Below are 55,381 nucleotides of genomic sequence, written 5' to 3'. Positions count from 1 at the left end.
CCCGCACACGGCGGCGTGGCCGGAACCGGATCGGCCGGGCACACGGCGGCCTCCGCCGGCACAGTTCCGCGCCCGCACCGCCGTGAACCCCGGATGCCCCGGGCAGGGTGCACCGCAGCCACCGCTCACTGCGCCAGCGCCAGTGTCCCGTCGCTCCGCGCGACCACACGCACCCCGCGGCTGATCCGGTCCAGCGTGGCCCGCAGCCAGGCGCGGTCCTCCTCCGGCGCGGGCTCCAGCCGCATCCGCCGGGCCCGCAGCGGCACCATCCGCAGCCCGGCCAGGCGCCCGCTGTCCGCCGCCAGCGACACCAGGAACGCCAGACGCAGGTCGTCGCGGTACCGCTCGTAGCCGGAGATGCCCTCGTAGTCGTCCACGAAGTCGCCGCAGCCGTACAGGATCAGGCGCTCGTGGTACACCTCCAGCGGACGGGGGTGGTGCGAGGAGTGCCCGTGCACGACATCGACCCCGCCGTCCACCAGGGCGTGCGCGAAGCGGACCTGGTCGCGGGGGACGGCGTACCCCCAGTTCGAGCCCCAGTGCAGGGACACCACCACCAGGTCGCCGGCCCGCCTGGCCCGCCGCACCCGCTGCACGACCGCGTCGGCCTCCCACAGCGACAGCTCGGGGACGTACGCCACACCCGGGCGGTCCGCCGTGGCCGCCCAGTCGGCCGGGACACCGCTGGAGGCCGCGCCCAGCGCGAACACCAGCAGCCGTCCGCCGCCCGGCAGCGGCACCGCGGCGGGCGCGTGGGCCTCCTCGGCGGTGCGGCCCGCGCCCGCCGTCCGCAATCCGGCCCGGGCCAGCGTGTCCAGGGTCTCCAGCAGGCCGGGACGGCCGAAGTCCAGCACGTGGTTGTTGGCCAGGCCGCACACGTCGGGCCGTACGGCGCTCAGCGCGGGCAGGTTGTCCGGGTGCGCCCGGTAGTGGATCTCCTTGCCCGGCGCGAAGGAGCCGGCCCGCGTCACCGCGGTCTCCAGGTTGACGATCCGGGTGTCCACCCCGGCCTCGTCCAGCACCCGCAGCGCCTCGCCCCACGGCCAGGAGGGCGCGACGGGCGCGGGGATCGGCCCGTGCACCGCCTCCGCCAGCCGGACGTAGGACCGCGCGTCGCAGACGTACGTCTCCCGCAGTGCCGGATCACCGGGATGCGCCAGGATCTGGTCGACGCCGCGCCCGAGCATCACGTCCCCGCACAGGAACAGCGTCACCACGCTGCCGCCCATACCTCCACGGTAGGCCGCCCGGGCAGCCCGCGGCGGCGGGGGCGGGGCGGGCCCGCGCGGACCGGTGCCTCAGGCGTCGACCGTCACCCGGCACGACCAGCCGTACGGGTCCGGCCCGATGTGCAGGTCGTTCCAGGCCACGGCCTTCGGTCGCGCGCCGGTGATCTGCACGTCCGACAGTTCGGCCACCGCCAGGCGCACGTCCAGTCCGCCGTCGGCCTCGTCCGCCTCCACGTCCACGGGCACCTGGCCGTACACGTCCAGCCGGTAGATCACCTCGTCCAGCAAGGTGGCCAGCAGGTCGTCGTCGCTGGCCTCGGCCAGGCGGACCCGGTCGACCGTTCTCGGCCGCACCCCGGAGACGTCGGCGAAGCACTCCACCATCCCCAGCACCGCCTCCGCCAGACAGTGCTCCCGGCTCGCCGCCCACGCCTCGATCCGGATGTCGGCGGCGTGCGGCACCGTCCGGTGCCCGCTCTCACCCGGCCGCCGTACCCGCCTGTCGTCGTCCGTCTCACCGACCATGCCAACCGACTGCCCGATCACGGGCCACGCATGCGGATCACTTCCCGGGAGAGCGTGTGTGAGGGGCGCGATGGCCGGTTACCCGGAGGGGATCGGGAGCCGGAGGGAGGCCGTGTCGTGCGTCGTCCGGAGCGGGGGCTGTGGGACTGGAATTCGTTCACCGAGGCCGGGAACCTCGTACGGGACGAGGGCGGGGACGACGCCCGGGAGCGGGGCGCGTGGCCGGCCGTGTGGGGCGGGGGTGCGCGGGTGCCGGTGGTCGAGGAGGAGGAGACCGACGACGCCTGCGTCCTGCGCGCCGCGCTGCCAGGCATCCCCCGGCAGACCGTCTCCGTGGAGGCCGACGAGGGGGACCTGTGGATCTTCGGGTGCGGGCGTCTGCTGTGCCGCGTCGGCCTGCCCGCCGGCGTGGATCCCGGCCGGATCGAGGCGGACCTGACCGACGGCGTCCTGTCGGTCCGGCTGCCGAGGGCGGGCACCGTCCGGCGGCGCCGCATCCCGATCGGGGGCAGCGGGTAGGAGACCGGCGCACGCGCACGTGCCCTGGCGCACGTGCCCGTCCGGATGATCGTTTCGATACGGGGTGTCCGCGCGGGCACCCCTCGTCCGGTGGCCCCGGGCGGCGGCGCCGCCGGGCGTGGGAGCGAGGGAGGAAAGAGGGACACAGGTATGCGGCAAGCGTGTGTGCTGCTGAAGCACGGAGAACTGGCGCTCAAGGGACGCAACCGCGAGCGCTTCGAGCACCAGCTGATCGACAACGTGCGCCGCGCCCTGGACGACCTCGGGCCCGGGGTGCGGGTCCGCCGCCGGCGCGGGGTGATCGTCCTGTCGGCGCCCGGCCGCCCCGGCCTTCCGCCGACGCTGCTCGAACGCGCCCGGGAGATCATCGGCGTCAGCGTGGTGCAGCCGGCCCTGCGGGTCGACCGTACCCCCGAGGCGGCCGTCGCCGCGGCCCTGGAACTCGCCCGCGAGGCCCGCCCCGACGGCAGCCGGCCCCGTTTCGCGGTACGGGCCAAGCGCCGCCACAAGGACTTCCCGCTCAGCTCCACCCAGCTGAACGCGCTGATCGGCGCCGCCGTCAACGCCGAGCTCGGCTGGCCGGTCGACCTGAGCCACCCGGACGTGGAGATGGCCGTCGAGGTCGACCGCCGGGAGATCTTCGTCTCCGCCGCCCGGTACAGCGGCCTTGGCGGGCTGCCCGTCGGGTGCAGCGGCCGGGCCATGGCGCTCATCTCCGGCGGCTTCGACTCCCCGGTCGCCGCGCACCGCGCCATGCGGCGCGGCCTGGCCTGCGACTTCGTGCACTTCACCGGCGCGCCGCTGACCGGGCCGTCCTCCGCGTACAAGGCGTACGCCCTGGTGCGCCGCCTCGCCCGGTTCCAGAGCGGGGCACGGCTGTGGATCGTGCCGCTGGGGCACGTCCAGAAGGAGCTGTCCCTGGCCGGAGCCGGCTCCCTGCACGTGGTCGCCCAGCGCCGCCTGATGATCCGCACCGCCGAGCGCCTCGCCCGGGCCGCCGGCGCCCAGGCCCTGGTCACCGGCGACAGCCTCGGGCAGGTCTCCAGCCAGACCCTGTCCAACCTGGCCACCGTCGAGCAGGCCGCCACCCTGCCGCTGCTCAGGCCGCTGCTGGCGTGGGACAAGGAGGAGATCATGGCGGAGGCCGACCGGCTGGGCACCGGCGAGATCTCCCGTCTGCCGGACGAGGACTGCTGCAGCCTCCTCGCCCCCCGCTCGGTGGCGACCCGCACCACCGCGAGCAGCCTGGAGCGCCTCGAACGGCGCCTGGACGTGGAGGCCACGGTGGACGGCCTTCTCGCCAAGGCCCGCCTGCTGCACCTCACCCCGGGCCGCGAGGAGAGCCCCGGCACCGGGCCCGAAGAGCGCAGGGAGCCGTCCGCGGCCGCGGCGTCCTGACCGCTCCCGGTCCGAAGGCCCCGGGGCCGCTGTCATGGGAGCCGTGCCCCTGGTGGGGTACGCGGCCGGGGAGGCTCCGTGCGGCCCTCAGGAGCCTCGGACGGCTCCTCGGGGAGGAGGCTGCGATGATCTCCCGGACCGTCAGGGTGGCCGCCGACGGCCTGACCCTGCCCGGCGACCTGGACGTGCCCGCCCACGCGCGGGCGGTGGTGCTGTTCGCGCACGGCAGCGGCAGTTCCCGGCACAGTCCGCGCAACCGAAAGGTCGCCGCCGGCCTGCGCACCGCCGGACTCGGCACCCTGCTGATCGACCTGCTCACCGAAGCGGAGGAGCGGCGGGACCTGGAGACCGCCGAACTCCGCTTCGACATCCCCCTGCTGGGGCACCGCCTGACGGCCGCGATCGACTGGCTCGGGGCCGAGCCCGCCACCCGGGACCTGCCCGTCGTGCTGTTCGGCGCCAGCACCGGCGCGGCCGCCGCGCTGGTCGCCGCCGCGGCGCGGCCCGGCCGCGTGCTGACCGTCATCTCACGCGGCGGCCGGCCCGACCTGGCGGGCGGCGCGCTTGAGGCCGTACGGGCACCGGTGCTGCTCATCGTCGGCGGGCACGACCGGCAGGTGCTGCGGCTCAACGAGGAGGCGGCACGGCAGCTGCACGCCCCGCACAGCCTGCACGTGGTGCCCGGCGCGACCCACCTGTTCGAGGAGCCCGGCGCCCTGGACCGGGTCACCGCGGCGGCCCGGGTCTGGTGCGAGGACCACCTGACGACCACGGCCCACTGAAAGGCGTGGCCCCCGGCGGTTCCCCGGGGCGGGTCAGTCCGCGGCCGGCACGCTCGTGCGCAGCCGCGCCCCCTGGCGCAGCAGTTCCCGCTGCACCAGCCGGTAGGGCACACCCCGCGGCCCGTGCCCGTGCCGTACGGTCAGCGCGGCGCACACCCCGGCCGCCTGCCCCGTGGCCATCGCGATCGGCATGACCCGGTACGACGAGTGCGCCACATGGGTGCCGGAGATGCAGCGCCCCGCCACCAGCAGCCGCTCCGTGCCGCGCGGGATGAGGCAGCGCAGCGGAATGTCGTAGAAGCTGCCCGTGGGCACCCGCCTCAGGACGGTTCCGGAGCCGCGCGGGTTGTGGATGTCGATCGGGTAGGCGCCGTGCGCGACGACGTCCGGGAAGGGACGGGCGGCCAGGATGTCGTGACCGGTCAGCTGGTAGTCGCCGAGCACCCGGCGGGTCTCCCGTACGCCGATGTGCGTGCCGCTCTGCACCACATACGACTCCTCGAAGCCGGGCACGCGGGTGCGCAGGAAGCGGTCGATCTGGGCGAGCTGGCGGCGGGCGGTGTACTCGGCTCGGGTCAGGTCCCACACGCTGGTGCCCAGCACGCGGGTCACCCGGGTGCTGTTGACGCTGACCTCGCGGGGATGCGGGGTGGCGAAGAACAGGATGTCCTCGCGCGGCAGCCGCAGCTCGCCCTCCGCCCGGGCCTCCTCCACCAGGTCCCACAGGCCGTGCACACCGCGCCACTGGTCGGGGTGCTTGCGCACGTAGTCGTTGAAGTCCTGCCGTTCGAAGTCCGCGACGCGGAACATCAGCGTCATGGGCTGCACCAGCCCGTCCTCCTTGCGGCCGACCTCGTACGGCGCCCCGCACGCGGCCGCGACGTCCCCGTCGCCCGTGCCGTCCACGACCACCCCGGCGTCGATCACCACCGGCCCGGACTTCGTCTCGAACACCACCCGCCAGCCGGAGCCGTCCTCCAGCGGCAGCGCGGTGGAGGCGAAGGCGTGGAACAGCATCCGCACCCCCGCCTCGTCCAGCATCTCCAGCAGCACCAGCTTGAACAGCTCCGGGTCGAACGGCACCGTGTACCCGGTCTTCGGGGTGGGCCGCAGACAGCCGCCCCGGCCCATGAGCCGGTCCAGCAGGTCCCACAGCACGCCCGCCACCACCGGCTCGCCCTCGCCGTGGTCGCTGGGCAGCAGCCGCGAGTCCTCCCCGGACTCGGTGAACGTGGCCTGCTTGTGCTCGTTGTGGAACGACATCAGCGGCATCACCAGTGCCGCGGTCGCGTTGCCGCCGAGGAACCCGTACCGCTCCACCAGGACGACGTCCGCCCCGGCGTCGGCCGCGCCGACCGCGGCGGCGAACCCGGCGGGGCCGCCGCCGACCACCAGCACGTCGGTCCGGCCCCCGTGCTGGGCGGGCCGGGCGGGCAGCGTGACCGTACGGGGCTCGGCGGGCTGTTGCAGGATCGGCATACGGTGTCCTCCGGCGGGGTGGGCTCGGCGGCTGGGGCACACGCGCCCGGCGGGCGTCACACGTTGAGCGGCCGGGGCTCGGCGTGGTGGTGTTCGTCCGCCGCGCTGTCCGCACCGCCGTCGATCTCGTCGAGCAGTGCCCCGCAGCGCAGGCAGGTCCCCTGGGCCAGCGACGACAGCTCCCGCACCCGGGACTGGAAGTCGACACGCCGCTGCGGGTACTCGTCCCACAGCCGGTCCACCTCCGCCAGCAGCAGCCCCGCCTGCTCCCGGGCCACACCGACCAGGGCCGGCGCGCCGATCCGGCTCGCGAAGTCGAAGACCTTGCCCGAGTAGGGCAGCGGCAGCACCGGCAGCCCGGTCAGCGCCGCGAAGATCACGAAGTGCAGCCGCATGCCGACGGCCAGGTCCAGATGGCGCATGAAGCCGAGCACCTGCCCGGGGCTGTACGAGCCGTGCAGGATGCGCCCCTTGTCCGGCGCGGTCATGTGGGACAGCACGGCGTGCGCGTGCCGTACGTCGTGCCGCTCCATCGGCAGGAACACCACGTGCGCGTCCAGCCGCCGTACCAGGAAGTCCGCCACGTCGGCGAGCAGCGCGTGGTAGTCGCCCTCGTCGAGCTTCTCGGCCGCCCGGCCCGGTTCCCGCACCGACATGCCGATCAGCCGCTCGCCGATGGGCACGCCCTCGTGGCGCATCATCTCGTGGGTGAAGGGCTCGGCCTCCAGCAGCAGCGCCGGGTCGGCGGTGACGGTGATGTCCCGTTCGAGCCCGACCTCCTCCAGCACCAGCCGGGACTCCTCGTCGCGCACCACCACGTCGTCGAAGTCGGCCAGCACCGAGCGGACGGCCTCCCGGTCCTCCGCCTCCCGCAGGGGCCCGGCGCCCAGCGCGTAGGCGAACGTACGGATGCCGCGTTCCTGCGCGGCCCGCACCAGCCGCAGGTACCGGCGCGCCTCACCGTCGAACAGCAGCCCGCCGCCGCCCAGCACCAGCAGGTCCAGCGACGCCAGCGCGTCCATCACCCGCCGGCGGCTGACACCTTCCCAGTCGACCACCTCGTCGGCGGCCGGATGGTGCAGGCGGGTGTGCTCGGCGTTCCGGCTGAACACCGTCAGCCGGGCCTCGGGCCGCTGGGCGCGCAGACAGCGCAGCACACAGGTGAGGATCGACTCGTCGCCGATGTTGAAACCGCCGTACGAACCGAGCACCCCGATGCGCGGGCCCGTCCGGGCGACCTCGGGATGCGGAGGGGCAGTGATCATCCGGGTTGCTCCCGTTCCGTCGGTGTCTGCGGGGGCTGGTTGCGCCGGTGGCGCGACGCGGCCGTGCCGTGCGCACGGCCTTGCGGGTTGCCTCGCGGCCCGGCCGGAAACACTCCGCGTTCCGAGTGTGACGGAGGTCGGGGCGGCGCGCATCGTCCCGCGGCGAGGGGGTACGCGGGTGCCGGACCGAGGCCAGTCGTCTCCGGAACGGGAACGAGCGCAGAAGGGGGCGTGTCCGCCATGCGGTTCCGTGACCGCCGGCAGGCCGGCCGGCAGCTGGCCGAGCAGCTGCGCGTTCGGCAGAACGAGGGAGGCCTGCCGGACCCCGTCGTCCTCGCCCTGCCCCGCGGTGGCGTCACCGTCGCCCGCGAGGTCGCCGAGGCGCTGGACGCGCCGCTGGACGTGCTCGTGGTGCGGAAGATCGGCGCGCCGTTCCAGGAGGAGCTCGGCGTCGGCGCGCTGGCCGGCGACGAGGAGCCGCTCTTCGACGAGGAGGCGCTGGGCCGGCTGGGCCTGAGCAGGGACAGGCTGGCCCCGGTCGTCGAGCGGGAGCGTGCGGAACTGCGCCGCCGCGAGCGGCTCTACCGCCAGGGCCGTCCCGCCCCCGAGATCCGGGGACGCAGCGTGATCGTCGTCGACGACGGCCTGGCCACCGGCTCCACGGCCCGCGCCGCCCTGCGGGTGCTGCGCCGCCGGGAGCCCGCGCGGCTGGTGCTGGCCGCGCCGGTCGGCTCCCCGGAGGCGGTGGAGCTGCTGAGCGGCGAGGCCGACGAGGTGATCTGCCTGCACCGGCCGGCCGCGTTCATGGCGGTGGGGCTGTGGTACGACGACTTCGGCCAGCTGACGGACGAGGACGTGCTGCAGGCGCTGCGGGGACACCACGGGTCGGTGAGCCGGTAGCCCAGCTTTTACCGTTGCCTCACCTGGTGTTCACCTGTGCGCGGTGGAAGAGATCACCGACGGCGGACACGCTGTCGCATCTCCACTCTTCGCGCCAGGAGTACCAGTGAACGTCTCCTCCACCGTCTGGCTGCTGACCGTCGCGGTCCTGTGCCTGCTCGTCGCCGTCGACTTCCTCATCGGCCGCACACCCCACGAGGTGTCCCTGAGGGAGGCGGGCACCTGGTCGGTCGTGTGGGTCCTGCTGGCCTGCCTGTTCGGGGTGGGGCTGTGGTACTTCGGCGGCGGCGGGCCGACGGGCGAGTTCTTCGCCGGGTATCTCACCGAGAAGTCGCTCAGCGTCGACAACCTGTTCGTCTTCGTGCTGATCATGGCGAAGTTCGCGGTGCCCTCGCCGTACCAGCAGCGGGTGCTGATGATCGGCGTCATCATGGCGCTGGTGCTGCGGGCCGTGTTCATCGCGGCGGGCGCGGCGATCATCTCGGCGTTCTCGTGGGTGTTCTACCTCTTCGGCGCCTTCCTGATCTGGACCGCGTGGAAGCTCGTCCAGGACGCCCGCAAGGAGCAACACGAGGAGGAGTACCAGGAGAACAAGCTGCTCAAGGCCGTGGAGCGCAGATTCGGCGTGGCCGACCGCTACCACGGCACCAAGCTGTTCGTCACCGACAACGGCAAGCGGGTCATGACCCCCATGCTGGTCGTGATGCTGGCGATCGGCTCCACGGACGTCCTCTTCGCACTCGACTCCATCCCGGCCATCTACGGCCTGACCCAGGACCCGTACATCGTCTTCACCGCCAACGCCTTCGCCCTGATGGGCCTGCGCCAGCTGTACTTCCTCATCGGCGGCCTGCTGAAGAAGCTCGTCCACCTCTCCTACGGCCTGTCGGTCATCCTCGGCTTCATCGGCGTGAAGCTGTTCCTGCACGCCCTGCACGAGTCGGGCGTCCACGTCCCGGAGATCGGCATCCCGTTCTCCCTGGGCTTCATCGTCCTCGTCCTGGCGGTGACGACGGTGACGAGCCTGCGGGCGGCGAAGCGGCAGGAGACGGGGGAACGGCAGAGCGTGCAGCGGCGGGCTTGACCTGGAGAACGCTCCAGCACCTAGCGTCACCGACGTTCCCGGAACCCGGGCGAGCGGAGGCGGACATGCGTGTGGGCGTGCACATCAACCGGTTCGACCACTCGGGCGGCGGTCCCGCGCTCCGCGCCGAACTGGCCGCCGCGGGCGCCGCGGCCGAGGCGGCGGGCGTGAGCTGGCTGTCGGTCATGGACCACTACTTCCAGATGGAGTTCAACGGCGGCGCCGAGGACCCCATGCTGGAGGCCTACACCACCCTCGGTTACCTGGCCGCCCACACCTCCACCGTCCGGCTCGGCGCGCTGGTCACCGGCGTGACGTACCGCCACCCCGGCCTGCTCGCCAAGATCGCCACCACCCTCGACGTCCTGTCCGGCGGGCGCGCCACGCTGGGCATCGGAGCCGCCTGGTACGACCGCGAGCACCAGGGCCTCGGCGTGCCCTTCCCGCCGCTCGCCGAACGCTTCGAACGACTGGAGGAGACCGTGCGGATCTGCCTCCAGATGTGGGACCCGGACGCCGACGGCCCCTTCGAGGGCAGGCACTTCCGCCTCGCCGAGACCCTGTGCGTGCCCGCGCCGGTGAGCTCGCCGCGCCCGGAGATCATGATCGGCGGGTCGGGGGAGCGCAAGACCCTGCGCCTGGTCGCCCGGTACGCCGACGCCTGCAACCTGTTCGCCACGTCCCCCGAGGAGGTCCGGCACAAGCTGGACGTCCTGCGCCGGCACTGCGACGCCGTGGGCCGCGACCCCGGAACCGTCCGCAGGACCGTCGTCCACACGGGCGAGGCGGTCACCACGGAGGACCTCGACGCCTTCACCCGCGACATCGCCCGCTACACCGAGCTCGGCATCGACACCGTGATCCTCGCCCCCCGCACCGGCGAACCGGCCGGCTGGATCGAGCGGTTCGCCGCCCCGGCCGTCGAGCTGCTCGCCGACCTGGACTGAACGGCGCACTCGGAGCCGGTTCACGCGGGGTCCCCCGCACCCGCCTTCACGCCGACGGCGGCCGTGAAGGAGCTGCGAGAACCGGCCGCGCAGGCGGTGGCCGGGACGAGGCCGGGCGGGTGGGATGCGCGAAGGGCCGGAGCCACCCTGGCTCCGGCCCTCTTGACCAGCCGCTCCCTGTGCGTCCCGGGCCTCAGGCCGCGGTCGGCTCCGTGGCCGTGCCCTGCAGGCGGGTGATGACCTCGGACAGCTGCGCGGCGACCTCGGCGTCGTCGGCCGGGTGCGTCTCGGCGAAGCGGGTCACCGAGCCGGGGATGGACAGCTTGATGTCCTCGATCACCTTGCCGCCGGCCACGCCCACCGACTTGCGGGTCTCGTCGTGCGCCCAGACACCGCCGTACTGGCCGAAGGCGGTGCCCACCACGGCGACCGGCTTGCCGCCGATCGCACCGGCGCCGTACGGACGGGACAGCCAGTCGATGGCGTTCTTCAGCACGGCCGGGATCGTGCCGTTGTACTCGGGCGTGAACAGGATCAGCGCGTCGGCGGCCTGGGCAGCCTCACGGAGCTTGACGGCGGCGGCCGGCACGCTGCCCTCCACGTCGATGTCCTCGTTGTAGAACGGGATGTCGGCGAGGCCCTCGAACAGCTCCACGTCGGTGCCCTCGGGGGCGAGCTTGACGGTCGCCTCGGCGAGCTGGCGGTTGTGCGAACCGGCGCGGAGGCTGCCGACGAGCGCGAGGATGCGAACAGACATGGGGAACTCCCGAAGTGCGTGCGGAAACACTGCCGTAACGGATCCGGACCGAGGTCCGTTTAATGTTGTAGCACCTAAACGGACCGCGGTCCAGTTTTCTTCCCGGTGCCTTACCCTGGCTGCATGTCCGCTGCTTCGCCGCCTCTCCCGACGCCCCAGGAGCCCGTAGACCGGCCCGGCCTGCTGCAGCCCGGCTCCGGCGGCGACGAGCCGTGCCTGCGGGCCGACGCCGCGCGCAACCGTGCCCGGCTGCTGGAGGCCGCCGCGCGTCTCGTGGCGCAGCACGGCGCGGCCGGCCTGACCATGGAGGCGGTCGCCGCGGAGGCCTCGGTCGGCAAGGGCACCGTCTTCCGCCGCTTCGGGGACCGCACCGGCCTGCTGGTGGCGCTGCTCGACCACACCGAGAAGAAGTTCCAGGCCGCCCTCCTCGGCGGCCCGCCGCCGCTCGGGCCCGGCGCGCCGCCGGTGGAGCGGCTGCGGGCGTTCGGCTCCGCCCTGCTGCGCCGCACCGAGGAGGAGCTGGAGCTGATGCTGGCGGCCGAACCGGGCGGTGCCCGGCGCTTCACGAGCCCCCCGCGCCGCTTCCTGTACGGCCATGTGACCCTCCTGCTGCGCCAGGCCGTCCCGGACGCGGACTGCGAGCTGCTCGCCCACACACTGATGAACCAGCTCGACCCCGCCCTGATCCACCACCTGACCCGGCAGTGCGGGATGCCGCTGGAGCGGCTGGAGGACGCCTGGGCCGACCTGGTCGACCGGGTGACGGGCGGCTTGCGGCCGTGCTGAGGCACGGTCGCCGCGTCCCGGCGCTCGCGCACCGTTTCCTCACAACTCCCCCGCGTGAAGCCCTCGTTCGGGCGTCTGCAAGGATGCGGGGCGTCATGGTGCAGATACCGAACACGCCCGCGTCCTTTGCGCCTCCGCGTTCCGTGCCCACGAGCGCCGATGTGGCCCGCCTGGCCGGGGTCTCCCGCGCGACCGTCTCCTACGTCCTCAACAACACCAGCGCCGTACGGATCAGCGAACCCACCCGCCGCCGCGTCCACGAGGCCGCCAGGGAGCTCGGGTACGTGCCGCACGCGGCGGCCCGCAGCCTGCGCGCCGGACACAGCCGTATGGTGCTGATGCCCGCGCCCGCCTTCCCCGTCGGACCGCTCTACAGCCGGTTCCTCACCGACCTCCAGGGCGCGCTCGGCCGCCTCGACTACACGGTCGTGCAGTACGGCAGTATCGGCCTCCAGGGCGACGAGGCCGCCCGGGCCTGGGCCGAACTGCGGCCGGTGGCCGTCCTGGTGCCCGGCGCCGGACTCGGCCCGCGGGGGGTGGCGGTCCTCAAGCGCTCCGGCGCCCGGGCGGTGGTGACCCTCGGTCCCGAGACCGTGGAGGGCGCCTACGCCCTGCTCATGGAGCACGAGGCCGTCGGCCACAGCGCGGGAGCCCACCTCTACGACCGCGGCCGGCGCCGGATCGGCGTCGTCGTCCCCCAGCAGCCCGGCCTGGAGGTGTTCTCCGGTCCCCGCCTGGACGGCGTACGCCAGGCACTGCGGGGCACCGACGCCACGGTGACCGAGCTGCCCCTCGGCTACGACGAGGAGTCGGCCGCGCGGCTCGCGGCCCGCTGGCCGCAGCTCGGCCTGGACGCGGTGTTCGCCTACAACGACGAGTACGCCATGCTGCTGATGCGCGCCCTGCAGGACGCGGGCGTGCGCATTCCCGAGGAGACGGCCGTGGTCGGGGCCGACGACCTGATGCTCGGCCGCCTGCTGCGGCCGCGGCTGAGCACCGTCCACCTGGAGCTGCCGTCCGGCCGGGAGCTCGCCGAGCTCGTCGACCGCGCGGTGCGGGACCCCGGCGCCCCGCCCGAGACACACAAGGTACTGGGGGCCACGGTGATCCACCGCGAGTCCAGCTGAGCATGGGCGTCCCGCAACTCCTCGGCGGATACTGGGACATGCGCCAGGTCGCCTCACGGACAGGTGCCCGTTTCCCGCCCGGGGCGACTAGGATGTTGCACGCTCAACCAAATGGGACGCGGTCGAGCACCGGCCGCCGCCTGCCCGGCCGCGCCGGATCACCGCCTCCCGCCACGCGGCCGCCGGACCGGCCGCGCACTGCACGGGACGTCCGCTCACCCCTGTGAGCCGGTGACCGATCGGAGAGCCGTCATGCCGTTGCTCGACCCCAAGACCTGGCAGCCCCGCGCCCTGGCGGGAGGGGAACGCACCGTGACCGAGCCCGCCACCGGCGCGGCGCTCGCCACCGTCACCCTCGCCACCGCCGCCGACGTGGAGAAGGCCGCCGAGGCCGCCCGGTCCGCGCAGGCCGAGTGGGCGCGGACCCCGCACTTCGTCCGCGCCCAGGTGCTCCGCACGGCCGGCGACCTGTTCAGCGCGCACGCCGACGAGCTGCGCCAGTGGCTGGTGCGCGAGTCCGGCTCCATACCGGGCAAGGCCGACTTCGAACTGCACGTCGCCGCCCAGGAGTGCTACGAGGCCGCGGCGCTCGCCTCCCGCCCGGCCGGGCAGGTGCTGCCCAGCGAGGCCCCCCGCCTGTCGTACACCCGGCGCGTCCCGGTCGGGGTCGTGGGGGTGATCTCCCCGTTCAACGCCCCGCTCATCCTGTCCATCCGCTCCGTCGCCCCGGCCCTGGCGCTCGGCAACGCGGTCGTGCTGAAGCCGGACCCGCGCACCGCCGTCTGCGGCGGACTCTCCCTCGCGGCGGTGTTCGCGGCGGCCGGTCTGCCCGAGGACCTGCTGCACGTCCTGCCGGGCGGTCCCGACGCCGGGCAGGCCCTGGTCGCCGACCCGCGCGTCCCCGTGATCTCCTTCACCGGCTCCACCGCCGCCGGCCGCGCCGTCGGAGAGGCCGCCGGACGGCACCTGAAGCGGGCCCATCTGGAACTCGGCGGGAACTCGGCCATGATCGTGCTGGAGGACGCCGACCTCGACGCGGTCATCTCCACCGCCGCCTGGGGCTCGTTCTTCCACCAGGGCCAGATCTGCATGACGACCGGCCGCCACCTGGTCCACGCGTCCCTGTACGACGAGTACGTCCAGCGGCTGGCCGCCCGGGCCGACTCGCTCGCCGTGGGCGACCCGCACCGCGAGCAGGTCCACCTCGGCCCGGTCATCGACGCCACCCAGCTCGCCAAGATCCACGGCCTGGTCGAGGCCAGCACCAGGAGCGGGGCCAAGCTGGCCGCGGGCGGCACCTACGAGGAGCTCTTCTACCGGCCGACCGTCCTCGCCGACGTCGACGACCACACCCCCGCCTACGCGGAGGAGGTCTTCGGCCCGGTCGCGCCCGTACGGCCCTTCCACAGCGCCGACGAAGCCGCCGCGCTCGCCGCCGAGAGCCCCTACGGGCTGTCCCTGGGCATCGTCACCCGCGACCCGGCGCGCGGCCTGGACCTGGCCGAGCGCATCCCGACCGGCATCGTCCACATCAACGACCAGACCGTGAACGACGAGGCCGTGGCCCCCTTCGGCGGCATCGCCGCCTCCGGCACCGGGGCTCGCTTCGGCGGGGAGGCCAACCTGGAGGCGTTCACGGAGCTGCGCTGGACGACGGTGCGCGGGGACGTGGCGACCTACCCGTTCTAAGCGGCCGGGTCACTGACCCTGCTGGTCCTGCTCCTGCTGTGCGGCCGGGTCACTGACCCTGCTGGTCCTGCTGGTCCTGCTGCTCCTGCTGTGCGGCGATCTGCCGGCGCACCTCGTCCATGTCCAGCTTCCGGGCCTGCCCGATGACGTCCGCCAGGGCGGCCTCGGGCAGCGCCCCCGGCTGGGCGAAGACGGCGACCTGGTCCCGCACGATCATCAGCGTCGGGATCGACTGGATACCGAAGGCCGCGGCCAGCTCCGGCTGCGCCTCGGTGTCCACCTTGCCGAACACCAGGTCCGGGTTCTCCTCGGCCGCCTTCTCGTACACCGGCGCGAACTGACGGCACGGTCCGCACCAGGACGCCCAGAAGTCGATCAGGACGAACTCGTTGTCCGTGACCGTCTGGTCGAAGTTCTCCTTGGTGAGCTCGACGGTGCTGCTCATGGCGTGTGTCCCTCTTCCTGGTGTCGGGTCCGGCCGTCGGCACAACGAGGCCGACCGGTCAGGTATTCCGCGCCCCTACCCATGTGGCCCCAGAGCACACCACCCACCAGACTGACCCCATGACGGAATCGGATTCGATCGCGTACGACGTCGTGGTGCTGGGGGCCGGGCCGGTGGGGGAGAACGTCGCCGACCGCACCCGCGCGGCGGGCCTGGCCACCGCGGTGGTGGAGAGCGAACTGGTCGGCGGCGAGTGCTCCTACTGGGCGTGCATGCCCAGCAAGGCCCTGCTGCGTCCGGTCATCGCCCGGGCCGACGCCCGCCGCGTCCCCGGCCTGCGCCAGTCGGTGCAGGGCCCCCTCGACGCCGGCGCGGTCCTCGCCCACCGGAACCACTACACCTCCGGCTGGAAGGACGACGGCCAGGTCCGGTGGCTCGACGGCGTCGGCGCCGACCTGTACCGCGGGCACGGACGCCTCAGCGGTCCGCGCACGGTGCGGGTGACCGGCTCCGACGGCACCGAACACGTCCTGACCGCCCGGTATGCGGTCGCCGTGTGCACCGGCAGCCGCGCCGTCCTGCCCGGCCTGCCGGGGATCGACGAGGTCGGGCCGTGGACCAGCCGCGAGGCCACCAGCGCGCAGTCCGTCCCGGGCCGTCTGATCGTGGTCGGCGGCGGTGTGGTCGCCACCGAGATGGCCACCGCCTGGCAGGCCCTGGGCGCGCAGGTCACCCTGCTGGTCCGGGGCAAGGGCCTGCTGGCCCGCATGGAGCCCTTCGCCGGGGAACTGGTCGCCGAGGCCCTCACCGAGGCCGGCGCCGACGTCCGCACGGGCACCTCGGTCCAGTCGGTGACCCGCGATAACGGCACGGTGGTGGTGGTCACCGACCGCGGCGAGCGCATCGAGGCCGACGAGATCCTCTTCGCCACCGGCCGCGCCCCGCGCACCGACGACATCGGCCTGGAGACGGTCGGCCTGGAACCCGGCTCCTGGCTCGACGTCGACGACACCCTCCGGGTAACCGGCCACGACTGGCTGTACGCGGTCGGCGACGTCAACCGGCGGGCCCTGCTCACCCACCAGGGCAAGTACCAGGCCCGCATCGCGGGCGCCGCCATCGCCACCCGGGCCTCCGGGCAACAGCTCGCCGCGGAGCCGTGGGGCGCGCACGCCGCGACCGCCGACCACGCCGCCGTCCCCCAGGTGGTCTTCACCGACCCGGAGGCGGCGGCCGTGGGCCTGTCCCTGGCCGAGGCGGAACAGGCCGGGCACCGGGTGAGGGCCGTCGACGTCGACCTGTCCTCCGTCGCGGGCGCGGGCCTGTACGCCGACGGCTACAAGGGCCGCGCCCGCATGGTCGTCGACCTCGAGGACGAGATCCTGCGCGGCGTCACCCTCGTCGGCCCCGGCGTCGGCGAACTCATCCACTCGGCGACCGTCGCGGTCGCCGGGCAGGTCCCGGTCGGCCGCCTGTGGCACGCGGTCCCGTCCTACCCGACCATCAGCGAGGTGTGGCTGCGGCTGCTGGAGGCGTACCGGGACAGCTGAGTCACGCGTACGACACCAGCTCCAGGTACTCCTCGCTCCACAGGTCCTCGTCCGCGTCCGGCAGCAGCAGCACCCGGTCCGGCCGCAGGGCCTTGAGGGCGCCCTCGTCGTGGGTGACCATGACGATCGCGCCGGGGTACGTGCCCACCGCGGCCAGCACCTCGGCGCGCGAGGCCGGGTCCAGGTTGTTGGTGGGCTCGTCGAGGAGCAGCACGTTCGCGCCCGAGTGGACCAGACCCGCCAGGGCGAGCCGGGTCTTCTCGCCGCCGGACAGCACGCCGACCGGCTTGTCGGCATCGTCGCCGGAGAACAGGAACGCGCCGAGGACCTGCCGGACCTCGCCGTCGGTGAGGTGCGGGGCGGTCTGCGCCAGCTGCTGACGTACCGTCAGACCGGGATCCAGCGTGTCGTGTTCCTGGGCGAAGTAGCCGAGGCGCAGTCCGTGGCCGCGCACCACCCGGCCGCTGTCGGGCGTGTCCCGGCCGGCCAGGATCCGCAACAGGGTCGTCTTGCCCGCCCCGTTGGGCCCGAGCACCACCAGGCGGCTGCCCCGGTCGACGGCCAGGTCCACCCCGCGCAGGACCTGCTGACCGTCGTACGACCGGGTCAGGCTGACGGCGCCGAGCGGGACACGGCCGCACGGCGCCGGCTCGGGCAGCCGGATGCGGGCCACCTTCTCGGCGCGCCGGGCCGGTTCCAGCGCGTCGAGCATGCGGTCGGCGCGGCGGACCATGTTCCGGGCGGCGGTCGCGGTCGCCACCCGGGCGCGCATCTTGTCGGCCTGCGCGCGCAGGGCCGCCGCCTTCCGCTCGGCGCCTGCCCGCTCGCGCGCCCGGCGCCGCTCGTCGGCCTCCCGGCGGGCCAGGTAGGTGTCCCAGCCGGTGTTGTGGATGTCGAGAGCGGCCCGCGCCGGGTCCAGGTGGAAGACGCGGTTGACCGTGTCGGCGAGCAGGGAGGTGTCGTGACTGATCATCACCAGGCCGCCCTGGTGGCTGGTCAGGAAGCCGCGCAGCCAGGCGACCGAGTCGGCGTCCAGATGGTTCGTCGGCTCGTCCAGCAGCAGGGTGCCGTGCCCGGCGAACAGGATCCGGGCCAGCTCCACGCGCCGGCGCTGACCGCCGGACAGGGCGGCGAGCGGCCGGTCCAGCACGTGCCCCGGCAGACCGAGGCCGGCGGCGACCCGGGCCGCCTGCGCCTGCGCCGCGTAGCCGCCGCGGGCCTGGAACTCGGCCTCGGCCCGCACGTACGCCGTCATCGACCGCTCCGTGGCGTCGGCCATCGCCGCCTCCGCGCGGCGCAGCGCCCGTACGGCCCGGTCCAGGCCGCGCGCGGACAGGATCCGGTCGGGGACGGTCACCGACTGGTCGGCGGCGCGGGAGTCCTGCGGGAGGTGGCCGACATCGCCGGTGCGCGTGACGGTGCCCGCGGCGGGCCGCAGGGTGCCCGCCAGGGTGTGCAGCAGGGTGGTCTTCCCCGCGCCGTTGCGGCCGACCAGGCCGATGCGGTCGCCGGGGGAGACGTGGAAGGAGATGCCGGACAGCAGCAGACGCGCGCCGACGCGCACGTCGGCATCACGAACAGTGATCATGAGTTGACGCTCCGAACAAGCAAGAGGACACACGGGTGGCGTGGAAGCGGGTCCTCAGCTAAGAGATTCGGGGCGTGGACATGCGGCCACGGTAACGGAGGGGCCCGCCCGGGCGCCTCCGGTTTTTCGGTGCGGCCTCGAACGCGGGCTCAGCGTGGCTCAGCGCGGGCTCAGTGCGGCAGCTCGAAGCCCAGCGCCGCCGCGGCCTCCCGGGGCGTCGGCTGCGCCCAGCGCTCCGCCACCGCCTGGTGGGACGACAGCGAGCGCAATTCGGCCCGGTCCAGGTACAGCGTGCCGTCGAGGTGGTCCGTCTCGTGCTGCACGATCCGCGCGGGCCAGCCGGTGACCACCTCGTCCAGCGCGCGCCCGTGCTCGTCCTGCCCGGTCAGCCGCACCGCGGCGTGCCGCGCCACCACCGCCTGATAGCCCGGCACACTCAGGCAGCCCTCGAAGAACGCGGCCCGCGCCGCTCCGGCCGGCCGGTACGAGGGATTGACCAGCACCCGGAACGGCTGCGGCACCCGGCCGCGCGCCACGCGCACCTCCTCCGGCACCGGCGCCGGGTCCTCCAGCACCGCGATCCGCAGCTCCACACCGACCTGCGGCGCGGCCAGTCCGACACCCGGCGCGGCCCGCATGGTGATCCGCAGCGCCTCGACGAACCGGGTCAGGAGCGCGGGGTCCAGCTGACCGTCGTACGGCTCGGTGCCCCGCCGCAGTACCGGATCACCGGCCGCCACGATCGGCATCGGGCCGTCGGCGGCGAGGAGTTCCTCGACCCGCTCGGCCACCGGCACACGCCCGCTCGGAGTCCCCATCGCGCCAGCATGCCACGACGGCACCTCCACGCCCCTCGGTGTGACGCACGCCATACATGCTCCCCGGGAACTCGCGACGCGGCCGGTCCGACTCCTGCATCACCACGGCCACCACGACCTCTTCCGGGAGCAGCCCGCCGATGACCACCGCCTTCCCGACCACCACGGACGAGGCCCCGCAGCCCGCCACCCCGGCACGGCCGAGGAGCCGCTGGGCCCCGCTGCGCCCCCTCGTGCTGCGCCTGCACTTCTACGCGGGCGTGCTGGTCGCGCCCTTCCTGCTCGTCGCCGCCGTCACCGGCCTGCTGTACGCCGCCTCGTTCCCGGCCGAGAGGATCCTGTACGCCCACGAGCTGACGGTGCCGGCCGGCGAGGCCGAGCTGCCGATATCCCGGCAGGTGGCGGCCGCCCGCAAGGCCCACCCGCAGGGCACGGTCACGGCCGTACGCCCTTCGCCCGAGGCCGGCGCGACGACCAGGGTGCTGCTGTCCGGCGTCCCGGGCGTGCACCCCGACCACACCCTGGCGGTGTTCGTGGACCCGTACACCGGGAAGGTGCGCGGCGCCCTCGAACAGTACGGCTCGACCGGCGCGCTGCCGTTGCGCACCTGGATCGACGAGTTGCACCGGGATCTGCACCTGGGCGAGAACGGCCGCCTGTACAGCGAGTTGGCCGCCAGCTGGCTGTGGGTGATCGCGGCCGGCGGCCTGGTGCTGTGGTTCTCCCGGCGGCGGGCCCTGCGCAAGGTGCGCGGCACCGGCGGCCGCCGTCGCACCCTCGCTCTGCACGGCACCGTCGGCGTCTGGGCCGCGGCCGGGTTCTTCTTCCTCTCGGCGACCGGCCTGACCTGGTCGGCGTACGCCGGCGCGAACATCGACGAGCTGCGCACCTCGCTCGGCCAGGCCACGCCGGCCGTGTCGGCCTCGGCGGGCGGCGACCACGCGGGCCACGGCGGCGCGGCGGACTCCGGCGGGAGCGGCGAGCACGGCGTCGGCCTGGACAAGGTGCTGGCCGCCGCCCGGGCGGAGGGTCTGGGCGACCCGGTGGAGATCGTGCCGCCCGCCGACGCGGGGTCCGCGTACGTGGTGAAGCAGGTGCAGCGCAGCTGGCCCACCAAGCAGGACGCGGTCGCCGTCGACCCGGCCACCGGCGAGGTCACCGACGTGCTGCGGTTCGCCGACTATCCGGTGCTCGCCAAGCTCACCCGCTGGGGCATCGACCTGCACACCGGGGTCCTGTTCGGTCTGGCCAACCAGATCGCCCTGATGCTGCTCGCGCTCGCGCTGATCCTGCTGATCGTGTGGGGCTACCGCATGTGGTGGCAGCGCGGCCGCGACGCCGCCTTCGGCCGGCCCGTCCCGCGCGGGGCCTGGCAGCAGGTGCCGCCGTACCTGCTCGTGCCGCTGCTGGCGGCCGTCGCCGTGCTGGGGTACTTCGTGCCGCTGCTGGGCATCCCGCTGGCGGCTTTCCTGGCGGTCGACATCGTCCTCGGGGAGATCGCCTACCGGCGGGGGCGGCGGACGTACGGGGGCGGGGCGGCGGCTCGGTAGAGATCCGGCTCCCCCGTACGACGCCGGTGCCCGGCTCCGTCGTGGGAGCCGGGCACCGGCAGGGTCCCGGGGGACTCAGAGTTGCTCGAAGTCGCCCGCCAGGGCCGAGGCGATCCGCAGGTGCGACGCGGCCTCCTCGTGCCGTCCCTGCCGCTGCAGCGTGCGGCCGAGCATCAGCCGGGCGTAGTGCTCCACCGGGTCACGCTCGACGATGACACGCAACTCGGCCTCGGCGCGGCGCAGTTGCGCGGAGTGGTAGTAGGAGCGGGCCAGCAGCAGACGCGGCGCGGTCTGCTCCGGCACCTCCTCGACCAGCCCGGCCAGGACGCGCGCCGCGGCGGCGTAGTCCCGGGCGTCGAAGAACATCCGCGCGCGCTCCCAGCGCTCGGCCGGTGTTCCGTGGGCGTAGTACGTCATGTCCACTGGTGACCTCCTCCGAGGCCTGCAACGGACCCGGGTAGTTCAATATTCCACTACTCGGTCAGGGCGGCCAGCTCCGCGTCCGCCCGCTCGGTGACGAGGGTCAGCACCCGTCCGGCGACGGCCAGGTCCTCCGTCGGGATGCCGGCGTAGATCCTGGCGCTCAGGGGCCGGATCTCGGTGACGGTCCGGTCGTACAGCTCCCGGCCGGCGTCCGTGATCCGCACCCGGGACGGAGCCTGGTCGGCCAGCAGCTTCCCGTCGATCAGCTGATCGATCGCCGTGTTCACCTCTGCCGCGCCGATCTTCAGCGTGCCGGCCACGCCGTCGACGAGACGGTCGCGTTCGACCGGTCCGTCGGCGGCGGCGGCGAGGCGCAGGGTGACGTGCTGCTCGAAGCCGATGCCGTGGCGCGCGAGCACGGTCTCCAGGACCGCGCGGGCGGCGTAGTGGGCCAGGCCTATCACCCGGGAGTCGAGGAGGGGTGCGGTGGGGGCAGGGGTGGTCATGGCTGCTCCGTCTCTGAGTGGTGGAAGGGGTCGAGAGGGGTGTCGAGCAGAAGGGTCAGGTCACGGGTGAACTCCCGTGCCCGGGGGCTGTCCGGGCCGCCGAGCGGCTCCAGCAACTGCCGCAGGAGTCCCTGGACGACCTGGATCGCCCGCCGGGTGACCTCGCGGCCCTCCTCGGTGAGGGCCAGCTGCACGGCGCGCGGGTCGCGCGGGTCCCGGGCGCGCTCCAGGAGCCCGGCGGACTCAAGGGCGCGGGCCAGCTTCGACACGTAGAGCGGTTCGAGCCCGGTGTGGTCGGCGAGGCGGCGCTGACTGGGCCGCTCACCGGCGCGTTGCATCGCGTGCAGCGAGGCCACCAGCGCGTACTGCGCGTGCGTCAGCCCCAGCGGGGCGACCGCGCGGTCTACCGCCACCCGCCACTTCATCGACAGCCGCCAGACCAGGAACCCGGGCGTCGCGCCCTCGAATGCCGAACTCATGGCAGATACAGTACATGGCTACTATGTACATGGCTACTGTTTACGCGTTCACCGCGCGGGTCCCCGGGAGGCATAGTTGAGGGACAACGTGACGGGCGGAAGGTGGCCTCGGTGAGCAACGTGGAAGCCGAGCCCGCGGCGCTGAGGTGTGGCGCGCGGGCTGACGACGAACCGGTGGCCGGGGTGCCGCGCGTGGAGGTGCTCTCCGCGCGGGAGGTGCCCCTGGGCGGCCCGCGTGCGATGACCGTGCGGCGCACGCTGCCGCAGCGGGCCCGGACCCTGATCGGAGCCTGGTGCTTCGCCGACCACTACGGACCGGACGACGTCACCGCCTCGGGCGGCATGGACGTCCCCCCGCATCCGCACACCGGGCTGCAGACGGTGAGCTGGCTGTTCAGCGGGGAGGTGGAGCACCGCGACAGCCTCGGCACCCACGCCTTCGTCCGGCCCGGCGAGATGAACCTCATGACGGGCGGGTACGGCATCGCGCACTCGGAGACCTCCACACCGCGCACCACCGTCCTGCACGGCGTCCAGCTGTGGGTGGCCCTGCCCGGGGAGCACCGGAACGCCGAACGCGCCTTCCAGCACCACGTGCCCGAACCCCGGCTCCTCGACGGAGCGCGGATCAGGGTCTTCCTGGGCACCCTCGCCGGGGACACCTCCCCGGTGCACACCTTCACCCCCCTGCTCGGCGCCGAGATCACCCTCGAGCCGCGCGCGACGCTCACGCTCGCCGTGGACCCGGCCTTCGAGCACGGCCTGCTCGTGGACAGCGGGGACGTCCGCGTGGCCGGCACGGCACTGCGCCCGGCGGAACTGGGCTACGTACACCCCGGCATCGACGCTCTGACGCTGGTCAACGAGTCCGGCGGCCCGGCGCGGACGATCCTGCTCGGCGGCACGCCGTTCGACGAGGAGATCGTCATGTGGTGGAACTTCGTCGGCCGCAGCCATGACGACATCGCCCGGGCCCGCGAGGAATGGGAGGCCTTCTCCGACCGCTTCGGAGCGGTCCGCGGATACCCGGGCAGGCGTCTTCCCGCCCCCGCCCTGCCGAACGCCACCATCACCCCGCGCCAGAACCCGCCCCGCTCCTGAGCCGCGAACGCGCGTCCTTGGGCGGCCGGGCGACGTCGTTCGCCGGTCGATGCCGGTCGAGAACATGGGCGAGTCCTGTGCGGCAGGCGGTCCCCGGCGTGGACAGCGTGGTGGTCAGGGCGTGACGGACCGCGGCTTCCCGTGCTGTCGGCGCGGTGCCGTGTGGACCGGGAGCGGTCAGGGGAGACTGGCCGTCATGACGGCGACGACGGCGGCGCGCGAGCCGCGAGGAGGGCGCTTTCGGCGGCGCGGAACGGGTCTCGTACTCGCCACTGCGACCGCCGCCCTGGCCCTGTCCGGTTGCGGCGGCACACCGGACCGCAGCGACGCGGCACCCTCCGGCGGGTCCTCCGCCGGGCGGGCCGCTACGCCCCCCTCCCCCCAGCCCTCCTCCCGGGAGCCGTCGGCGAGGGCGGCGGACGGGCGTGACGTAAGTGCCTGCGCCGACGGCGACTGCGCGATCGCGGTGTCCGAGCCGGTGAGCTTCCGTTTCGCGAGCCCGCGCGGCCCGGCGACGCTGTCCGTCACCGAGGTCGGCCCGAACAAGGTCGCCTACACGGTCCAGACGGGCAGCGGCCAGTCCAGGGGCGGGGCGACGGGCCCCGGACAGGGCTGCGTCACGGTGCTCCGCGTCAACGGCAGCGGCAACTCCTGCGGCCCGCTCGGCGAGGCCGCCCGGCCGAGTCCCCAGCCCGACGCCGTGGTGATCCAGGCGGCGACCGGCCAGGACGGCACGGCGATCCTGCACCTCGTCTCCCGGTGAGGGGTGCCCCGCCCGGGCTCCCTGATCCTCTTTGCCGTTTCGGCAACAGCCGTTGGTGCTCGGGGTGGCGCGGTCGCAGTCTGGTGACCGCCAAGGCCGACGAGACCAGGAGGCTGCACGATGAGTGCCCACGCAGACATGCGTCCCGCACAGCGCCCCGGCGACGACGCACCGCGCACCAACCGCGTCCACCACGTGCCGGCGGGCGAGCTGGACGGGCCCACCGCGATCAGCGGCAGCACGGTCGGATCGAGGAAGCTGTGGATGGGCCTGGTGGTGAACCCGCCGTCGAGCGCGACGGACAACCACCACCACGGCGACTCCGAGGCGGGGATCTACGTGGTCAGCGGTCACCCCGTGTTCGTCTACCACGACGGCACCCGGGAGGTCAGGCTCCCGGGCAGCCCGGGCGACTTCTTCCTCGTACCCCCGTTCGTCCCGCACCGCGAGGAGAACCCCGACCCGGACGAGCCGGCGGTCGTCGTGATCGCCCGGACCACGCAGGAACCGGTCAAGGTCCCCGTACCCGAGCTGTACCGGCTGGGCGAGACGGACCCGCGCTAGCGGGAACGCTACGCGGCGAGCTCCTTGCGGATGCGGTCCAGCATGAACGCCGAGGACTCCCGGGCCCGTTCCTCCCAGGCGAAGACGCAGGCCGTGGCCACCCCGTCGAAGTTCATCTCGCGCAGCGTGCCGAAGAAGGCGTCCCAGTCGACCTCGCCCTGGCCGATGTCCAGGTGCTGGTGGATCCGGGCCGGGGTGCCGGGCGGGTTGAGGATGTAGCGCAGGCCCGAGGAGCCCTTGTGGTTGAAGGAGTCCGCGATGTGCACGTGGGCGAGCTTGTCACCGGCGTGGCGCAGCATCGCGGCGATGTCCGCGCCGGTCTCGCCCGGGCCGGCCAGGTGGAAGGTGTGCGGGGCGCAGTACAGGTAGTTCACCCAGGGCTTGTTGATCGCCCGGACCAGATCGACCGCGGGGGTGTTCTCCTCACAGAAGTCGTCCGGGTGGGCCTCCAGGTTCAGGGCGAGGCCCTCCCGCTCGAAGAGGGGCAGCAGGTCCTCCATCGAGCGCCAGAACGCCGCCTCGCTCTCGGCGGCGCGCTCCGGGCGGCCGTTGAACTCCGAGTTCATCAGCGGGCACTCCAGGTCCACGGTGATCTCGATCATCCGCTTCCAGTAGCGCACGGCGGCCTGCCGTTCGGTCTCGTCCGGCGAGGACCACTTGTACAGGGGCAGGACCGACGACAGCCGCACCCCGTGGGTGCGCAGGGACCTCTTGAACTCCGCCACGCGCGCGTCGTCGGCCCGCGGGTGCAGGAAGAACGGCATGAAGTCGTCGCGGGGCGACAACTCGATGTACTCGTAGCCGAGTTCGGCGACGGTGCGCACCATCTCGTCGAGCGGCAGCGCGCGGAACATGTAGGGGTCGAGGGCGATCTTCATGCGGTGCCTCCGTAGAACGCCGGGCGGGGCTTCATGTCGACGGTGACGACGGTGCCGTCGGACTCCAGGGAGCGGACGGCGGCGTCGGTGATGACGGTGGCGGCGTAGCCGTCCCAGGCGGTCGGCCCGGTCGGCTCGGCGCCCGCGGCGACGGCGTCGATCCACGCGCGGAACTCGGCGTCGAAGGCGTCCGCGAAGCGGCCCTTCCAGTCCTTCAGGACGGCGGTGGTGTGCCGGCCCGCGGTACGCACGCCGACGGCGGCCGGGTCGGGCAGCCGCAGCAGGCCGTCCTCGCCGACGATCTCGCACTGGATGTCGTAGCCGTACTGGCAGTTGACGAACACCTCGAGGTCGATCCGGACGCCGCTCAGCGTCTCGAAGAGCATGATCTGCGGGTCCTTCAGGTGCGCGAACCGCTTGCCGGTGGCGCGCGGGGTGATCACCTGGGCCGAGACGATCTCGTCGTCGAGCAGCCAGCGCAGGGTGTCGATCTCGTGCACGGCCGTGTCCTGCGCGGCCATCGCCGAGTGGTACGCCTGCGGCACGGTCGGGTTGCGGTGCGCGCAGTGCGCGATCAGCGGGGCGCCGACGGCACCGGAGGCGAGCTGCTCCTTCATCTGGCGGTAGCCCGCGTCGAAGCGGCGCATGAAGCCGACCTGGACCAGACGGCGGCCGTGGGCGCGCTCGGCGTCGACGATCCGCAGACAGTCCTCGGCGGTGGTGGCCAGGGGCTTCTCGCAGAACACGGGCTTGCCGGCGGCGACGGCGTTCAGCACGTGCTCGGCGTGGGTGGGTCCCCAGGAGGTGACGAGAACGGCGTCGACGTCCGGGGAGGCGATGAGGTCGGCGCCGGCCGGGAGCGCCCTCGCCCCGGCCCGGGCGGCGACCTGCGCCGCGCGGGCGGCGTCCAGGTCGGTCACGGCGGTCACGGCGGCGCCCGTGACGACCTCGGTCAGGCGCCGGATGTGGTCCTGGCCGATCATTCCGGCGCCGATGACACCTACACGTACGGTCATGGTCGTATCCCTTGCATGGTCCTTCGGAGGGGGTTTCAGGAGAAGCGGGTGCGCAGTTCGGCCTCGAGGGTCTCCAGCGTGCGGCCCCGGGTCTCGGGGACGCAGCGGTGGACGAAGGCGAGGGACACCAGGCCCACCGCGACGAACAGGAAGAAGGTGCTGGAGATCCCGATGCCGGAGACCAGGGACGGGAAGACCAGGCCGATCACGAAGTTGGTCAGCCACAGCACCACGGCCGCCACACCCATCCCGAAGCCGCGCATCCGCATCGGGAAGATCTCCGACAGCATCAGCCAGGTCACCGGGGAGATGGCGCCCTGCTGGAAGGCGAGGAAGGTGACGGTCATGGCGAGCACGGCGTAGGCGCGCCCGTCGCCGGACGGCAGCACCAGCGAGAACACCCCGATCAGCAACAGGGCGGCGGTGGTGCCGAGCTGACCGGCCATCAGCATGGGACGGCGGTCGACCCGGCCCAGCAGCCAGATGCCGGCGAAGGTGGCCAGTACCGAGATCACCCCGTTGGCGATGTTCGCCGTCAGCGCGCTGTCGGCGGCGAAACCGGCGTCGGTGAGGATCTGCGTGCCGTAGTACATGATCGTGTTGACGCCGGTGATCTGCTGCACGACGGCGATGCCGAACCCGACGAACATCAGCCTGCGCACCCACGGCACGGCCTTCATCTCCTGGATGCCGCCGAGCTTCTCCCGCCCGTCCTGCACGGCCAGCGCGGAGACCTCGCTCAGCTCGGCCTCGGCCCGCTGCCGCGAGCGCACCTGCCGCAGCACCTCCAGGGCGTCGGAGAAGCGGCTCTGCGCGGCCAGCCAGCGCGGGCTCTCCGGCATGACCAGCATCCCGAACCACAGCACGACGGCCGGCAGGGTGGCGACCACCAGCATCCAGCGCCACACCCCACCCGCTTCGCCGCCCACCCGCGCGATGACCGCGTTGGAGGTGAAGGCCAGCAACTGCCCGCTGACGATCATGAGTTCGTTGCGGGTGACCAGCGCGCCGCGCCGCTCGGCGGGGGAGACCTCGGCGAGGTAGACGGGCACGGTCACCGAAGCGCCGCCCACCGCGAGACCGAGCACGAACCGGGCGACGACCATGACGGCCGTGCTGGGGGCGAGGGTGCAGCCGAGCGCGCCGGCGAAGAACAGCACGGCCAGTGTGAGGATGGTGCGCCGCCTGCCGCGCGCGTCCGACAGCCGCCCGCCGGCCACCGCGCCCAGCGCGGCGCCCAGCAGCAGCGAGCTGGTGACCATGCCCTCGGTGACCGGGGTCAGGCCGAGATCCTCGGTCATGTAGGGCAGGGCGCCGTTGATGACGCCGGTGTCGTAGCCGAAGAGCAGTCCGCCGAAGGTGGCGATGACGGTGATGACCCGCAGCCGTCGCCGCACCGCTGGCGGCGCGTCGTCCCGCGTGGTCGTGTCCGGCGTGGCGGGTTTCGTGTCGTCCCTGACGTCCATGGGGCCTCCTAGCGCGTGAGCTTCGGGCGGCGGGTTCCCACCAGACCGCATCCGGCCAGGTGTTCACGGGTCCGTACGGCGATGGGCAGCGGTACCTCGGGCGCGCACGGGTACAGGTCCTGCTCGACGATTACGAACAACTCCGCGTCCAGCCGGGCGAGTTCGGCCACCACGTCGGCCGGGTCGGGCACCCCCGCGGGCGGTGTCACGCACACCCCGCGCCGGACGGCCTCGCCGAAGGAGAGGTCCTCGGCGGCGACCTGGGCGAGCACCGCCGGATCCATCTGCTTGATGTGCACATAGCCGACGCGTTCGCCGAACCGGCGGACCAGGTCGAGGTTGTCCCCACCGCCGTAGGCCACGTGCCCGGTGTCCAGGCACAGGTTGGTGTACCGGCCGTCGGACTCGTTGAGCAGCCGCTCGATCTCCGGCTGGGTCTGCAGGTGGCTGTCGGCGTGCGGATGGACGACGAGCCGTACGTCGTACTCGTCGAGGAGGAGCCTGCCGAGCCGGTCGGCCCGGGCGCCGAAGCCCGCCCACTGCTCGGCCGTCAGGTCCGGCGACTCGGTGAACGCGCCGGTCTTCTCGTCGCGATACATGGGCGGGATGAGGACCAGGTGGTGGGCGCCCGCGGCGGCGGTCAGCGCGGCGACCCGGCGGACGTGCGCGAGCATCTCGTCCCAGGCCTCGGGGCGGTGCAGCGCGCCGAACGCGGTGCCGCCGGAGACCTTCAGGCCCCGGGCGTCGAGTTCGTCCGTCAGCCGTGCCGGATCGGTGGGGAGGTAGCCGTACGGGCCCAGCTCCAGCCACCGGTAGCCGGCCTCGGCGAGCTCGTCGAGGAAGCGGGTGTACGGGACCTGGTGCTCGTCCTCGGGGAACCACACGCCCCAGGAGTCGGGGGCGGAACCGAGGCACAGGTTGCCCGCGAGGACCGGGGGCGGGGAAGGCGCCATTGCCATAGCGAGTCCTTCGGAGGGAGGGAGGGCGGTGAGGAACTGCCTGGCGCGCTCTACTAGAGCGCTCTAGACGAGTACGATGAGCCCTGTCCAAATGTCATGTCAATACCGTGTGGCGGGAAGATTTCCGGACGGGGGACGTCGGGGCGGGCCGTAAGGTGGGCGGCGGCGAAAGGTGGGTGCACAGGTGGACGGTTCGGGCAGGCAGCGGCCCACGATGGCGGATGTCGCCGAGAAGGCGGGGGTCTCACGGGCGCTCGTCTCGATCGTCTTCCGCAACCAGCCGGGCGCCAGCCGGGAGACCCGTGAGCGGGTGCTGCGCGTCGCCGACGAGATCGGCTACCGCCCCGACAACGCGGCCCGGCTGCTGGCCCGCGGGCGCAGCCGCACCCTCGGCGTGATGTTCACCGTGCACCAGACGTTCCACACGAACCTCATCGAGGGCATCTACCCGGAGGCCGAACGGCTCGGCTACGACGTGCTGCTGTCCGCGGCCGCCCAGGGCCGCAGCGAGGCCAAGGCGGTCGAGGCGCTGCTCGGGCACCGCTGCGAGGCGGTGATCCTGCTCGGCCCCGACGCCGAGCCCGCCTACCTCGACGAACTGGGCCGCCGTACGGTCACCGTCTCGGTCAGCCGCCGGGTGCCGCACGCCCGCGTCGACTTCGTGCACTCCGCCGAGGCCAAGGGTATCCGCCAGGCCACGGACCACCTCGTGGAGCTCGGGCACCGCCGGATCGTGCACATCGACGGCGACCGGGGCCCCGGGTCCGCCGAGCGGCGGCGCGCCTACCGTGCCGCGATGCGCCGCCACGGGCTCGACGCCGAGATGCGGGTCATCCCCGGCGACCACACCGAACAGTCCGGCATCGAGACCGGCCGTGCGCTGCTCGCCGAGCGGGAGCGCGGCCTGCCGCTGCCGACCGCGGTCCTCGCGGGCAACGACCGCTGCGCCTGGGGTCTGCTGACGGTACTGACCCGGTCCGGTATCGACGTGCCGCGCGATGTGTCCGTCGTCGGCTACGACGACAGCCACCTCTCCCACCTGATGCCGATCGGGCTGACCACCGTCCGCCAGGACGCGGCGCTCATGGCGGAGCACGCGGTGCGGTTCGCCGTGGAGCGGCTGGAGGACAGGACGCTGGAGCCGAGGGAGGCGGTGGTGGACCCCAAGCTGGTGGTCCGGGGCACGAGCGGGCCGGCCCCGCAGGAGCCGGCGTCCTGACAGCCCGCCGTCGTGACACCCCGGCGGGTCCGCCCGTGCTCCGCCGCTGCCGCGATCCCGCCGCAGGTCTCGGCATGAACCAGCACCGGGACGGGGGGCTCCATGCCGGGGCCGGCGGCCGCGGCAACGGCGACCGGGCATCCCGTCGCCGACGAAGACAGGATGCCAGCTCGGGTGATCCGGCGGGTCAGCCGCCGTGCACGGCGCTGACGAGGTCGGGCAGCAGCCTCGCCGCGTCGGGCGTGCCCAGGCCGATGAATGCCCTCCTGGAAGTCCGCCGCGTAGGTGGCCGGGTTGGAGGCGAGCTCGTACAGGGCCGGGTTGGTCGGTCCGGGTCCGCCGCCGTCGAGCTGCGCGGCGATGGCGACCAGACCCGCCCGCTGCGGGCACAGCAACGATCAAAGAATCGCGGGCGAAGCAGGCCGCCCGGCAGCGCGAGGCACACCCGCAGACGTTCATGTGTTCTATTCCGTTTTATGCTCGAAGGAGATGGTCAGGCGGAAGGCCGACCTGACGGCCTGCCGTCGGCCTCCGGAGAGAGGAGGCGGACATGAAGGCGCCGATACGGCGTTCTGCGGTCTTGGCCAGTGCCGCCGCGCTGGTGATCTCGATGGTGGGCGCGGTCGGCGGTACCGCGTCCGCGCTGCCCGCCGGTGACGAGGACGGCGAGCTGAAGTTCGGCTACGTCCTGCCGGAGACGGGACAGCTCGCCTTTCTTGGACCGCCGCAGATCGAGTCGGTGAAGTTCGCGATCAAGCAGATCAACGACGCCGGTGGCGTCCTGGGCAGGCCGGTGCCGGCCGTGGTCGGCAGCGACGAGGCCGGTCAGGAGGCGGTGGCCGCCCAGTCCGCCGACCGGGTGCTCGCCGCCGGCGTGGACGCGGTGATCGGTGCCGCGGCGTCCGGCATGTCGCTGGCGTTCATCGACCGGGTGACGGGCGCGGGTGTGGTGCAGTGCTCGGCGTCCAACACCGCCCCCACGTTCACCGACTACGAGGACGACGGATACTACTTCCGTACCGCTCCGAGCGACGCCCTGCAGGGGCCGGTTCTCGCGGACGCCGTGCGGGAGGACGGCCACAAGCGGGTGGCCCTGATCGCCCGGGCCGACGACTACGGGCGCGGCCTGCTGCGGAGCACGGAGGAGTCCCTGAGGGACGGCGGCGCGACCGTCGCGCTCGCCGAGACCTACGACCCGAGGGCCACCAACTTCGACCAGATCGTGCAGCAGGTCAGGAACAGCGACCCGGACGCTGTCGTGTTGATCGCCTTCGAGGAGGGCGCCCGGATTCTGCAGGGCCTGATCGAGGCGGGACTCGGACCGGACCGGGTCGGCGTGTACGGCGCCGACGGACTGCGCAGTGAGGACCTGCCCTCGCTGGTCTCCCGCGGCAACCCCGAACGGCTCGCCGGCATGAAGGGGACGGCCCCGGCCTCGGCGGCCAACGAACGGTACGTCAACGATCTGAAGAAGTTCGCCCCGGACCTGAAGGAGCTGCAGTACGCACCCCAGGCCTTCGACTGCGTGACGACGGTCGCGCTCGCCGCGGAGAAGGCCGGGTCGGACAACCCGGAGGTCTTCGTCAAGGAGATGAACGGCATCACCAAGGACGGCGAGAAGTGCACGTCCTTCGCCGACTGCAAGCGGCTGCTCGCGGCCGGCCGGGACATCGACTACGACGGTGTGAGCGGTCCGCTCGACTTCACCGACGCCGGTGAGCCGGGCCGGGCGACGATCGAGGTGTACGGCTACGACGACCAGGCCAAGCTGCGCACCCTGCGCACGGAGGTGAGCACCCAGGAGTGAACCCGAGAGGCGGAGGGGATCAGCGGACGCGGGCGAGGGTGCCGAGATACAGCTCGATCACCTTCTCGTCGTGCAGCAGGGCCCTGCCCGTGCCGGTGTACGCGTTGCGGCCCTGGTCGAGCACATAGCCGCGGTCGCAGATCTGCAGGCATCTGCGGGCGTTCTGCTCGACCATCAGCACGGCGACGCCCGCCCCGTTGATCTCCTTCACCCGGTCGAAGACGATGTCCTGGTGGACCGGCGACAGACCGGCCGAGGGCTCGTCGAGCAGCAGCAGCCGGGGCTCCGTCATCAGCGCGCGCGCCATCGCGAGCATCTGCCGCTCGCCCCCGGACATCGCCCCGGCCTTCTGCCTGCGCCGGGCGGCCAGGACGGGGAAGAGCTCCTCCATCGCCGCGGCCCGCCGTGCGTAGGCCCTGGGCCGTAGGTAGATGCCCATCCGCAGGTTCTCTTCGACCGTCAGCTCCGCGAAGACGTTCTGCAACTGCGGCACGTACCCGACACCGCGGCGCACCAGCTCGTGCGCGGGCCGGTTGGTGACCTCCTCCCCGTGCAGCCGTACCGTCCCGCCGCGCACCCGCAGCAGCCCGAACACCGCCTTGATCAGGGTCGACTTCCCCGCTCCATTGGGGCCGATCACCCCGACCAGCTCACCCGGCCGCACCTCGGCGCTGCACCCGCGCAGGACGTCGACGCCCGGCACGTATCCGGCCACGATCTCGTCGGCCGCCAGGACCGGTGCCGCCGGTGCCGGTGTCCGCTCGCCCTTGGGCATGGTCACTCCCTTCCGCCGGTCGCCTCCGGTTCGTCGTGCCGCCTGCCGAGATAGGCGTCCACGACGGCGGGGTTCCGGCCGATCGTCTGCGGCGGGCCCTCGGCCACCAGCCGGCCGTCGGCCATGACGGCGACCCAGTCGCTGATGCCCATGACCACGTCCATGTCGTGCTCGACGAAGCAGACGGTCAGTCCCTCGTCGCGCAGCCGGGTGATGTGGCCGAGGAGGGACTGGACCAGCGCGGGATTCACCCCGGCCATCGGCTCGTCGAGCAGCAGCATGACCGGCCGGGACATCAGGGCGCGAGCCAGTTCGAGCAGCTTGCGCTGCCCTCCGGAGAGGGTCCCCGCGTAGTCGTCGCGCACCGGGGTGAGCCGGAACCGCTCCAGCAGCTCCTCGGCCCGGCGCCGGGCATCGCGCTCCTGCCCGCGCCACAGCGGGCGCACCAGCGCCGGCAGCAGCCGTTCGCCGCGCTGCCCGGGGGCGGCCAGCAGCATGTTGTCCAGGACGGTGAGCCGGGGCAGGGTCCTGGTGAGCTGGAACGTCCGGACGAGCCCGCTGCGCGCCACCCGGTACGCCGGGCGGCCGGTGAGGGGCTTCCCGTCGAACGACCACCGGCCGCCGTCGGCCCGGTCGAACCCGCTCACCACGTTGAACAGCGTCGTCTTGCCGGCCCCGTTGGGCCCGATCAGCGCCGTGATGACCCCGCGCTGCACCTCCAGATGCTCGATCCGTACGGCGACCAGCCCGCCGAACGTGCGCGTCACCCGGTCCATGACCAGCACGGGATCGGGCTTGCGCACCCCGGGTTCGGGCGGGGTTCCGGCGAGGCCCACGGGGCTGGCGGCACCACCTGCCGGAGCGGAGTCAGCGGCCACTGAGCATCATCTCCTTCCGGCTGCCGAGAAGACCCTGCGGCCTGAAGACGATCAGCAGGATCAAGGCGATGCCCACCAGGGCGAAGCGCACGGCGCCCACCTCGGACGTGCTGATCAGCTCCGAGGAGATGTAGCCCGCGCCGATGGCCTGCCGCAGCGCACTGTCGAGGAAGGTCAGCACGAACCAGAACAGCACCGAGCCGACGACCGGCCCGAGGATCCGCCCGGCGCCGCCCAGCACCAGCAGCGTGTACAGGAAGAAGGTGACGCCCGGGTCGAAGCTGTCGGGGCTCACCGACTGCACCTGGATCGCCTGCAGCATGCCCGCCGCACCGCCGAGGAGGCCGCCCAGCACCAGGGACTGCATCTTGTACGCGTACACGTTCTTGCCGAGGCTGCGCGCGGCCGTCTCGTCCTCGCGGACGGACTGCACGACCCGGCCCCAGGGGCTGTGCACCAGCAGCGCCAGCAGGATCCCGACCAGGACCACCAGCGCCCAGCCGACGGTCATCACCCACAGGTCCCGGGCGCCGAACTCCACCAGCCACAGGCCGTAGGTGCCGCGCGGAATCGGGTTGAGGTCGTAGAAGTCGCCCGCGAACCTCTGCAGCCCGTACACGCCGCCGGTGACGGGCTCGGCCCAGCTGGAGCGGTAGAACAGCCGCAGCGTCTCCCCGGCGGCGATCGTGGTGATCGCGAGATAGTCGGCGCGCAGCCTGAGCGTGGGCAGGCCGAGCAGCAGCGCCAGCACGATCGCGCAGCCGAGTCCGGCGAACACGCCGAGCCACATCGGTCCCGACCACGTCGCAACCGTGATGGCGAGCCCGTAGCCGCCCACCAGCATGAAGCCGACCTGGCCGAAGTTGAGCAGGCCGGTGTACCCGAAGTGCAGGTTCAGGCCCATCGCGGCGAGCGCGTACACCGCGGCGATGGGACCGATACCGGACCGCAGCGCGTCGGAGACGATGACCGAGACGTCCACGACCGCCTCCTCATCCCACCCGCTCGCGACGGCCGAGGAGGCCCTGCGGCCGGACGAGCAGCACCACGATGAGGACCAGCAGCGCCCAGGCGTACTGCAGGTCGACCGGGAACCACAGGGTGGACATCTGGGCGACGATGCCGATGACGAGGCTCCCGGCCATCGCGCCGTACGCGGATCCGAGGCCGCCCAGGATGATCCCCGCGAACATGAGGAGCAGCAGTCTGAATCCCATGTCCCAGGTGATGACCTCGACCAGGCCGAAGAAGATTCCGCCGAGGGCGGCCAGGGCGCCCCCGGCCATCCAGACGATGCTCACCACCCGCCGCACATCGATGCCGGACGCCTCGGCCAGGTCCCGGTTGGCGGCGACCGCCCGGACGGCGGTGCCGATCCGGGTCCGCTGCAGCAGGGCGGCGAGGCCGAGCAGTACCAGCACCGACAGCAGGGTGACCGTGAGATCGCGCGGGGTGATGCCGACCGGTCCCAGGTCGATGGCGCTTTGGATGTCGTACTGCGCGTAGGAGGCCGGACGGTTTCCGTACAGCACGAGCACGACGTGGCGCAGCAGCAGCGACAGGCCGATGGTGACGATGAACATGTTGATCAGCCCGGTGCCCCGGGCGCGCAGGGGCCGCCAGACACCGCGGTCCGTGGCCCAGCCCACCAGGGCCCCGAAGACGACGGCGGCGAGGGCGGCGGGGATCAGGTGCCAGCCGGGGCCGGCAGCTGAGACGTTGAGGAAGAACGCGACCGTGGCACCGATGGTGACGAACTCGCCGTGCGCGAAGTTGATCAGGTGGATGGTGCCGAAGATCAGCGAGAGTCCCACCGCGGTGATCGCGATGATGACGCCGAACTGCACCCCGTCGATGAACGCCTGCAGCGCGCGTGCCCCGAAGCCGGGGCCGTGGCGGCCCTCCTCGCCCTGCGCCCGTGCGGCGACCGCGCACAGCACCACGAGGAGCAGGCCGAGCGCCGGAACGAGAACCCACCGCCCACGCATCACGAGCCCGATATGTTTGATACGTCCGGACTGTCTGTGTAAACAGTCTAGGGCGGGACGGACACCCAGGGCCCCTTCCCGAGGGGGCGGCCGGGTGCCCGCCGCTGGCCACGGCGCTGAGCGGCACGGAAGGCTAGCGCGTGCCCCGTTCCGCGAACGTCGCGACGGCGTCCACGTTGTCCTTGGTGACGAAGGCCGGTCCGGTGAGCACCGGGGCGGTGCCGCCGCCGCTGACGTTGCCGTTCGTCCGGTACAGCCACAGTGAGTCCACGGCGAGGTAGCCCTGGAGGAACGGCTGCTGGTCGACGGCGAACTCCACGCTGCCGTCCTGCACCGCCTTGACCAGGTCCTTGTTCAGGTCGAAGGTCGCCACCTTCGCCTTGCTGCCCGCGTCCTTCACCGACTGCACGGCCGTCAGCGCGAACGGGGCGCCCAGCGTGACCACCTGGTCGACGGAGGGGTCCTTCTGCAGCTTGGCGGTGAGCGTGGACTTCACGGACGGCATGTCGGTGCCGTTGACGTAGAGGGTCTCGGTCTCGCCCTTGAAGCCCTTCTTCAGGCCGGCGCACCGGGCTTCCAGCGCCACCTGCCCCTGCTCCTGGATGACACAGACGGCGTGCTTGGCGCCGAGCCGGCCGAGCCGCTCACCGAAGGCCTGGCCGGCGATGTTCTCGTCCTGCCCGAAGTACTCGAGCATGCCGAGCTTCTTCCAGTCGTCCACGCCGGAGTTGAAGCCGACGACGGGGATGCCGGCCGCCCGCGCCTTGGCCACCACGTCCTTCATCGCGTCCGGCTTGGCGGCCGTCAGCGCGATGCCGTCGACCTTCTGGTCGATGGCGTTCTGCACCAGGTTGGCCTGGTTGCCGGCCACCGGGTCGCTGGAGTAGACGAGCTTGACGTTGTCCTTCGCGGCGGCGGCCTGGGCGCCCTTGCGGATCAGGTCCCAGAAGGTGTCACCGGGGGCCGCGTGCGTGACCATGGCGACGGTCATCCGGGGCGTGTTCGCCCTGCCCGCGGCGGCCTGGGGCCCGCCTTCCTCGGACTTCTTGCCGCCGGAGCCGCTGGAGCAGGCGGTCATGAGCAGGGCCGCGGCGAGGGCGGTGGCGGTCAGCGCGGCGGCTCGATGGTGTCTGTGCATGTCCCTTGCACCTCTGTGCTGGTCGGGGCGGGATTCGGGTGGCGTGGGGGGGACGGCTGCCGGTCGGCGTTCCGGACATGCCGAGCGGGGGCCGTGGGGCCCGAGGGGGCGGGGGATGAGCGGCGGCGTCCCGGTGTGGGGCCGACTAGAGCGCTTTATTAGCGCGCTCTAGTGGGAGGTACTATGCGGCCGCCCGCAGGGGTTGTCAACAGCTTTGTCAGGACGTCTCAACAAAGCGGGCCGTGACGGTGCCCGGGCCGTCGATCGGCCGGGCGCCCCACCGCCGGGCGCGGTACCGCCCGGCCATCCGGCACACCGCGTAGATCGTGAACGAGATGGTCGTCACGTACGGGCTGATGGGGATGCTGCTGCCCAGCGCGAGCAGGATGCCCCCCTCGATCGAGGCGACGGCGAACAGCACGCTGAGCGCGGGCAGCAGCACCGGCGAGGCGGTGATCCGGGCGGCGGCCGCGGCAGGCGTGACGACGAGGGTGAGGACCAGCAGCGCGCCGACCACCTGCACGGACAGGGCGACCGCGAGCCCCAGCACGAGCATGAACGCCAGGGACAGCGCCCGCACCGGCACCCCGCGCGCCCGGGCGACGTCCGGGTCGGCGCTGGCGAAGGTCAGCGGGCGCCACATCACCGCCAGCGCGACGAGCACCAGCGCGGCAGTGCCGAGCAGCCAGGACATCTGCGGGGTGTCCACGGCGACGATCTGACCGGTGAGCAGCCCGAACTTGTTGGCCGCGCGCCCCTTGTACAGGGCGAGGAAGAGCACCCCGAGGCCCAGGCCGAACGGCATGATGATGCCGATCACCGAGTTGCGGTCCCGGGCGCGGGTGCCGAGCACGCCGATGGCGCCGGCCGCGAGCAGCGAGCCGGCGATCGAGCCCGCCACGATGTTCGCCCCGAGCAGCAGCGCCGCCGACGCGCCCGCGAAGGACAGTTCGCTGATGCCGTGCACCGCGAACGGCAGGTCCCGCATGAGGACGAACACCCCGGCGAGCCCGCCCACGAGGCCGAGCGCGACCCCGGCGACCAGGGAGTTGCGGACCAGGGCCAGCAGTTCGCCGTAGTGGTCGAAGGTGAAGATCTGCTGCCAGACCCCGTCGGCGAGCGTCATGGGGCGACTCCGTCGGTCTCGTGCGCGGTGTGCGGGTGGTGCGGTGGCGTGGCGGTGTCGTCGGGGGCTCCGGCGACCACGATCCGGCCGCGTACGCGGACCACGTCGACCTGGGTGCCGTACAGCCGCGACAGCGACTCGGAGGTCAGTACCTCGTCCGGGGTGCCGGTCCGGTGCCCGCCGGGCGCCAGGTACAGGACCCGGTCCACCAGCCCCAGCACGGGATTGATCTCGTGCGTCACGAACACCACCGCCGTGCCGTGCGCGCGGCGCCGGGCGTCGATGAGTTCGGTGACGGCCCGCTGGTGGTGCAGGTCGAGGGAGAGCAGCGGCTCGTCGCACAGCAGGATGCGCGGGTCGGTGGCCAGCGCCTGGGCGATGCGCACCCGCTGGCGTTCGCCGCCGGAGAGCATGCCGAGGGGGGCGTCGGCGTACGCGGTGGCTCCGACCGCCGCCAGGAGGTCGTCCACCCGGCGGCGCGTGGCGCCGGGGCGGCGCGGCGGCCCGAAGCGGTGCCCGTCGATCCCGAGGCGCACCAGGTCACGCGCGCGCAGCAGGGCCTGCGCGGACAGCGCCGCCTGCTGCGGGATGTAGCCGATGTGCCGGCCGGCCTCGCGGGCGGGCCGGCCGAGGACGGTCAACGTGCCCGCAGACAGCGGCCGTTGCCCGAGCAGGGCGCGGACGAAGCTGGTCTTGCCCGCGCCGTTCGGGCCGAGCACGGCGAGGAACTCCCCGGGCCGCACGTCCAGGTCCAGGCCGCTCCACACCGTGCGCTCACCGTAGGACAGGGCCGCCCCGCGCAGGCTGATCACCGCCGGACCGGCATCGGCCCGGCGGGGCGGCGGTACGGGGGTCACGTCCGGGAGCCTCACGTGTGCAGCGCGCGGGCGAGCGCGTCCAGGTTGGCCGTCATCCAGCCGAGGTAGTCCTTGCCCTTCGGCAGCGTCTCGGTCACGGGCACGACGGGGATGCCGGCCGCCTTCGCCGCCTGTTCGGCCCTCTGCGTCTGCGGGCCGGAGGTCTGCTCGTTGCAGACCAGCGCCTTGACCCGCTTGCCGCCGAACAGCGCCAGGGTCTGCTGGAGGACCCGGGGGGAGACGTCGTCGCCCTCCTCGATGGCCTCGCTGAACTGAGCAGGGGTGCGGTTGACCAGCCCGCTCGCCTCGATCATGTACAGCGGCACCGGCTCGGTGATGGCCACCGCCTCACCACCGTGCTCCTTCCTGATCCGTGCCTCCTTCGCCTCCAGCGCGGTGAGCCGCGCCTTGAAGGCGGTGGCGTTCTTCCGGAACGTCGTCGCGTCCGCGCCGTCGACCCTGGCGAGCGCGTCGGCGACCCGGTCGGCGATCTTGGCCACGGTGGGGAAGTCGTACCAGACGTGCTCGTTGAGCTCGCCGCCCTCGGGGGCCCTCTTCCCGGACACCTTGACGGCGTTGACGACCTCGGCGGAGCCGTTGTGGCCGCTGGAGAGCATCCGGTCGACGAAGTCGTCGTAACCGCCGCCGTTCTCGACGACGACCTTGGCCTTGGACAGCGCCAGCTGGTTCTGGGCGTCGGCCTCGTAGGAGTGCGGGTCCTGGTCCGGGTCGCTGATGATCGAGGTGACGTCCACCTTCGCGCCGCCTATCCGCCGCACGATGTCGCCGTACACGTTGGTGGAGGCGACCACCGCGATCCTGGCCGAACCGGCCGGTGCCGGCGTGGGACGGGCTGCGTCCGACGAGCCGCAGCCCGTGAGCAGGGCCAGGCAGGCGCCGGCGAGCAGCGCCGGACGCCAGGACGGGGACAGGGACATGGGTCCTCCAGGACGGTGGTGCACACGGGTGCCGGTCGGCCCTCACGCTAGTTGGCAATGATTGTCAACAGCGCGATCAGGCCGAACTCATGTGAAAACCATTGCCAACTATTGGCGATGTGCTGGACTGTCCGTCCAGCGCTGGACGTGTAGTCTGGGAAGCCAGGTGAGGAAGGGGGCCGATGGTGGCCGAAGGAAGCGTGGACGCCGAGCGGGACGCGATCCTCCGTGCGCTGGCGCCGGTCGTCGACGGCCTCGCGGCGACCTTCGGGCCGGTGTGCGAGGCGGTGCTGCACGACTACCGGACCCCGGAGAAGTCGGTGGTCGCCGTCGCCGGGTCGGTGACCGGACGGGCCGTGGGCGGAGCGATGAGCGAGATCGGGATGCGCGTCCTCGCCCGCGGCGACGAGGCGGCCGACGAGCTGAACTACCTGACCCGTACCCGCGACGGAACCCTGGTGAAGTCGTCCACGATGGTGCTGCGGGACTCCACGGGGGCCGTGTTCGGCGCCCTGTGCGTCAACGTGGACGTCACCGCCGTCGAGAGGGTGCACAGCCTGCTCGGCGCGCTCGCCGGACGCGACGGCCACCCGGCCGACCTGCCGACCACCACCTTCGGCAACGACATCGACTCGGTCGTCGACGCCCTTGTCGACACCCACCGGCACAAGAGCTGGGCCGAACTCGACCGCGCGGAGCGCCTGGCGCTGTTCCGGGACCTCGATGCGCGCGGCGTGTTCGCCGTACGGCGGGCGATCGAGCAGGTCGCCGCCCGGCTCGGCATCTCACGCGCGTCCGCCTACCACTACCTCGCGCAGGCCCGCGCCGCGACCGACCCGACCATCCCCTCCGGAGGACAAGCGTGACGACCACCACCCCGCCGGTCACCCTCGACGACGTCCGCGGCGCCGCCGCGCGGATCAAGGGCGTCGCCCACCGCACCCCGGTGCTGCGTTCCCGCACCCTGGACGCCCTCGTCGGCGCCGAGGTCTTCCTCAAGTGCGAGAACTTCCAGCGCGTGGGCGCCTTCAAGTTCCGCGGCGCCTACAACGCCGCCTCCCGTCTCACCCCCGGGCAACTGGCCCGGGGCATCGCCGCGTACTCCTCCGGCAACCATGCCCAGGCCGTCGCACTGGCCGCCCGCGAACTCGGCACCACCGCGGTGATCGTCATGCCCGAGGACACCCCGCCGTCCAAGCGGGCGGCCACCGAGGGATACGGCGCCGAGATCGTCACCTACGACCGCTACACCGGTGACCGCCACGCCATCGGCACGGCCCTGGCCGCCGAACGGGGCATGACCCTCATCCCGCCCTACGAACACCCGCACGTCATCGCCGGACAGGGCACCGCGGCACTCGAACTCCTCGAGGAGACCGGCGAACTGGACGCGCTGCTCACCCCCGTCGGCGGCGGCGGGCTCATCGCCGGCAGCGCCACCGCCGCCAAGGGCCTGCACCCCGGGATACGGGTGATCGGCGTCGAGCCGGAGGCCGGGGACGACACCAAGCGGTCCCTCGAAGCGGGCCGGCGGGTCGGCATCCCCGTCCCGCGCACCATCGCCGACGGCCAGGCCATCGACATCCCCGGGGAGCTGACCTTCTCCGTCAACCAGCGGCTGCTCGACGGGATCGTGCTGGTCGGCGACGACGAGATCCGGGACGCGATGCGGTTCGCCTTCGAACGCCTGAAGATCGTCGTCGAGCCGAGCGGCGCGTCCCCGCTGGCCGCGCTGCTCACCGGCCGCGTCGGCCCCCTCCCGCGCCGGGTCGGCGTGATCATCTCCGGCGGCAACATCGACGCCGAGCGTTTCGCCCGGCTCTGCGGACCCGGCCCTGCCTGAATGGCGGCGCCGGTGCGGCCGACGGACGATGGAACCTGAGCGGGGCGCGGCCCCCGCCGGGCCGCTCGCGCCAGACGGAGACCCGCCCCGGCCGTGGCAGACGGTCGGAAAGGAGGAGCGTCATGCTCGAGGTCAAGACGCTCGACAAGCCGGACGAGCGGCGCGATTTCCCCCGGGGACACCTGGAAGCGGTCCACATGACGGGCCTGGACTTCGCGGTGGCCACGTTCGAGCCGGGCTGGCGCTGGTCGGAGTCCGTGAAGCAGATCGCGGGAACGGACAGCTGCCAGGTCCACCACAACGGCTACATCGTCCAGGGGCGGCTGCGCATCCGCATGGACGACGGCGCCGAGGGCGAGGTGGGACCCGGTGACGTCTTCGTGTGCCCGCCGGGACACGACGCCTGGGTGGTGGGTGACGAACCCGTGATCACGTACGACTTCGCCGGGCAGATGGCCCAGCAGTACGCGAAGGCGGACTGACCCCGCGCCTGACTGACCCCGCACCTGCTGAGGCACACCGGTAGCAGCCAGGTCCGGGACGATGTTTCACGTGGAACACTGGGTAGTCATCCGGTTACCAGGATGACCTCCAAAGTGCGCGGTCCGTGCACTCCCTCCACCCGGTTCAGCTCGATGTCGCTGGTCGCCGACGGGCCGGAGATCCAGGTCAGCGGGCGGGCCGGGTCGAGGCGTGCCAGGGCCTGGGGGACGGACGAGACGACCTGCTCGGGGACGCGGACGACGCAGATGTGGTGGTCGGGCACGAGCGTGATCCTTCGCCTGCCCTGGTCGGGAGAACCGTCCAGCACGATCGTGCCGGTCTCGGCGATGGCCACCGCGCATCCCGTCAGCACGCTGTCGACCCGGTCCAGCTCGTACGGAGTGCTCTCGGCCCGGTCCGGCACCTGCTCGGCATCGGCCGCTGCCAGCCAGGCCGGATCCAGACCGGGCGGCACCACCACCGTCCTCGCGCCCCGGTCGTCGAGCAGCCGGGCGATCAAGGAGGCGAGTCCGGCATCGGCGCACCGGTGGACGACCGCCCGGTAGTCCGCCAGGTTCTCGGCGAGCAGCTCGACACTCTCCTCGGCCGTCCGCTCACCGTGCTCCCGCAGATAGTCGCGGGGAACGGCCTGTTCGTAGGGCGTGCCGCCGTCCCGGGGGACGTCCGCGAGGGCACGCCGTACCCGGCCCAGGATCCGTTCCCGGCTGCTCGTCCGCCCGGTCACCTGACGCCGTCCTTTCCGCCGCGCGTGCGCTGCCACCAGTCCCGGAACGGCTCCGCCGGCACCTCCGGCAGATCCCGGCTCCCGCTCCATGCCCGGCCCGGGCCCGGCAGCGTACGCGGATGGAAGCGGCGGGTCCGGGACGCCAGCCGCTGCCCGGTGCGCAGCGCGCCCGGGTGCGCGAGCGCCCAGCGGGCCGCCCGCATGGCCGCCCGCTCGGCGGCGTGCCCCTTCGCGGGTCGCAGTACCACCTTGTTGCCCTCCCGGGTGACCTGCCCGCCCTCCACGATCCGCTCCCGCAGGTGCACCAGCACCTCGGGGATGTCGATGGCGACCGGGCACACCTCGTAGCAGGCCCCGCACAGTGACGAGGCGTACGGCAGGGAGGCGTCGATCTCGCTTGCCGTGCCCCGCAGTTGGGGGCTGAGGATGGCCCCGATGGGACCCGGGTAGACCGAGCCGTACGCATGGCCGCCCGCCCGCTCGTAGACCGGGCAGACGTTCAGGCACGCGGAACAGCGGATGCAGCGCAGAGCCTGGCGGCCGACCTCGTCGGCGAGGGTGTCGGTACGGCCGTTGTCGAGCAGCACCAGGTGGAAGCTGCGCGGTCCGTCCTCGTCCGTGGTGCCGGTCCATGTCGAGGTGTACGGGTTCATGCGCTCGGCGGTGGAGGAACGGGGGAGGGTCTGGAGGAACACCTCCAGGTCCTGCCAGGTCGGCACGATCTTCTCGATGCCGACGACGGAGATGAGCGTCTCGGGCAGGGTCAGGCACATCCGCCCGTTGCCCTCGGACTCCACCACCACCAGCGTGCCGGTCTCGGCGACCATGAAGTTGGCGCCGGAGATGCCGACCTTGGCGCGCAGGAACTTCTCCCGCAGGTGCAGACGGGCGGCCTCGGCCAGCTCGGCCGGGGTGTCGGTGAGACCTTCCGGCGCGGGGCGGCCCCACCGGCTCATCTCGCGGGTGAAGATGTCCCGGATCTCGCCGCGGTTGCGGTGGATCGCCGGGACGAGGATGTGCGAGGGCCGGTCCCTGCCCAACTGCACGATCAGTTCGGCGAGGTCGGTCTCGTAGGCGCGGATGCCCGCCGCTTCGAGCGCCTCGTTGAGGCCGATCTCCTGCGTGGCCATCGACTTGACCTTGACGACCTCCGACTCGCCGGTCGTCTTCACGAGCTGGGTGACGATCTCGTTGGCCTCGTCCGCGTCGGCGGCCCAGTGGACGGTGCCGCCCGCCGCCGTCACGGCCTCCTCCAGCTGCACCAGGTACCGGTCGAGATGGCGCAGCGTGTGGTCCTTGATCCGCTTGCCCGCCTCCCGCAGCGCCGCCCAGTCGGAGACCTCGGCGACGGCCTTGGCCCGCTTGGCGCGGATGGTGTGGGTGGCGTGCCGCAGGTTGCCCCGCAGGGTCCGGTCCCGCACCGCCTCGCGCGCGGCCTGGGGGAACGCAGGGGGAAACGCGGGCATCCCGACGAACGTGCCACTCATACGGCCGGCTCCTCCTCTGTGCTCGCCAGGATCTCCGCGAGGTGCACCGGCCGCATGCCGGTGCGCAGCCGGGCCATCGTGCCGCCGAGGTGCATCAGACACGAGTTGTCGGCCGCGCACAGCACCTGCGCGCCCGTCGACTCGGCGTTGCGCACCTTGTCCGCGCCCATCGCCGCCGAGACGTCGGCGTTCTTCAGCGCGAAGGTGCCGCCGAAGCCGCAGCACTCCTCCGCGCCCGGCAGCTCGACCAGCTCCAGCCCCTTCACGGCCTGGAGCAGGCGCCGGGGCCGGTCGCCCAGGCCCAGTCCGCGCAGCCCGTGGCAGGTCGGGTGGTACGTCACCTTGTGCGGGTAGTACGCCCCGACATCCGTCACGCCCAGCACGTCCACCAGGAACTCGGTCAGCTCGTACGTCTTCGGCACCACCGGCGCCAGCGCGGCCGCGAGCGTGTCCCCGCGGCCCTCGGCCCGGGCCCGCTCACCCATGCGCGGATACAGCTCCCGCACCATCGCCCCGCACGACCCGGACGGCGTCACGATCGCCTCGTACTCCGCGAAGACCTCGCAGAAGTGCCGGGCCAGCGGCTCCGCCTCGTGCCGGTACCCGGTGTTGTAGTGGGCCTGTCCGCAGCAGGTCTGCGCCATCGGGAAGTCGACCTCGACCCCCAGTCTGGTCAGCAGTTTCACCACGGCGCGCCCGGTGTCCGGATAGAGCGTGTCGTTGACACAGGTCAGGAACAGGGCGACACGCATCGCGGCTCCTTGGGGTTGATCTTCGGATGAGAAGCGTAGTCAGGTGCGCGGGCCCGGGGGAGGCCCCCGCCGGTACCCGCAGCACCGGGCACCACCGGCTGGGGAGTCTCCGCCGGGCACGGCTCGAAAGTCCTCGTCAGCCTCCGGTGAGCCGGGCCTGCGCGGCGGTCCACCGCTGCGTTCCGCCGCGCGGCTCGTACCGCGTGAGCGGCTGCGTACGGGTGAGCAGTGCCCGCATGCCCGGCAGGTCGCCGACCAGCCCGTCCGCCCGGGCCTGCACCAGGACGTTGCCCAGGGCCGCCGCCTCCGTCGGCCCCGCCACCACCGGCAGCCCGCAGGCGTCGGCGGTCAGCTGGCACAGCAGGGCGTTGAGCGTACCGCCCCCGACGATGTGCACCACGTCGACCGGATGGTCCGCGAGCCGCTGCGCGTCCTGTACCGCCCTGCGGTGGGCGAGGGCCAGGGAGTCGAGGATGCAGCGGGTGATCTCGGCGCGCGTGCCGGGCACCGGCTGCCCCGAGACGCGGCAGGCCTCGGCGATCCGCTCCGGCATCCGCCCGGGCGCCAGGAACGCGGGGTCCCCGGCGTCGATCACCGACCGCAGCGCCGGCACCTTGGCGGCCTCCCGCAGCAGCGCGCCCAGGTCGGGCTCGCCCCACGCCCGTACGCACTCCTGGAGCAGCCACAGCCCCATGATGTTGCGCAGGTAGCGGACCGTGCCGTCCAGGCCGAGCTCGTTGGTGAAGTTCGCCGCCCGGCTCTCCTCGGTGAGCACCGGCGCGCTCAGCTCCAGGCCGGCCAGTGACCAGGTGCCGGTGCAGATGTAGGCGAACCGCTCCCCGGTCGCCGGGACCGCGGCCACGGCCGAGGCGGTGTCGTGCGAGCCGACCGTGGTCACCGGCACGGGACCGGTCAGCCCGGTCTCCTCCAGCACCTCCCCTCGCAGCACGCCCGCCGGATCACCGGGCTGCCGCAGTGGCGCGAACAGCCCGAGATCGATGCCGAGCCGCTCGGCGACCTCGTACGCCCACTGCCGGGTGCGCGGGTCGATCAGCTGGGTGGTCGAGGCGTTGGTCAGCTCGGTGCCCTGCTCGCCCGTCAGCCAGTACGCCATCAGGTCCGGCATCAGCAACAGCCGCCTGGCCTGCGCGAACTGGGCGGTGGAGCGGGCGGCGGCCAGCTGGTACAGCGTGTTGAACGGCGCGTACTGCAGCCCGGTCGCCGCGTACAGCTCCTCGGCGGGCACCGTCGCCCACACCTTCTGCGCGATCCCGTCCGTACGGTTGTCGCGGTAGTGCACGGGGTTGCCCAGCAGGGCCCCGTCGGCATCGAGCAGGCCGTAGTCGACGGCCCAGCTGTCGATGCCGACGGAGTCCACCTGCCCCGCCGCCTTCAGGCCCTTGAGCACCCCCGCGTACAGCGCGAGGACGTCCCACCGCAGCCCCTCGGGCGTGCGCACGGGACGGTTGGGGAAGCGGTGGACCTCGGTCAGCTCCACGTGGTCGGGGCCGACGCGGCCGGTCATCACGCGCCCGCTGGACGCGCCCAGATCGACCGCGGCGTACGACCGCCCGGACGCCCTTGCCCCGGAGGACGCCCCCGCCGCCACCGCCGTCATCGCAGGAACGCGGCGGCGACGCCGGCGTCGACGGGGATGTGCAGCCCGGTCGTGTGGGTGAGGTCCCCGCCGGTCAGCGCGAACACGGCGTTCGCCACGTGCTCCGGCAGCACCTCGCGCTTGAGCAGGGTCCGCTGCGCGTAGAACTCGCCGAGCTTCTCCTCCGGCACCCCGTACACCGCCGCCCGCTGGGCACCCCAGCCGCCGGCGAAGATCCCCGACCCGCGCACCACGCCGTCGGGATTGACACCGTTGACGCGGATCCCGTGCTCGCCCAGCTCGGCGGCCAGCAGCCGCACCTGGTGCGCCTGGTCGGCCTTGGCGGCCGAGTAGGCGATGTTGTTCGGTCCGGCGAAGACCGCGTTCTTCGAGGCGATGTACACGATGTCGCCCCCCAGCCCCTGGGCGATCATCACCCGGGCCGCCTCCCGGGACACCAGGAAGGAACCGCGGGCCATGATGTCGTGCTGGAGGTCCCAGTCCTTGGCGGTGGTCTCCAGCAGCGGCTTGGAAATGGAGATCCCGGCGTTGTTGACGACGAGATCCACCCCGCCGAAGGCCAGTACGGCCGCCCGGAACGCCTCGGCGATCTGCTCCTCGCTCGTCACGTCGACGGTGACGGCGACGGCCTTGTCCGGCCCGCCCAGTTCCTCGGCGACCGCGGCGGCGTTCTCCCCGTTCAGATCCGCCACGACCACGCACGCGCCCTCGGCGACCAGCCGGTGCGCGATCGCCTTGCCGATCCCGCTGCCCGCCCCGGTCACCAGCGCGACCCGGGTCGCCAGCGGCTTCGGCTTCGGCATCCGCTGCAGCTTGGCCTCCTCCAGCGCCCAGTACTCGATGCGGAACTTCTCCGACTCCTCGATCGGCGCGTACGTGGAGACGGCCTCCGCCCCGCGCATCACATGGATGGCGTTGACGTAGAACTCGCCGGCCACCCGGGCGGTCTGCTTGTCCTTGCCGAAGCTGAACATGCCGACCCCGGGCACGAGCACGATCGCCGGGTCCGCGCCGCGCATCGCGGGGGAGTGGGGCTCGGCGTGCCGCCGGTAGTAGGCGGCGTACTCCTCGCGGTAGGCGGCGTGCAGCTCCCTCAGCCGGGCGATCGTCTCGTCCAGCGGGGCGGTCGGCGGCACGTCCAGCACGAGCGGCCGCACCTTGGTGCGCAGGAAGTGGTCCGGGCACGAGGTGCCCAGCGCCGCCAGCCGCGGGTGCTCGGCCCGCGCGAGGAAGTCGAGCACCACCTCGGAGTCGTCGAAGTGCCCGACCTGTGGCTTGTCCTGCGAGGCGACGGCCCGCACATACGGCGCCAGCGCCGCGGCCCGCTCCCGCCGCTCCGTCTCGGGCAGCGCCTGGTACCCCTCGATCACCGGCCCGAACGGCTCGGCCCTGCCGCGCTCGGCGAGGAACTGCTCGGCGGTGCGGATGATGTGCAGCGAGTTCCGCTCGCACTCCTGCGAGGTGTCCCCCCACGCGGTGATGCCGTGTCCGCCGAGGATGCACCCGATGGCCTGCGGGTTGGCCTCCTTCACGGCGGCGATGTCCAGCCCCAGCTGGAAACCGGGCCGCCGCCACGGCACCCACACCACCGTGTCGCCGAAGCACTCGGCGGTCAGCTTCTCCCCGTCGGCGGCACAGGCCAGCGCGATGCCCGAGTCCGGGTGCAGGTGGTCCACGTGCTTGGCCTCGACGAGCCCGTGCATCGCGGTGTCGATGGAGGGCGCGGCACCGCCCTTGCCGTGCAGGCAGTAGTCGAACGCGGCGACCATCTCGTCCTCGCGCTCGACCCCCGGGTACACGTCGACGAGCGAGCGCAGCCGGTCCAGCCGCAGCACGGCCAGCCCGGCCTCGGTGAGCGTCCCGAGATCCCCGCCGGACCCCTTGACCCACATCAGCTCGACGTCCCCGCCGGTCACGGGGTCGGTGCCGGTGCCCTTCGCGGACGCGTTGCCGCCGGCGTAGTTGGTGTTGCGGGGATCGGAGCCGAGCCGGTGAGAACGAGCCAGGAGAGCGTCGGCTTCGGGATGGGTTGTCATGTCTGTTCAGTCCTTCTATGGGGAGGGTGCGGGGAGCGCCCCTTCAGGGGCGCGCGGAACTGCGCGACCAGTCACATACGGCCCGCAGTCCGAAGACGACAGAACCCGGCAGGCGCTTACGCCCCCCACCCGGCCTGCTGCCCACCGACCCGCTCGGCCACGATCTTCTCGGCCCACCCGGACCGGCGATACGCGGCAATGGGATCGGCATCCAGCCCCATCTCTTCCCGCACCTCGGCCAGCAACGGCCGCACATCCGTGTTGAACGCGTCCATCAGCACGGCATTGGCCCCGAGCACGTCACCGGCAGCCTGTGCCTCGGCCAGCGCAGCCCGGTCGACCAGCAGCGCCTTCGCCGTGGCCTCCTGCACGTTCATCACCGAGCGGATGATCGCCGGGATCTTCGCCTCGATGTTGTGGCACTGGTCGAGCATGAAGGCGACCTCGGGCGAGAGCCCCCCGCCCCGCACCACCTCGTACATGATCCGGAACAGCTGGAAGGGGTCGGCCGCCCCCACCATGAGGTCGTCGTCCGCGTAGAACCGCGAGTTGAAGTCGAACCCGCCGAGTTTGCCCTCCCGCAGCAGGGTCGCCACGATGAACTCGATGTTGGTGCCGGGCGCGTGGTGCCCGGTGTCGACGACGACCTGCGCCTTGGGGCCGAGCTTGAGGCAGTGCGCGTACGCCGTGCCCCAGTCCGGCACGTCGGTCGTGTAGAAGGCGGGCTCGAACAGCTTGTACTCCAGCAGCATCCGCTGCCCCTCACCGAGCCGCTCGTACACCTTCGCCAGGCCCTCGGCGAGCCGGTCCTGGCGGGCCCGGATGTCGTCCTGCCCGGGGTAGTTCGTGCCGTCGGCGAACCACAGCTTCAGATCCCTCGACCCGGTCGCGTCCATGATGTCGACGCACTCGAGCAGATGGTCCACGGCCTTCCTGCGCACGGCCGCGTCCGGGTGGCAGATGCTGCCCAGCTTGTAGTCGTCGTCCTGGAAGGTGTTGGAGTTGATCGCGCCCAGCCTCAGACCGCGCTCCTCGGCGTGCTTGGCGAGCGCCGCGTAGTCGTCGACCTTGTCCCACGGGATGTGCAGGGCGACCGTCGGGGCCACCCCGGTGACCGCGTGCACCTGCGCCGCGTCGTCCAGCTTCTCGTACGGATCGCGCGGTACGCCCGCTTGCGCGAACACCTTGAAGCGCGTGCCCGAGTTCCCGTACGCCCACGACGGCGTCTCGACGGCCTGGGTCTTGAGAGCGGCCTTCGCCGCGGCGAGCTCGGTCACGTCAGGCTCCTGTGACTTCGGGTCGTGAGACCACTGAGTGAAACGATTCAGAAGGGGAAGCTATGGGGCGCCAGGAGGGGTGTCAACCCCTCGCGCGCACCGCGTTCTGCGTGACCAGGGCGTGACCTTCCGGTCTCGAAATTTTTTCGATCGGGACCCATTGACGTGACATGCGAACCGCGCCTAACGTCCCGGCAACCCAGTTGAAACCTTTCACGACGCCGAAAGGGCCGTCCCGCCGGCGTCGTCGAGGAGCCCCCATGACCCACCCGTCCACCACGGGTCCGGCCCCGGTTCTGGCGCTGCAGGACGTCTCCAAGTCCTTCGGCGCGGTCCGCGCCCTGCGGGACGTCTCCCTGGAGCTGTTCCCCGGGGAGGTGCATGCCCTCGCCGGTGAGAACGGAGCCGGCAAGTCGACCCTGATCAAGACACTCGCCGGAGTGCACCGGCCGGACGCCGGCCAGGTGCTGCTCGACGGGAAGCCCGTCGTCTTCCACGGCCCCGGTGACGCCCGCGACGCCGGGATCGCCGTGATCTACCAGGAGCCCACGCTCTTCCCCGACCTGTCGATCGCCGAGAACATCTTCATGGGCCGCCAGCCGCGCCGCGCCCTCGGCCGGATCGACCACAAGGCCACGCACGCCGCGACCGCGGCGCTGATGCGGCGCCTCGGCGTCGCGCTCGACCCCGACCGCCCGGCGCGCGGCCTGTCCATCGCCGACCAGCAGATCGTCGAGATCGCCAAGGCCCTCTCCTTCGACGCCCGCGTCCTGATCATGGACGAGCCGACCGCCGCCCTGACCGGCAGCGAGGTCGCCCGCCTCTTCGGCGTGGTGCGCACGCTGCGCGAGCAGGGCGCCGCCGTGCTGTTCATCTCCCACCGGCTGGAGGAGATCTTCGAGATCTGCCAGCGGGTCACGACCCTGCGCGACGGCGCGTGGATCGCCAGCGAACCGCTGGCGGGCATGACCGAGGACGACCTGGTGCGCCGCATGGTCGGCCGCGACCTCGACGAGCTCTACCCCAAGCAGGACGTCAAGCCGGGCGAGGTCGCCCTGAGCGTGCGCCGGCTGACCCGCGAGGGCGTCTTCACCGACGTCTCCTTCGAGGTGCGGCGCGGCGAGATCGTCGGCCTCGCCGGGCTCGTCGGCGCCGGGCGCACCGAGGTCGCCCGGGCCGTCTTCGGCATCGACCGCTGGGACGCCGGCGAGGTCAGCGTCGACGGCAGGCCGCTCGTCAACGGCGCCCCCTCCACCGCGATGGCCGCCGGGCTCGCCCTCGTCCCCGAGGACCGGCGCGCCCAGGGTCTGGTGATGGACATGTCCATCGAGCGGAACATCGGCCTCACGGGTCTGCGTACGACCGTGAAGGCCGGCCTGATGGACCGCCGCGCCGAGCGCAGCCGCTCCTTCGACTGGGCGGTCAGGCTGCAGGTGAAGTACGCCCGGCTCGCCGACGCCGTCTCCACGCTGTCCGGCGGCAACCAGCAGAAGGTCGTCCTGGCCAAGTGGCTCGCCACCGACCCCAAGGTGCTGATCGTCGACGAGCCCACCCGGGGCATCGACGTCGGCACCAAGGCCGAGGTGCACCGGCTGCTGTCCGAGCTGGCCGCCGACGGCGTCGCCGTTTTGATGATCTCCTCCGACCTGCCCGAGATCCTCGGCATGGCCGACCGCGTGCTGGTGATGCACGAGGGCCGCCTCACCGCCGAGATCCCGCGCTCCGAAGCCACCGAGGAAACCGTGATGGCCGCAGCCACCGGGAGGGCCGCCGCATGAGCCCGCACCCGCATCTGGGAGGGCCTGCTGCACGAGCCCGCAGCCGGCTTCTGGCCGGGCCCGCTGTACAAGCCCCGCAGACCGTTTCCGGGCAGGCCGTCGCGCGAGCCGGTGTTCTGCACGGGGAGGGCCGTCGCATCAGTCCGCAGACCGTTTCCGGGCGGGTCGTCGCGCGAGCCGGTGTTCTGCACGGGGAGGGCCGTCGCATCAGCCCGCAGACCGCTGCCGGGCAGGGCCGTCGCACGAGCCCGTGTTCCGCACCGGGGAGGGCCGTCGCATCAGCCCGCGAACCGCTTTCGGCAGGGCCGCCGCACCACCCGCAGACCGCTGCAGGGAGGGCTGCCGCATCAGCCCGCGTTCCGCACCGGGAGGGCTGCCGCACCAGTCCGCAGACCGCTTCCAGGAGGGCCGTCGCATGAGCCCGAGAACCGCACCGGGAAGGGCCGTCGCATGAGCCCTGAAACCGCACAAGGGAGGGCCGCCGCATGACGGTGACCACTCCCGACGAGACACCCGTCGCCGAGGTGCCTCGGTCCAGCGGCACCCGCCTGGTCGACCGCGTCTTCAGGATGCGCGAACTCGCCATCGGCGTCGTCTTCCTGGTGATGATCGCCGTCACCCAGGCCGGCAACAGCGAGTTCCTGTCCGAGCAGGGCATCAAGGACCTGCTGCTGAACGCCACCATCCTGGTCCTGGTCGCCACCGGCCAGTCCCTGGTGGTCATCACCCGCAACGTCGATCTGTCGGTCGGCTCCACCCTCGGCATCAGCGCCTTCGCCGCCGGTACGTATCTCCAGGGCGGCGGCAACCCCGTGGCGGCCGTCCTGCTGGCGGTCGTGATGGGCGTCGGCTTCGGGCTGCTCAACGGCCTGCTCGTCAGCCTCGGTCAGGTGCCCGCACTCGTCGTCACCCTCGGCACGCTCTACATCATCCGCGGCATCGACTCCATCTGGGTCGGCTCCCGCCAGATCACCGCGGCCGACCTGCCCGGCGGCTTCGTCGACTTCGGCTCCGGCGGCGTCTCGGCGGTGCCGTACCTGGCGCTGATCGCGCTGGTCGTGCTGGTGGCGACCGCGTACTGCCTGAAGCACTTCGGCAGCGGACGCGAGCTGTACGCGCTCGGCTCCAACCCGGAGGCCGCCCGCCTCGCCGGCATCCCGGTCAGGAAGCGGATCCTCGCCGCGTACACCGTCTGCGGCGCGCTGGCCGGACTCGCGGGCGCCCTGTACCTGGCCCGGTTCGGCAACGTCGACTCCGGCACCGGCACCGGCTACGAACTGACCGTCGTCAGCGCGGTCGTGGTCGGCGGCGTCGTCTTCACCGGCGGCTCCGGCAGCGTCTACGGCGCGGCCCTCGGCGCGCTGCTGCTGACCTCCATCAACAGCGTGCTGCCCGCCCTCGGGGTCAGCTCCGTCTGGGTGCTCGCCATCAACGGCGTCCTGCTCATCCTCGCCATCGCGGTCGACCGGATCGTCGCGCTGCGCGTGGCCTCCGCCCTGAAGAGAACGGCCCTGAAGAAGACGACCGTGAAGAAGTCGGCCCCGCACGAGAGGAACGCCCACCATGCCTGACTCCCTCTCGCGCGCGATCCGCTGGGACACGGTGGTAGGCGCCCTGCTCGTCGTGATCCTGCTGTTCTCCTTCGGCTTCGTGGACGGCTTCGGCAACGCGCTGAACCTGTCGTTCCTGATCGGCAACACCCTGCCGATCGCGCTGATCGCGCTGCCCATGACCCTGCTGGTCGTCGCCGGCGAGATCGACCTCTCCGTCGCCTCCACGGCCGGTCTGTCCGGCGCCGTGATGGGCGCCCTGTGGAACCAGGGCATGGCGATCGAGACGATCATCCCGGTCTGCCTGCTGCTGGGCGTGGTCTGCGGGCTGCTCAACGGCCTGCTCGTGACCCGGCTCGGGCTGCCGTCCCTGGCCGTCACCATCGGCACGCTCGCCGCCTACCGGGGCATTGCGCAGATCGTGCTCGGCTCCGACGCGGTGACCGACTTCCCCGCGCAGTACCTGGACTTCGCGGCCGGACGCATCGGCGGCACCTTCGTCCCGTACGCCTTCCTGCCCTTCCTGGTCCTGCTCGCCCTCGCCGTGATCACGCTGCACGCCACCCCCTTCGGGCGGTCGCTGTTCGCGATCGGCGCGAGCGAGGAGGCGGCCCGGTTCGCCGGGATCCGCGTCAGGCGGCAGAAGCTGATCCTGTTCACGGTGACCGGCCTGATGGCCTCCCTCACCGGCGTCTTCTGGGCCCTGCACTACGCCAGCGCCCGCTACGACAACGCCACCGGGCTGGAACTGTCGGTCGTCGCCGCCGTGCTGCTCGGCGGGATCGACTTCGACGGCGGCAAGGGCACCCTCGGCGGCGCCGTCGCCGGGGTGTTCCTGCTCGGGGCGCTGCAGAACGTGATGAGCCTGCAGGACGTCTCCGCGCAGTCGCAGATCGTCGTCACCGGTGTGCTGCTCGTCCTGTCGGTGCTCGGCCCCCGGGTCGCACGCCAGATCTCCGTCGCGAGGGCCGGCCGGAGAGCCGCCTCAGCGCCGGTGTCCAAGGCGCCCACTGCCGCCCCGTAGCTCTGCGGGCGCCCGCACGAACCGGCTGCCCCGTAGGTCTGCGAACGCCCGCACGAACCGGCTGCCCCGTAGGTCTGCGGGCGCCCGCGGAAAACCTCGTCATCCCCACCCCCGTAAGGAAGATCCCTCATGCGCAAGTCATCCCTCCGCCGTGCCTGCGCGGCCCTGGCCGCCACCACCTCCCTCGCCCTGGCCCTGACCGCCTGCGGCGGCACCACCAAGAAGGACGTGCAGAGCGAGGGCGGCTCGGCCGCCGCGGCCGGCAAGGCGAACCCGAACGCCGAGCTGAAGAAGGGCCTGACCGTCGGCTTCCTGCCCAAGCAGGTCAACAACCCCTACTTCACCAGCGCCGACAAGGGCGGCGAGAAGGCCCTGGCCGAGCTGGGCTCGACGTACAAGGAGGTCGGCCCGTCCAGCGCCACCGACACCTCCGGCCAGGTCTCCTACGTCAACACCCTCACCCAGCAGCAGGTCGACGCGATGGCGGTGTCCGCCCAGGACCCGGGCGCCCTGTGCACCGCGCTGAAGCAGGCCATGAAGAACGGCATCAAGGTCGTCACCTACGACTCGGACACCAACCCCGAGTGCCGCAACGCCTTCGTCTCGCAGGCCTCCGCCGAGGACCTGGGCCGTACCGAGGTGCAGCTGCTCGCCCAGCAGATCGGCTACAAGGGCGAGATCGCGATCCTGTCCGCCGCGCAGACCGCGACGAACCAGAACACCTGGATCGGCTTCATGAAGGACGAACTCAACAAGCCCCAGTACAAGAACGTGAAGCTGGTGAAGGTCGCGTACGGCAACGACGACGCCCAGCAGTCCTTCCAGCAGACCCAGGGCCTGCTCCAGGAGTACCCGAACCTGAAGGGGATCATCTCCCCGACCACGGTCGGCATCAAGGCCGCCGCCCAGTACCTGTCGGGCTCGAAGTACAAGGGCAAGGTCAAGCTGACCGGCCTCGGCACCCCCAACGACATGCGCAAGTACGTCAAGAACGGCACAGTCGAGGCGTTCGAGCTGTGGGACCCGGCCAAGCTCGGCGAGCTGGCCGCCCGCACCGCCGTCGCCCTGGCCTCCGGGCAGATCACCGGCAAGGAGGGCGAGACGTTCAAGGCCGGTGCCATGGGCGCGTACACCATCGGCAAGGACGGCGTGATCAGCCTCGGCAAGCCGACCGTGTTCGACGCGAAGAACATCGACCAGTTCGACTTCTAGAAGCCGGAGGGTCGTTGATGAAGCGCGTGTGCTTCCTGCTGAAGGTCCGGGCGGACCGCCTCGACGAGTACCGCGAGCGGCACGCCGCCGTGTGGCCGGAGATGCTCGAGGCGCTCCGGCAGACCGGCTGGCGCAACTACTCGCTCTTCCTGCGCGACGACGGCCTGCTGGTCGGCTACCTGGAGACCGAGGACTTCGAGGCCGCGAAGGCCGGCATGGAGGCCACCGAGGTCAACGCCCGCTGGCAGAAGGAGATG

Annotated in this window: 53 protein-coding genes (1 of these 53 running past the window's edge); 24 read left to right on the top strand and 29 right to left on the bottom strand. The window is 72.6% G+C overall.

What is annotated here, in order from left to right; genetic code table 11:
- Nucleotides 1–125: 125 nt before the first annotated feature.
- Nucleotides 126–1,229: a CapA family protein gene (locus tag AB0K80_RS21055; RefSeq protein WP_365671780.1), complete on the bottom strand. Its 1,104-nt coding sequence runs from the start codon at nt 1,227–1,229 to the stop codon at nt 126–128.
- A 69-nt stretch (nt 1,230–1,298) separates the two neighbouring features.
- On the bottom strand, nt 1,299–1,754 hold the full coding sequence (locus AB0K80_RS21050; RefSeq protein WP_365671778.1) for an archease: 456 nt from the start codon (nt 1,752–1,754) through the stop codon (nt 1,299–1,301).
- A gap of 117 nt (nt 1,755–1,871) precedes the next feature.
- Between AB0K80_RS21050 and AB0K80_RS21045 the strand changes: the two genes are divergently transcribed.
- The 3 genes from AB0K80_RS21045 (at nt 1,872) to AB0K80_RS21035 (ending at nt 4,453) form a co-directional block, all read left to right on the top strand.
- A complete protein-coding gene (locus AB0K80_RS21045; protein ID WP_365671776.1) occupies nt 1,872–2,273 on the top strand; it encodes an Hsp20/alpha crystallin family protein in 402 nt (133 codons plus the stop codon).
- A gap of 150 nt (nt 2,274–2,423) precedes the next feature.
- Nucleotides 2,424–3,671: a tRNA uracil 4-sulfurtransferase ThiI gene (thiI, locus tag AB0K80_RS21040; RefSeq protein WP_365671774.1), complete on the top strand. Its 1,248-nt coding sequence runs from the start codon at nt 2,424–2,426 to the stop codon at nt 3,669–3,671.
- Nucleotides 3,672–3,796: 125 nt separating this feature from the next.
- Complete coding sequence (locus tag AB0K80_RS21035; RefSeq protein ID WP_365671772.1) at nt 3,797–4,453, top strand: alpha/beta family hydrolase; 657 nt, start codon at nt 3,797–3,799, stop codon at nt 4,451–4,453.
- 33 nt (nt 4,454–4,486) lie between these two features.
- On the opposite strand, the gene AB0K80_RS21030 is transcribed toward AB0K80_RS21035, so the two are convergent.
- A complete protein-coding gene (locus tag AB0K80_RS21030) occupies nt 4,487–5,932 on the bottom strand; it encodes an FAD-dependent oxidoreductase (protein ID WP_365671771.1) in 1,446 nt (481 codons plus the stop codon).
- Nucleotides 5,933–5,988: 56 nt separating this feature from the next.
- Entirely contained in the window at nt 5,989–7,197 is a 1,209-nt protein-coding gene (locus tag AB0K80_RS21025) for a polysaccharide pyruvyl transferase family protein (protein ID WP_365671769.1), read from the bottom strand.
- Between the two features lie 240 nt (nt 7,198–7,437).
- Here AB0K80_RS21025 and AB0K80_RS21020 point away from each other — a divergent pair, with 240 nt between their 5' ends.
- The 3 genes from AB0K80_RS21020 to AB0K80_RS21010 all read left to right on the top strand — a co-directional run bounded on the left by AB0K80_RS21020 (nt 7,438) and on the right by AB0K80_RS21010 (nt 10,128).
- The gene (locus AB0K80_RS21020) at nt 7,438–8,097 is read left to right on the top strand and encodes a phosphoribosyltransferase family protein (RefSeq protein ID WP_365671767.1); all 660 of its coding nucleotides are present in this window, start codon (nt 7,438–7,440) and stop codon (nt 8,095–8,097) included.
- A 106-nt stretch (nt 8,098–8,203) separates the two neighbouring features.
- Complete coding sequence (locus tag AB0K80_RS21015; protein WP_365671765.1) at nt 8,204–9,181, top strand: TerC family protein; 978 nt, start codon at nt 8,204–8,206, stop codon at nt 9,179–9,181.
- Nucleotides 9,182–9,246: 65 nt separating this feature from the next.
- Complete coding sequence (locus AB0K80_RS21010; protein WP_365671763.1) at nt 9,247–10,128, top strand: LLM class F420-dependent oxidoreductase; 882 nt, start codon at nt 9,247–9,249, stop codon at nt 10,126–10,128.
- 193 nt (nt 10,129–10,321) lie between these two features.
- Here the strand turns inward: AB0K80_RS21010 and AB0K80_RS21005 are convergent, their stop codons facing one another.
- Nucleotides 10,322–10,885 (bottom strand): NAD(P)H-dependent oxidoreductase, encoded by a 564-nt coding sequence (locus AB0K80_RS21005; RefSeq protein WP_365671761.1) that lies wholly within the window; start codon nt 10,883–10,885, stop codon nt 10,322–10,324.
- Nucleotides 10,886–11,008: 123 nt separating this feature from the next.
- On the opposite strand from AB0K80_RS21005, the gene AB0K80_RS21000 reads away from it, so the two are divergent.
- The 3 genes from AB0K80_RS21000 to AB0K80_RS20990 all read left to right on the top strand — a co-directional run bounded on the left by AB0K80_RS21000 (nt 11,009) and on the right by AB0K80_RS20990 (nt 14,487).
- Nucleotides 11,009–11,671, top strand: a complete 663-nt coding sequence (locus AB0K80_RS21000) for a helix-turn-helix domain-containing protein (RefSeq protein WP_365671760.1) — start codon at nt 11,009–11,011, stop codon at nt 11,669–11,671.
- A gap of 83 nt (nt 11,672–11,754) precedes the next feature.
- Nucleotides 11,755–12,798, top strand: a complete 1,044-nt coding sequence (locus AB0K80_RS20995) for a LacI family DNA-binding transcriptional regulator (protein WP_365671758.1) — start codon at nt 11,755–11,757, stop codon at nt 12,796–12,798.
- Between the two features lie 252 nt (nt 12,799–13,050).
- On the top strand, nt 13,051–14,487 hold the full coding sequence (locus AB0K80_RS20990; protein ID WP_365671755.1) for an aldehyde dehydrogenase family protein: 1,437 nt from the start codon (nt 13,051–13,053) through the stop codon (nt 14,485–14,487).
- A 49-nt stretch (nt 14,488–14,536) separates the two neighbouring features.
- Here the strand turns inward: AB0K80_RS20990 and trxA are convergent, their stop codons facing one another.
- Nucleotides 14,537–14,932, bottom strand: coding sequence for a thioredoxin (gene trxA / locus AB0K80_RS20985; protein WP_365671753.1), 396 nt, complete (start codon nt 14,930–14,932; stop codon nt 14,537–14,539).
- 119 nt (nt 14,933–15,051) lie between these two features.
- On the opposite strand from trxA, the gene AB0K80_RS20980 reads away from it, so the two are divergent.
- Nucleotides 15,052–16,482, top strand: a complete 1,431-nt coding sequence (locus AB0K80_RS20980) for an NAD(P)/FAD-dependent oxidoreductase (protein ID WP_365671751.1) — start codon at nt 15,052–15,054, stop codon at nt 16,480–16,482.
- A gap of 1 nt (nt 16,483) precedes the next feature.
- On the opposite strand, the gene AB0K80_RS20975 is transcribed toward AB0K80_RS20980, so the two are convergent.
- Both AB0K80_RS20975 and AB0K80_RS20970 read right to left on the bottom strand, forming a co-directional pair.
- Entirely contained in the window at nt 16,484–18,070 is a 1,587-nt protein-coding gene (locus AB0K80_RS20975; RefSeq protein ID WP_365671749.1) for an ABC-F family ATP-binding cassette domain-containing protein, read from the bottom strand.
- 170 nt (nt 18,071–18,240) lie between these two features.
- Nucleotides 18,241–18,888 (bottom strand): peptide deformylase, encoded by a 648-nt coding sequence (locus AB0K80_RS20970; protein WP_365671747.1) that lies wholly within the window; start codon nt 18,886–18,888, stop codon nt 18,241–18,243.
- 140 nt (nt 18,889–19,028) lie between these two features.
- On the opposite strand from AB0K80_RS20970, the gene AB0K80_RS20965 reads away from it, so the two are divergent.
- A complete protein-coding gene (locus AB0K80_RS20965) occupies nt 19,029–20,438 on the top strand; it encodes a PepSY-associated TM helix domain-containing protein (RefSeq protein ID WP_365671746.1) in 1,410 nt (469 codons plus the stop codon).
- A gap of 75 nt (nt 20,439–20,513) precedes the next feature.
- On the opposite strand, the gene AB0K80_RS20960 is transcribed toward AB0K80_RS20965, so the two are convergent.
- The 3 genes from AB0K80_RS20960 to AB0K80_RS20950 are packed head-to-tail and all read right to left on the bottom strand — an operon-like array spanning nt 20,514 to nt 21,846.
- Nucleotides 20,514–20,861, bottom strand: a complete 348-nt coding sequence (locus tag AB0K80_RS20960) for a tetratricopeptide repeat protein (RefSeq protein WP_365671745.1) — start codon at nt 20,859–20,861, stop codon at nt 20,514–20,516.
- Nucleotides 20,862–20,911: 50 nt separating this feature from the next.
- On the bottom strand, nt 20,912–21,367 hold the full coding sequence (locus AB0K80_RS20955) for a MarR family winged helix-turn-helix transcriptional regulator (RefSeq protein WP_365671743.1): 456 nt from the start codon (nt 21,365–21,367) through the stop codon (nt 20,912–20,914).
- The gene (locus AB0K80_RS20950; RefSeq protein WP_365671739.1) at nt 21,364–21,846 is read right to left on the bottom strand and encodes a MarR family transcriptional regulator; all 483 of its coding nucleotides are present in this window, start codon (nt 21,844–21,846) and stop codon (nt 21,364–21,366) included. Before AB0K80_RS20950 ends, AB0K80_RS20955 begins: the two co-directional genes overlap by 4 nt.
- A 111-nt stretch (nt 21,847–21,957) precedes the next feature.
- Here AB0K80_RS20950 and AB0K80_RS20945 point away from each other — a divergent pair, with 111 nt between their 5' ends.
- From AB0K80_RS20945 to AB0K80_RS20935, 3 genes are all read left to right on the top strand, one after another.
- Nucleotides 21,958–22,947, top strand: coding sequence for a pirin family protein (locus tag AB0K80_RS20945; protein ID WP_365671736.1), 990 nt, complete (start codon nt 21,958–21,960; stop codon nt 22,945–22,947).
- A 478-nt stretch (nt 22,948–23,425) separates the two neighbouring features.
- Nucleotides 23,426–23,710 carry a hypothetical protein gene (locus AB0K80_RS20940; protein ID WP_365671734.1) on the top strand — a complete coding sequence of 95 codons (285 nt, stop codon included), beginning with the start codon at nt 23,426–23,428 and terminating at the stop codon, nt 23,708–23,710.
- Between the two features lie 138 nt (nt 23,711–23,848).
- A complete protein-coding gene (locus tag AB0K80_RS20935; RefSeq protein WP_365671865.1) occupies nt 23,849–24,274 on the top strand; it encodes a cupin domain-containing protein in 426 nt (141 codons plus the stop codon).
- Nucleotides 24,275–24,282: 8 nt separating this feature from the next.
- On the opposite strand, the gene AB0K80_RS20930 is transcribed toward AB0K80_RS20935, so the two are convergent.
- Genes AB0K80_RS20930 through AB0K80_RS20915 form a run of 4 tightly spaced genes read right to left on the bottom strand, consistent with a single transcriptional unit; the run spans nt 24,283 to nt 28,593 of the window.
- Nucleotides 24,283–25,152 (bottom strand): sugar phosphate isomerase/epimerase, encoded by an 870-nt coding sequence (locus AB0K80_RS20930; RefSeq protein WP_365671732.1) that lies wholly within the window; start codon nt 25,150–25,152, stop codon nt 24,283–24,285.
- Nucleotides 25,149–26,168 (bottom strand): Gfo/Idh/MocA family oxidoreductase, encoded by a 1,020-nt coding sequence (locus AB0K80_RS20925; protein ID WP_365671730.1) that lies wholly within the window; start codon nt 26,166–26,168, stop codon nt 25,149–25,151. Before AB0K80_RS20925 ends, AB0K80_RS20930 begins: the two co-directional genes overlap by 4 nt.
- A gap of 35 nt (nt 26,169–26,203) precedes the next feature.
- Nucleotides 26,204–27,634, bottom strand: coding sequence for a sugar porter family MFS transporter (locus AB0K80_RS20920; protein ID WP_365671728.1), 1,431 nt, complete (start codon nt 27,632–27,634; stop codon nt 26,204–26,206).
- An 8-nt stretch (nt 27,635–27,642) separates the two neighbouring features.
- Entirely contained in the window at nt 27,643–28,593 is a 951-nt protein-coding gene (locus AB0K80_RS20915; protein ID WP_365671726.1) for a TIM barrel protein, read from the bottom strand.
- A gap of 214 nt (nt 28,594–28,807) precedes the next feature.
- On the opposite strand from AB0K80_RS20915, the gene AB0K80_RS20910 reads away from it, so the two are divergent.
- Nucleotides 28,808–29,812 carry a LacI family DNA-binding transcriptional regulator gene (locus tag AB0K80_RS20910; RefSeq protein ID WP_365671863.1) on the top strand — a complete coding sequence of 335 codons (1,005 nt, stop codon included), beginning with the start codon at nt 28,808–28,810 and terminating at the stop codon, nt 29,810–29,812.
- A gap of 550 nt (nt 29,813–30,362) precedes the next feature.
- On the top strand, nt 30,363–31,619 hold the full coding sequence (locus AB0K80_RS20905) for an ABC transporter substrate-binding protein (protein ID WP_365671723.1): 1,257 nt from the start codon (nt 30,363–30,365) through the stop codon (nt 31,617–31,619).
- Between the two features lie 19 nt (nt 31,620–31,638).
- On the opposite strand, the gene AB0K80_RS20900 is transcribed toward AB0K80_RS20905, so the two are convergent.
- The 8 genes from AB0K80_RS20900 to AB0K80_RS20865 form a co-directional block, all read right to left on the bottom strand.
- Nucleotides 31,639–32,394, bottom strand: coding sequence for an ABC transporter ATP-binding protein (locus tag AB0K80_RS20900; protein WP_365671721.1), 756 nt, complete (start codon nt 32,392–32,394; stop codon nt 31,639–31,641).
- Nucleotides 32,395–32,396: 2 nt separating this feature from the next.
- On the bottom strand, nt 32,397–33,272 hold the full coding sequence (locus AB0K80_RS20895) for an ABC transporter ATP-binding protein (RefSeq protein ID WP_365671719.1): 876 nt from the start codon (nt 33,270–33,272) through the stop codon (nt 32,397–32,399).
- Nucleotides 33,262–34,254 carry a branched-chain amino acid ABC transporter permease gene (locus tag AB0K80_RS20890; RefSeq protein ID WP_365671717.1) on the bottom strand — a complete coding sequence of 331 codons (993 nt, stop codon included), beginning with the start codon at nt 34,252–34,254 and terminating at the stop codon, nt 33,262–33,264. Before AB0K80_RS20890 ends, AB0K80_RS20895 begins: the two co-directional genes overlap by 11 nt.
- A 10-nt stretch (nt 34,255–34,264) precedes the next feature.
- The gene (locus AB0K80_RS20885; RefSeq protein WP_365671715.1) at nt 34,265–35,260 is read right to left on the bottom strand and encodes a branched-chain amino acid ABC transporter permease; all 996 of its coding nucleotides are present in this window, start codon (nt 35,258–35,260) and stop codon (nt 34,265–34,267) included.
- 133 nt (nt 35,261–35,393) lie between these two features.
- Nucleotides 35,394–36,398: a sugar ABC transporter substrate-binding protein gene (locus AB0K80_RS20880; protein ID WP_365671713.1), complete on the bottom strand. Its 1,005-nt coding sequence runs from the start codon at nt 36,396–36,398 to the stop codon at nt 35,394–35,396.
- Between the two features lie 217 nt (nt 36,399–36,615).
- Nucleotides 36,616–37,524: a metal ABC transporter permease gene (locus tag AB0K80_RS20875; RefSeq protein WP_365671711.1), complete on the bottom strand. Its 909-nt coding sequence runs from the start codon at nt 37,522–37,524 to the stop codon at nt 36,616–36,618.
- Nucleotides 37,521–38,336 (bottom strand): ABC transporter ATP-binding protein, encoded by an 816-nt coding sequence (locus AB0K80_RS20870; RefSeq protein ID WP_365671862.1) that lies wholly within the window; start codon nt 38,334–38,336, stop codon nt 37,521–37,523. The genes AB0K80_RS20875 and AB0K80_RS20870 overlap by 4 nt, the downstream gene beginning before the upstream one ends.
- A gap of 56 nt (nt 38,337–38,392) precedes the next feature.
- Complete coding sequence (locus tag AB0K80_RS20865) at nt 38,393–39,319, bottom strand: zinc ABC transporter substrate-binding protein (protein ID WP_365671709.1); 927 nt, start codon at nt 39,317–39,319, stop codon at nt 38,393–38,395.
- Between the two features lie 182 nt (nt 39,320–39,501).
- Between AB0K80_RS20865 and AB0K80_RS20860 the strand changes: the two genes are divergently transcribed.
- The 3 genes from AB0K80_RS20860 (at nt 39,502) to AB0K80_RS20850 (ending at nt 41,644) form a co-directional block, all read left to right on the top strand.
- Nucleotides 39,502–40,185, top strand: coding sequence for a PAS domain-containing protein (locus AB0K80_RS20860; protein WP_365671708.1), 684 nt, complete (start codon nt 39,502–39,504; stop codon nt 40,183–40,185).
- A complete protein-coding gene (locus tag AB0K80_RS20855; RefSeq protein WP_365671706.1) occupies nt 40,182–41,162 on the top strand; it encodes a threo-3-hydroxy-L-aspartate ammonia-lyase in 981 nt (326 codons plus the stop codon). The genes AB0K80_RS20860 and AB0K80_RS20855 overlap by 4 nt, the downstream gene beginning before the upstream one ends.
- A 122-nt stretch (nt 41,163–41,284) precedes the next feature.
- Nucleotides 41,285–41,644: a cupin domain-containing protein gene (locus AB0K80_RS20850; protein ID WP_365671705.1), complete on the top strand. Its 360-nt coding sequence runs from the start codon at nt 41,285–41,287 to the stop codon at nt 41,642–41,644.
- A gap of 86 nt (nt 41,645–41,730) precedes the next feature.
- Here AB0K80_RS20850 and AB0K80_RS20845 read toward each other — a convergent pair whose 3' ends face one another.
- The 6 genes from AB0K80_RS20845 to rhaI form a co-directional block, all read right to left on the bottom strand.
- Entirely contained in the window at nt 41,731–42,426 is a 696-nt protein-coding gene (locus AB0K80_RS20845) for an LUD domain-containing protein (protein ID WP_365671703.1), read from the bottom strand.
- Nucleotides 42,387–43,877, bottom strand: coding sequence for a LutB/LldF family L-lactate oxidation iron-sulfur protein (locus AB0K80_RS20840; RefSeq protein ID WP_365671701.1), 1,491 nt, complete (start codon nt 43,875–43,877; stop codon nt 42,387–42,389). Before AB0K80_RS20840 ends, AB0K80_RS20845 begins: the two co-directional genes overlap by 40 nt.
- Nucleotides 43,874–44,629, bottom strand: a complete 756-nt coding sequence (locus AB0K80_RS20835) for a (Fe-S)-binding protein (RefSeq protein ID WP_365671699.1) — start codon at nt 44,627–44,629, stop codon at nt 43,874–43,876. The genes AB0K80_RS20840 and AB0K80_RS20835 overlap by 4 nt, the downstream gene beginning before the upstream one ends.
- 136 nt (nt 44,630–44,765) lie before the next feature.
- Nucleotides 44,766–46,154, bottom strand: coding sequence for a rhamnulokinase family protein (locus AB0K80_RS20830; protein WP_365671698.1), 1,389 nt, complete (start codon nt 46,152–46,154; stop codon nt 44,766–44,768).
- A gap of 89 nt (nt 46,155–46,243) precedes the next feature.
- Nucleotides 46,244–48,283, bottom strand: coding sequence for a bifunctional aldolase/short-chain dehydrogenase (locus tag AB0K80_RS20825; RefSeq protein ID WP_365671697.1), 2,040 nt, complete (start codon nt 48,281–48,283; stop codon nt 46,244–46,246).
- A 116-nt stretch (nt 48,284–48,399) separates the two neighbouring features.
- Nucleotides 48,400–49,560, bottom strand: a complete 1,161-nt coding sequence (gene rhaI, locus AB0K80_RS20820) for an L-rhamnose isomerase (RefSeq protein WP_365671696.1) — start codon at nt 49,558–49,560, stop codon at nt 48,400–48,402.
- A 260-nt stretch (nt 49,561–49,820) separates the two neighbouring features.
- Between rhaI and AB0K80_RS20815 the strand changes: the two genes are divergently transcribed.
- The 5 genes from AB0K80_RS20815 to AB0K80_RS20795 all read left to right on the top strand — a co-directional run.
- Complete coding sequence (locus tag AB0K80_RS20815) at nt 49,821–51,338, top strand: sugar ABC transporter ATP-binding protein (protein WP_365671694.1); 1,518 nt, start codon at nt 49,821–49,823, stop codon at nt 51,336–51,338.
- Between the two features lie 485 nt (nt 51,339–51,823).
- Entirely contained in the window at nt 51,824–52,909 is a 1,086-nt protein-coding gene (locus AB0K80_RS20810) for an ABC transporter permease (protein WP_365671692.1), read from the top strand.
- Nucleotides 52,902–53,912, top strand: coding sequence for an ABC transporter permease (locus AB0K80_RS20805; protein WP_365671690.1), 1,011 nt, complete (start codon nt 52,902–52,904; stop codon nt 53,910–53,912). Before AB0K80_RS20810 ends, AB0K80_RS20805 begins: the two co-directional genes overlap by 8 nt.
- 129 nt (nt 53,913–54,041) lie before the next feature.
- A complete protein-coding gene (gene rhaS / locus AB0K80_RS20800) occupies nt 54,042–55,124 on the top strand; it encodes a rhamnose ABC transporter substrate-binding protein (RefSeq protein ID WP_365671688.1) in 1,083 nt (360 codons plus the stop codon).
- Between the two features lie 17 nt (nt 55,125–55,141).
- Nucleotides 55,142–55,381: the 5' portion of an L-rhamnose mutarotase gene (locus tag AB0K80_RS20795; RefSeq protein ID WP_365671685.1), read on the top strand. It continues 81 nt past the right edge of the window; the window shows 240 of its 321 coding nt (coding positions 1–240); it begins with the start codon at nt 55,142–55,144; its stop codon lies off the right edge, out of view.

Source organism: Streptomyces sp. NPDC052682, from assembly GCF_040678435.1.
Classification (GTDB): Bacteria; Actinomycetota; Actinomycetes; order Streptomycetales; family Streptomycetaceae; genus Streptomyces.
This window is presented reverse-complemented; position numbering and strand designations above follow the sequence as displayed.

Bases quoted from the DNA above. Each gene is read 5' to 3' on its own strand.
- AB0K80_RS20910 (WP_365671863.1), top strand. From the start codon at position 28,808: ATGGCGGATGTCGCCGAGAAGGCGGGGGTCTCACGGGCGCTCGTCTCG.
- AB0K80_RS20970 (WP_365671747.1), bottom strand. From the start codon at position 18,888: ATGGGGACTCCGAGCGGGCGTGTGCCGGTGGCCGAGCGGGTCGAGGAA.
- AB0K80_RS20880 (WP_365671713.1), bottom strand. From the start codon at position 36,398: ATGCACAGACACCATCGAGCCGCCGCGCTGACCGCCACCGCCCTCGCC.
- AB0K80_RS20965 (WP_365671746.1), top strand. From the start codon at position 19,029: ATGACCACCGCCTTCCCGACCACCACGGACGAGGCCCCGCAGCCCGCC.
- AB0K80_RS21000 (WP_365671760.1), top strand. From the start codon at position 11,009: ATGTCCGCTGCTTCGCCGCCTCTCCCGACGCCCCAGGAGCCCGTAGAC.
- AB0K80_RS20930 (WP_365671732.1), bottom strand. From the start codon at position 25,152: ATGAAGATCGCCCTCGACCCCTACATGTTCCGCGCGCTGCCGCTCGAC.
- AB0K80_RS21010 (WP_365671763.1), top strand. From the start codon at position 9,247: ATGCGTGTGGGCGTGCACATCAACCGGTTCGACCACTCGGGCGGCGGT.
- AB0K80_RS21055 (WP_365671780.1), bottom strand. From the start codon at position 1,229: ATGGGCGGCAGCGTGGTGACGCTGTTCCTGTGCGGGGACGTGATGCTC.
- AB0K80_RS20990 (WP_365671755.1), top strand. From the start codon at position 13,051: ATGCCGTTGCTCGACCCCAAGACCTGGCAGCCCCGCGCCCTGGCGGGA.
- AB0K80_RS20835 (WP_365671699.1), bottom strand. From the start codon at position 44,629: ATGCGTGTCGCCCTGTTCCTGACCTGTGTCAACGACACGCTCTATCCG.
- AB0K80_RS20935 (WP_365671865.1), top strand. From the start codon at position 23,849: ATGCGTCCCGCACAGCGCCCCGGCGACGACGCACCGCGCACCAACCGC.
- AB0K80_RS20825 (WP_365671697.1), bottom strand. From the start codon at position 48,283: ATGACAACCCATCCCGAAGCCGACGCTCTCCTGGCTCGTTCTCACCGG.
- AB0K80_RS20915 (WP_365671726.1), bottom strand. From the start codon at position 28,593: ATGGCAATGGCGCCTTCCCCGCCCCCGGTCCTCGCGGGCAACCTGTGC.
- AB0K80_RS20805 (WP_365671690.1), top strand. From the start codon at position 52,902: ATGCCTGACTCCCTCTCGCGCGCGATCCGCTGGGACACGGTGGTAGGC.
- AB0K80_RS20905 (WP_365671723.1), top strand. From the start codon at position 30,363: ATGAAGGCGCCGATACGGCGTTCTGCGGTCTTGGCCAGTGCCGCCGCG.
- AB0K80_RS21050 (WP_365671778.1), bottom strand. From the start codon at position 1,754: ATGGTCGGTGAGACGGACGACGACAGGCGGGTACGGCGGCCGGGTGAG.
- AB0K80_RS21005 (WP_365671761.1), bottom strand. From the start codon at position 10,885: ATGTCTGTTCGCATCCTCGCGCTCGTCGGCAGCCTCCGCGCCGGTTCG.
- AB0K80_RS20810 (WP_365671692.1), top strand. From the start codon at position 51,824: ATGACGGTGACCACTCCCGACGAGACACCCGTCGCCGAGGTGCCTCGG.
- thiI (WP_365671774.1), top strand. From the start codon at position 2,424: ATGCGGCAAGCGTGTGTGCTGCTGAAGCACGGAGAACTGGCGCTCAAG.
- AB0K80_RS20955 (WP_365671743.1), bottom strand. From the start codon at position 21,367: ATGACCACCCCTGCCCCCACCGCACCCCTCCTCGACTCCCGGGTGATA.
- AB0K80_RS20995 (WP_365671758.1), top strand. From the start codon at position 11,755: ATGCGGGGCGTCATGGTGCAGATACCGAACACGCCCGCGTCCTTTGCG.
- AB0K80_RS20900 (WP_365671721.1), bottom strand. From the start codon at position 32,394: ATGCCCAAGGGCGAGCGGACACCGGCACCGGCGGCACCGGTCCTGGCG.
- AB0K80_RS20860 (WP_365671708.1), top strand. From the start codon at position 39,502: ATGGTGGCCGAAGGAAGCGTGGACGCCGAGCGGGACGCGATCCTCCGT.
- AB0K80_RS20975 (WP_365671749.1), bottom strand. From the start codon at position 18,070: ATGATCACTGTTCGTGATGCCGACGTGCGCGTCGGCGCGCGTCTGCTG.
- AB0K80_RS21035 (WP_365671772.1), top strand. From the start codon at position 3,797: ATGATCTCCCGGACCGTCAGGGTGGCCGCCGACGGCCTGACCCTGCCC.
- AB0K80_RS20980 (WP_365671751.1), top strand. From the start codon at position 15,052: ATGACGGAATCGGATTCGATCGCGTACGACGTCGTGGTGCTGGGGGCC.
- trxA (WP_365671753.1), bottom strand. From the start codon at position 14,932: ATGAGCAGCACCGTCGAGCTCACCAAGGAGAACTTCGACCAGACGGTC.
- AB0K80_RS20885 (WP_365671715.1), bottom strand. From the start codon at position 35,260: ATGCGTGGGCGGTGGGTTCTCGTTCCGGCGCTCGGCCTGCTCCTCGTG.
- AB0K80_RS20830 (WP_365671698.1), bottom strand. From the start codon at position 46,154: ATGACCGGCCGCGTCGGCCCCGACCACGTGGAGCTGACCGAGGTCCAC.
- AB0K80_RS21030 (WP_365671771.1), bottom strand. From the start codon at position 5,932: ATGCCGATCCTGCAACAGCCCGCCGAGCCCCGTACGGTCACGCTGCCC.
- AB0K80_RS21025 (WP_365671769.1), bottom strand. From the start codon at position 7,197: ATGATCACTGCCCCTCCGCATCCCGAGGTCGCCCGGACGGGCCCGCGC.
- AB0K80_RS20925 (WP_365671730.1), bottom strand. From the start codon at position 26,168: ATGACCGTACGTGTAGGTGTCATCGGCGCCGGAATGATCGGCCAGGAC.
- AB0K80_RS20850 (WP_365671705.1), top strand. From the start codon at position 41,285: ATGCTCGAGGTCAAGACGCTCGACAAGCCGGACGAGCGGCGCGATTTC.
- AB0K80_RS20865 (WP_365671709.1), bottom strand. From the start codon at position 39,319: ATGTCCCTGTCCCCGTCCTGGCGTCCGGCGCTGCTCGCCGGCGCCTGC.
- AB0K80_RS20875 (WP_365671711.1), bottom strand. From the start codon at position 37,524: ATGACGCTCGCCGACGGGGTCTGGCAGCAGATCTTCACCTTCGACCAC.
- AB0K80_RS20920 (WP_365671728.1), bottom strand. From the start codon at position 27,634: ATGGACGTCAGGGACGACACGAAACCCGCCACGCCGGACACGACCACG.
- AB0K80_RS21020 (WP_365671767.1), top strand. From the start codon at position 7,438: ATGCGGTTCCGTGACCGCCGGCAGGCCGGCCGGCAGCTGGCCGAGCAG.
- AB0K80_RS20815 (WP_365671694.1), top strand. From the start codon at position 49,821: ATGACCCACCCGTCCACCACGGGTCCGGCCCCGGTTCTGGCGCTGCAG.
- AB0K80_RS20840 (WP_365671701.1), bottom strand. From the start codon at position 43,877: ATGAGTGGCACGTTCGTCGGGATGCCCGCGTTTCCCCCTGCGTTCCCC.
- AB0K80_RS20950 (WP_365671739.1), bottom strand. From the start codon at position 21,846: ATGAGTTCGGCATTCGAGGGCGCGACGCCCGGGTTCCTGGTCTGGCGG.
- rhaS (WP_365671688.1), top strand. From the start codon at position 54,042: ATGCGCAAGTCATCCCTCCGCCGTGCCTGCGCGGCCCTGGCCGCCACC.